The following is a 57,044-nucleotide window of genomic DNA, read 5'->3' on the forward strand; positions in this document are numbered from 1 at the left end:
GCGCGTCGGTGCCGAACTGCGTGACGTCGGCGAAGACCGGCAGCTCGCCGAAGGCATGTTCATGGCGGGCGAGGTCGCCGTGCTGCGCTCGGCCGTCACCACGATCGCCGACCTGCACGTGGCGGTCGGCGAAGGTGCGAACGCGATCCTGCGTGAGCGGGCCGCCGCCTTCGGCATCGCGACGCCGGAACGCCCGGCGCCCGCGCCGCTGGACATCGCGATCATCGGCATGGCCTGCATGTTCCCGCAGGCGCCCGACCTGGCGTCGTTCTGGGCGAACGTCCTGGCCGGCGCCGACGCGGTCACCGAAGTCCCGCCGCAGCGCTGGGACACCGCTCTCTACTACGACCCCGAAGGCCAGGGGGAGAAGACGCCGTCGCGCTGGGGCGGATTCCTCCCCGAGATCGGCTTCGACCCGCTCGTGTACGGCATCCCGCCGTCGTCGCTGGCCAGCATCGAGCCGGTGCAGCTGCTGGCCCTGGAGGCCGCGCACCGCGCGCTCGTGGACGCCGGTTACGAAGACCGCGCGTTCGACCGGGCCCGGACCTCGGTCGTGTTCGGGGCCGAGGCGGGCAGCGACCTGTCGAACGCGATGAGCCTGCGGACCGTGCTCCCGTCCTATGCGGGCGAGCTGCCGTCCGAATTGGACGAACGGCTGCCGCGGATCACCGAGGACTCCTTCCCGGGCGTCCTGGCGAACGTCATCGCCGGCCGCATCGCCAACCGGCTCGACCTGGGCGGCGCGAACTACACCGTGGACGCCGCGTGCGCGTCGTCGCTGACCGCCGTCGACGTCGCCTGCAAGGAGCTGACCGCCGGCACCAGCGACCTCGTCCTCTGCGGCGGCGCGGACCTGCACAACGGCATCAACGACTACCTCCTGTTCGCCTCGGCGCACGCCCTCTCGCCGACCGGCCGCTCGGCGACGTTCGACAGCGCGGCCGACGGGATCGCGCTCGGCGAAGGCGTCGCCTGCGTCGCGCTGAAACGGCTCGCCGACGCCGAACGCGACGGCGACCGCGTCTACGCCGTGATCAAGGGCGTCGGGGCGGCCTCGGACGGGCGTGCTCTGGGGTTGACCGCGCCCCGGCCCGAGGGGCAGCACACGGCGCTGACCCGTGCTTATCGCAACGCCGGCGTCTCGCCCGCTCGAGTGGGGCTGGTCGAAGCACACGGCACCGGGACCGTCGTCGGCGACCGGACCGAGCTGGGCACGCTGACGAAGGTCTTCACCGAGGCCGGCGCCGCGCCGGGCGGCTGCACGATCGGCTCGGTGAAGTCCCAGATCGGGCACACCAAGTGCGCCGCGGGCCTGGCCGGGCTGATCAAGACGGCCCTGGCCCTGCACACCGGCGTCAAGCCGCCGACGCTGCACCTGTCGGCGCCGAACCCCGCGTGGGACGCTTCGACCAGTCCGTTCGTCTTCCAGACGGCCGCGCAGCCGTGGGCCGCGCCGCCCGCCGAGCGGATCGCCGGGGTCAGCGCGTTCGGCTTCGGGGGCACGAACTTCCACGTCGTGCTCGGCGCGCACGACAGCGTCCCGCCCGCGCTCTCCGCCGACGAGTGGCCGGCCGAGGTGTTCCTCTTCACCGCGGACGCGGCGGTCCGCGACCTTCTCGTTTCGGCTTCGGAAGTCCCAGCCGGACAGCAGCCGTGGCGGCTGCGGGACCTCGCCTTGAGTGCGTCGCTGCGAGCCCAGGGCCGGCCGGTCCGGCTCGCCGTCGTCGCGTCCACTGTGGACGAGTTGACCGCGCAGCTGCGGCAGGCCCTCGCCGGGGGTGACGCACCGGGGCTGTATCGCGCGGGTGACGACGAGCCGGGCGACGTCGCGATGCTGTTCCCGGGCCAGGGCAGCCAGCGGCCGGGCATGTTCGCCGAGTTGTTCGTCGCCTTCCCGGAGCTGCAGCGGTACCTCCGCCTGGACCCGGCGACGGCCGACGTCGTGTTCGGCCCGGCGGTGTTCGGCGAGCCGGCGCGCCAGGCGCAGGCCGGCCGCGTCACCGACACCCGCGTCGCCCAGCCCGCGCTCGGCCTCGCCGGGCTGGCCGCGTTCCGGCTGCTGACCCGCGCCGGCGTGCGGCCGGCGATGGTCGGCGGGCACAGCTACGGCGAGCTGACGGCGCTGGCCGCGGCGGGCACCTTCACCCCCGAGGCGCTGCTGCACGCCAGCCACGCCCGGGCCGCGGCGATCCTCGACGCCATCCCGGCCGGCGACCCGGGTGCGATGGCCGCGGTCGCGGCGTCGGCGGCCGCCGTGCGGGCGGTCCTCACCTCGCCGGCGGTCGTGCTCGCCAACCACAACTCGCCCGAGCAGACGGTGATCTCCGGCCCGACCGCCGACGTCGAAGCCGCAGTCTCGCAGCTGCGCGCGGCGGGGCTCGGCGCGAAGCGGATCTCGGTCGCGTGCGCGTTCCACAGCCCGCTGGTCGCCGCGGCGGGGGAGACGTTCGGGCGGGCGCTCGACGCGATCGGCGTCGTGCGGCCCGCCGTCCCGGTCTACGGCAACCGGACCGCGGGACCCTACCCGGTGGACCCGGACGAGATCCGCGACGAGCTGGCCGCCCAGATCGGTTCGCCGGTCCGGTTCGTCGAGCAGGTCGAGGCGATGTACGCGGCCGGGGCGCGGGTGTTCGTCGAGGCCGGCCCGGGTACGGTGCTGGCCGGGCAGGTCGGCGCGATCCTCGGGGACCGGCCACACCGGACGATCGGGTTCGAGCAGCCGGGCCGCCGCGGCCTGCCGGGCTTCCTCGGCGCGCTGGCGCAGCTGGCGGTGGCCGGGGTCCCGGTCGAGACGGCCTGGCTGTTCCGCGGCCGCGACGCGGTGGACGCGGCTTCCGTCCCGAGGCCGAAGCGTCCCGGGTGGACGGTCGACGGCCACCTGCTCCGCACCGCGGACGGCACGATCCCGGCGGGCGCGCTCCGCCCGGCTTCCCGGATTTCCCTTGGCATGCCCGCCGCGCCCGGGGCCGCGACCTCGGAGGCGATGGTCACCGACTTCCTGCGGACGAGCCGCGAGATGATCGCCGCCCAGCGCGATGTGCTGCTGGGCTTCCTCGGCAGCGAGACGCCGGCGGCTCGGGCGATCCCGGTGGTGGAGGCAGTCCCGGTTCCGGTTCCCCTGGCGGTTCCGGTCGCGGCCGAACGGCCGGTGCTGGAGACGATCGTCGAGGTGATCGGCGAGCGGACCGGCTATCCGGTCGAGATGATCGAGCCGGACCTCGATCTGGAAGCCGACTTGAGCGTGGATTCGATCAAGCGGGCGGAGATCGCGGGCGAACTGGCGTCCCGGCTCGGTCTGGCCGGCGGCGACGTGGAGGAGTTCGCCAAAGCCCGGACGGCTGCCGCGATCGCCGAGTTGGTCGGTGCCCAGCGCCCCAATGTGGCCTTGGTTGCGTTGGACGCACCGAAGGGCCCCTTGGGTGCGTTGAACGCACCGAAGGCCACATTGGGGCGCTCGGTGCTGGAGACCGTGGTCGAGGTGATCGGGACGCGCACCGGCTATCCGGTGGACATGATCGAGCCGGATCTCGATCTCGAAGCCGACCTGAGCATCGACTCGATCAAGCGTGCGGAGATCGCGGGTGAGCTGACCGTCCGCCTCGGTACCGGCGAGGTCGAGGAGCTCGCCAAGGCCCGTACGGCCGCCGGGATCGCCGAGCTGCTGGACGCCGGGAGCGCGAACCCCGGCGTCGATGAGCCACCGGCCGCGGAGCGGTCCGAGTCCCAGCCGGTGGTCGTCGCGCCCAAGCGGTACCTCATGACCGAGGTCGACCTCGCCCCCGCGACCGCACCCGACATCGCCGGCCGCCGGTTCCTCGTCCTCGGAACCGGCCCGCGAGCCGACGCCGTCCGCGCCGAACTCACCGCCCACGGCGCCGAAGCCGAGATCGGCGACGACGTCCGGGCCGGCTTCGACGGCTACCTCCACCTCCCCGACGGCGACTCCGTCCTGCCCGCCGCCTTCCCGCTGTACCAGGCCGCCCTCGCCCACCGTCCGCGGTGGCTGCTCACCGCCGGCCCGGCCGAGGGACTCCGCGGCTTCTACCGCAGCGTCTCCCGCGAGTACCCGGACACCCTCTCCCGGGTCGTCGAAGGAGCACCGGCCGCCGGGTTCGTCGCCGAGCTGTCCACTGTGGATCGTGAACCCGTGGTGCTCCGAGACGGCGACGCTCGCCGCGGAGTCGAGCTCACCGAGACCGGCCTCGGCCTCCTCGGCAGCAGCGGCGCGGGCCCGGCCGGCGACGGCGCCGCCGAAGCGGCCGCGATCGGGCTGGACCGCGGCTCCGTCGTCCTGCTCGTCGGTGGCGCCAAGGGCATCACCGCCCGGTTCGCCGGCACCCTCGCCGCGGCGACCCGCTGCCGCGTCGAACTCCTCGGCCGGACGCCCGTTCCGGCTGCCGAAGACGAATTTCCGCGGGCGAAAGACGCCAAAGCGCTGCGTGCCGCGCTCATCGAAACCGGGCTGAAGAGCCCCGCCGAGATCGAGAAGACGGTCCGGCGCATCGAGAGCGAACGCGAAGTCCGGAAGACGCTCCGGCAGCTCGAAGCCCTCGGCAGCCCGGTGCGCTACCAGTCCGTCGACATGCTCGACGCCGAGGCCGTGCACCGCGCGGTCAAGGAGATCCACGCCGAGTACGGCCGTCTCGACGGCATCGTCTACGCGGCCGGCGTGATCGAAGACAAGCTCGTCGCCGACAAGACGCCGGAGTCGTTCGCCCGCGTCTACGGCACCAAAGTGGACGGTGCCAGGACCCTCCTGGAGGCGACCGCCGACCTGCCCGACGAGCCCAAGTTCGTGGTCCTGTTCGGCAGCATCGCCGCGGCGCTGGGCAACCGCGGCCAGTCGGACTACGCCGCCGCCAACGACGCCCTCGAAACCCTCGGCCGGCGCTGGCCGGCCGGGCGCGCGGTGACCGTCCACTGGGGACCGTGGGCGCCGACCGGCGACCACGACGGCATGGTGACCCCCGCGCTGATGCGCGACTACGCCCGCCGCGGGATCGAGCTGATCGACCCGGAGGAGGGCACCCTCGGCCTGCTGCGCGAGCTGGCCTGGGGCCGTCCGGACGTCTCCGCCGTCGTCCACACCGCTTCAGGCTGGTGACGGACATGCGCGTCGCCATCGTCGGGATGTCGGTGCTGCTGCCCGGCGCCCCGGACCTCGCGGCGTACTGGCGCAACCTCGCCGGCGGCGTCGACGCGATCACCGAGGTGCCGCCGGAGAAGTGGGACGTCGTCCACTACGCGCCGGACGAGCGGCGGGCCGACCGCGTCTACTGCCGGCGCGGCGGGTTCGTCGACGAACTGGCCGAAGTGGACGTCACCGGCTTCGGGATCATGCCGAACTCCGTGCCCGCCACCGAACCCGACCAGCTGATCGCGCTGCGGGTCGCCGCGCAGGCGGTCGCGGACGCGGGCGGGCCGGACCGGCTGCCGGTGGATCGGAGCAAGGTCGGCGTCGTGCTCGGCCGGGGCGGCTACCTGACGCCCGGGCTGGTCCGCCTCGACCAGCGCGTCCGGACCGCGAGCCAGCTCGTCCGCACCCTCGGTGAGCTGCTGCCGGACCTCGACGAAAAGCGGCTCGACGCCGTCCGGCAGGCCTTCACCGACCAGCTCGGCCCGGAGGCGCCGGAGTCCGCGATCGGGCTCGTGCCCAACCTCGCCGCGTCCCGGCTGGCCAACCGCCTCGACCTGCGCGGCCCGGCGTACACCGTGGACGCCGCGTGCGCGTCCTCGCTGATCGCCGTCGACCACGCCGTGCGGGAGCTGGCCACCGGCCGCTGTGACGTCGTGCTCGCCGGCGGCGTCCACCACTGCCACGACATCACGTTCTGGAGCGTGTTCACCCAGCTCGGCGCGCTGTCGCCGTCCGAGCGCATCCGGCCGTTCCACCGCGACGCCGACGGCGTGCTGATCGGCGAGGGCACCGGCGTCGTCGTGCTCAAGCGCCTGGCCGACGCCGAGCGGGACGGCGACCGCGTCTACGCCGTGATCACCGGCACCGGCGTCGCCTCCGACGGCCGGACCGCGAGCCTGGCCAACCCGGACTCCGGCGGCCAGGTCCGGGCGGTGCGCCAGGCGTGGGCGGCCGCGGGCCTGGACCCGGCCGCCCCGGATTCGATCGGGCTCCTGGAAGCGCACGGCACCGCGACCCCGGCCGGCGACGCGGCCGAGCTCGCGACCCTGGAAGAGGTCTTCGGTCCCGAGGGCGCCGCGGTGCTCGGCTCGGTCAAGTCGATGATCGGGCACACGATGCCCGCCGCCGGGATCGCCGGCCTGGTGAAGGCGGCGCTGGCGGTGCACCACGGCGTCCTGCTGCCCACCCTGCACTGCGACGACCCGCACCCGATGCTCGCGAAGACCCGGTTCTCCACTTTGGACACGGCCCGGCCGTGGGACGCCGACGTGCGCCGGGCCGGGGTCAACGCCTTCGGGTTCGGCGGGATCAACGCCCACGTCGTTCTCGAACAGGCGCCGGGGCACGCGAAAGCGGTCGTCGTCCGCGAGCCGGAACGGGTGCTGCGGCTCGCCGCGCGGTCGGTCGACGAGCTGCGCGACCTGCTCGAGCGGCCCGGGTCCCGCGGGCCCGGCGACGGCCCCGTCCGGCTCGGCGTCGTCGACCCGACGGAGAAGCGGCTGGCCCTGGCCCGCAAGGCGGTCGCCCGCGGCCGGGCCTGGCGCGGCCGCAACGACGTCTGGTTCGCCGACCGCCCGCTGCTCGGGCCGGGCGGCGGCAAGGTGGCCTTCCTGTTCCCCGGCTTGGAGTCGGAACTGGCGCTGAACTGCGGCGATGTCGCCCGCCACTTCGGGTTGCCGTGGCGACACGCGGACGTCGAGGTCGGCGACGTCGGCCGCCAGGGCACCGCGGTCTTCGAACTGGGCCGGCTGCTGAACTCCGCGCTCGGCCGGCTGGGCGTCACCCCGGACGCCGTCGCGGGCCACAGCCTGGGGGAGTGGACGGCGATGGCCGTCACCGGCGTGTACGCCGAAGCCGAGGTCGACGCGTTCCTCGCCCGGTTCGACCCGGACGCGCTCGTCGTCCCCGGTCTCGCCTTCGCCGCGATCGGCGCGCCCGCGCCCCGGGTGATCGAGGAGCTGGCCGGCCGCGACGACGTCGTGCTCTCCCACGACAACTCGCCGAACCAGGCCATGGTCTGCGGCCCGGCCGCCGCCATCGACACCTTCGTCGCGCGCTTCCGGGACGCGGGGATCGTGGCGCAGGTGCTGCCGTTCCGGTCCGGGTTCCACACGCCGATGCTGCGGCCGTACCTGGGCCCGATCCGCGACGCGGCCGCCGGCTTCACGCTGCACTCGCCGTCGGTGCCGATCTGGTCGGCGACGACGGTGGCGGAGTACCCGGCCGCCGAGGCGGACGTCCGCGAGTTGTTCGTGCGGCACCTGCTGGAACCGGTCCGGTTCCGGCCGCTCGTGCGCGCGCTGCACGCGGCCGGGTTCCGGGCGTTCGTGCAGGTCGGCGCGGGACAGCTCGGCTCGCTGGTCGGCGACACCCTGCACGGCGAGGACCACCTGGTCGTCGCCGCGCATTCCGCGCACCGGCCCGGTCTGGCCCAGCTGCGCCGGGTCGCGACGGCGTTGTGGGCCGACGGCGCCGACATCGACTTCACGCGGCTGCCCGGTGACCGCCCGATCCCGCACAAGGCCGTCAAGCTGGATCTCGGCGGGCACCTGATCTCGCTCGACGACGAAGTCCGCGCGCGCATCGCGCTGCCGGCCGGCCGTCCGTCCACAGTGGATGACCTGGCCGGGAAGGGCCCGCTGGCCGCGGAGTTCGCCGCGCTGCTGCACGACACCGCCGAGCTGGCGTCCACTGTGCTCTCCGGCCCGGGCCGGAGAGCGGCCGCGAAGCAGCTGCCGCCGCCGAAGGAGCTGGACACCACGCTGACCGTGTCGGTCGAGGCGATGCCGTACCTGCTCGACCACTGCTTCTTCAAGCAGCCACCGCGGGCCGATCCGGGTGACCGCTGGCCGGTCGTGCCGGCCACCACGGTGATCGGCCACCTGATGGGCTTCGCCGAGCAGGCCGCACCCGGCCGCCGCGCGGTCGCGGTGCACGACGTCCGGCTGACCCAGTGGATCACGGCGGTGCCGGCGGTCACCGTCGGCGTCCGCGTCCGGCCACAGGGCCCCGACCGCGTGCTCGCGACGCTCGACGGCTACTCCCAGGCCACCGTCGAGCTCGCCCCGGCGTATCCGGCGAACGCACCCCGGCCGTGGCGGTTCCCCGCGTCGGCGGAGCAGGTCCCGGAGACCACGGCGGCGCAGCTGTACGACGAACGCTGGATGTTCCACGGCCCGCTCTTCCAGGGCGTCAGCGAGCTGACCGCCGTCGGCGAGCGGCACGTCCGGGCCGTGCTGACGACGCCCGCCGCGCCCGGCGCGTTGCTCGACAACGTCGGCCAGGTCCTCGGCTACTGGATCATGTCCCGGCTGACCGAACGCACCACCGTCTTCCCGGTCGCCCTGCGCGAGATCCGCTTCCACGGCCCGCACCCGGCGCCGGGCGAGCGGCTGGAATGCCTGGTCGAGATCACCGCCTTGAGCGATGAGTTCCTCGACGCCGACATGCAGCTCGTCCACGACGGGCAGGTGTGGGCCGAGTTCACCGGCTGGCGCGACCGCCGCTTCGACAGCACCCCTCACCTCCGTCAGGCCGACCGCACGCCCGAGCGTTCGACGCTGTCGCACGAGCAGCCGGGCGGCTGGGCGCTGGTCCACGAGCAGTGGCCGGACCTGGCGACCCGCGAGCTGATCATGCGCAACTACCTCGCCGGTGCCGAACGCGAGGCGTACGACCACCGCCCGCCGCGCGGCCGGCGCCAATGGCTGCTCGGCCGGATCGCGGCGAAGGACGCCGTCCGCCAGTTCCTCTGGGCCGGCGGCGCACCGGAGATGTTCCCGGCCGAGCTGCGCATCGGCAACGACGACGCGGGCCGTCCGCACGCGACCGGAGCCTACGGCCGGGTGCTGCCTCCGCTGACGGTTTCGCTGGCCCACCGCGGCGAAGTCGGGGTGGCGATCGCCCGGCACGAGCGGTGCGGTATCGACGTCGAAGAGGTCGTCCCGCGCGTGGAGTCCACTGTGGACGCCGCGCTCGGCGCCGGTGAGCAGGCCCTGTTCGCCGGCCTGTCCGGCGATCCGGAACGCTGGTTCGCCCGGTTCTGGACCGCCAAGGAAGCCGTGGCGAAGCTGCTCGGCACCGGCCTGCGCGGCGAGCCGCGGGACTTCGAAGTCGTCGCCGCGGCGCCGGCCGCGCTCACTGTCCGCGTCGACGGAACCGACCACGCCGTGCACTGCGCCGACGTCGACAGCCCGCCCGGCGCGCCTCCGCGCCACTACGTCGTCGCCTGGACCGAAGAGACGAAGGAGACCGCCGGATGAGCATCGAAACCACGGCCACGGACGAAGCGACCGTGCTCGCGCGGCTCAGCGGGATGCTGCAGGAGCTGCTCGAGGAGTACGGGCTCGACGTGCTGGACACGGCCGAGATCACCATGGACACGACGTTCCACGACGACCTCGAACTGGAGAGCGTCGACCTGGTGGCGCTGTCCGGGCAGCTGCGCGAGCACTACGGCGAGCGCGTCAACTTCGCGACGTTCATCGCCGAGCGCGACCTCGAGGAGATCATCGCGCTGACCGTCGGCGAGCTCGTCCGGTACATCGTCGCCTCGCTGCGGGCGGCGGCGTGAGCCGGATCCGCGCCGGCGAGCTGGACGTGCACGTCCAGCGGCTCGCCCCGGACGTCCCGCTCGACGGGGACGCGCCGATCGTCGTGTGCGTCCACGGGCTGCTGACCGACAGCCTCGCCAGCTACTACTTCACCCTCGGCCCGGCGTTCGCCGAACGCGGCCTCGACGTGCTGATGTACGACCTGCGCGGGCACGGCCGCACGACGCGCCCGGAGTCCGGGTACCACCTCGAGGAGTTCGTCGGCGACCTCGTCGCGGTCCTCGACGCGAGCGGGGTCACGCGGCCGGTGCACGTCGTCGGCAACTCCTTCGGCGCCTCGGTGGCGTTCGGGCTGGCCGCCGCCCGGCCGGACCGGGTCGCCAGTGTCGTCGTCATCGAAGGCGAACCGCCGACGGAGGAGTGGACGCGGCACATGGCCGACGGGCTCGCCGACGCGAAGACCCGGCTGGCGATCGACGAGGTGATCGGCTGGATCGCCGACAACCACGGCGCGCACACCGCACGGCTGTCGAAGGCGGCGAACAAGATCCTCCAGACCACCACGATCGCCGAGGACATCCCGCGCAGCGCGACGATCGCCGCCGACCTGTCGGCCGTGCGCTGCCCGGTGTTCGCGATCTTCGGCGGCGACTCGGGCCTCGCCGCGCAGGTGCCGCACTTCGAGTCGCACCTGGACCGCTGCCGCTGCGTCGTGCTGCCCGACCAGGGCCACTCGGTGCTGGTCGAGCGGACCGCCGAGACGATCGACCTGATCTTCGGCTGGGTCCGCGACACCTCGCGCGTCCCGGCGCGGGTGCGGTAGTGGCCCGGTTCCTGTTCGTCGTCCCGCCGCTGGTCGGGCACGTCAACCCGGCCGCCGGCGTCGCGGCCGAGCTCGCCGCTCGCGGGCACGAGGTCGCCTGGGCCGGGCACGAGGAGCTGCTGTGGCAGCTGGCCGGCCCGGCGGAGCTCGTTTTCTCCTGCGGCTTGCCCGCCGGTGCCCCCGCGCGCCCGGCCGGGCTCAAGGGACCGGCCGCGCTGAGGTTCCTCTGGGAGGACTTCCTCATCCCGCTGGCCGACGCGATGGCTTCGGGCGTGGCCGCGGCGATCGACGCCTTCGCACCGCACGTGGTGGTCGCCGATCAGCAGGCCCTGGCCGGCGGGCTGCTGGCCGAGGCCCGCGGCCTGCCGTGGGTCACGTCGGCGACGACGTCCGCCGAGCTCGTCGATCCCCTGGCGGGCATGCCGAAGGTCGCCGAGTGGGTCGGTTCGCTGGTCGACGAGCTGCGCGCGCGGATCGCGGACGGCCGCGGCTCGGCGGATCCGCGGTTCTCACCGCACGGCGTCCTGGCGTTCACCACCCGAGAACTGCTGGGTGCGGTCACCCTCCCGCCGCGGGTGCGGCTCGTCGGGCCGTCGCTCGCTGCGCGTCCGTCCACAACGGACTTCCCGTGGGAGTGGCTCGATCCGCTGCACCCGACGGTGCTGGTCTCCCTGGGCACGGCCAACACCGAAGCGGGCGCGAGCTTCCTCGCGACGGCGGCCGAGGCGTTCGCCGGGATGGCCGCGCGGGCCGTTGTCGTCGACCCCGGCGAGGTGCTGGGGACGGTGCCGCCGAACGTCCTGGTGCGCCCGCGGGTCCCGCAGCTGCCGCTGCTGCCGCGGGTGGACGCGGTGCTGTGCCACGCGGGCCACAACACGGTGTGCGAAGCGCTGTGGCACGGCCTGCCGCTCGTGGTGGCGCCGATCCGTGACGACCAGCCGATCGTGGCGGCCCAGGTGGTCGCCGCGGGCGCGGGCATCCGGCTGCGGTTCGGCCGCGCCGGAGCGGACCGCATCGCCGCGGCCGTCGAGGAGGTGCTGACCGAGCCGTCGTACCGGCGGGCGGCGGCGACCGTGGCGGCGTCGTTCCACGCGGCGGGCGGAAGTGCGGCGGCCGCAGGCCATTTGGAACAGCTCGCCCTCGAAAGCCTGGCGCGTTGAAGTCCTGAAAGTCGCCATTTACTTCGAAAAAACCCGCCGTTACGGTGCTGGACATGACTGTTTCCGTCGATGTCACCGAAGAAGTCCCCGAACTCGTCGCGTCGGCCGCCGCGCTGTTCGCCGAGGACGCCGGAACCCACGACCCGGACATGGACCTCGGCTGGCCGGCCCGCGAGGGCGCGGCCTACTACCAGGACCTCGTCGCGAACGAGGATGCCCTCTGCCTACTGGCCCGCGCGGACGGCGCGGTGGCGGGCCACCTGATCGGCCGGCTGCTGCCGGTCAGTTCCCTGCGCCCCGGCGCGGTGCGGGCGGTGCTGGAAAGCATGCGGGTCGCGGCCGAGCGGCGTCGTGAAGGCGTGGGAGAGGCGCTGGTGTCCGCGTTCGTGACGTGGGCCGGAGAACGCGGGGCGACCGAACTGGCCGTGCAGGCGTACGCGCACAACGAGGGCGCGCTGGCGTTCTACCGCGCGCAGGGCTTCCGGCCGTTCGAAGTCATGCTGGCCCGGACGATCTGAGTGGTGCGGTCCGGACCTTTCGCGGGTCACACTGGGGAGCATGGGAATCCTGGACAGCCGGGCCGTGGTCATCACCGGAGCCGGCCGCGGACTGGGGCGGGCCTTCGCGCGGCACGCGGCCGGCAGCGGTGCCGTGGTCGTCGTCAACGACGTCGACGCGGAACCGGCGCACGAGACCGTCGCCGCCATCGAAGCGGACGGTGGCACGGCCGTCGTGAGCGTCGGCTCGGTGGCCGACCCGGCGTACGCCCGGGAGCTGATCACGTTGTGCCGCAACCGGTTCGGCCGGCTCGACGGACTGGTGAACAACGCCGCGATCGGCTACCACGCGCGGCCGTGGGAGGACGCCGACGCCGGGCGCACCCGGGCGCTGGTCGAGACCAACGTCCTCGGCCCGCTCCACTGCGGCACGGCGGCCGCCGAGGTGATGGTTGCCCAGGGCAACGGTGTCATCGTCAACGTGACGTCGGGGTCCATGATCGGGCAGCGCGGGGCCGCCGCCTACTCGGCGTCGAAGGGCGCGGTGGCGTCGATGACGTACTCGTGGGCGGCCGACCTGGCCTCCCACGGCGTCCGCGTCAACGCCGTCAGCCCGATCGCCTGGACCCGGCTGATGGCCGCCGACCCGAACGGGAACCCGGACGCGCACCCGCCGGAACGGGTGGCGCCGCTGGTGACGTACCTGCTCAGCGACCTCTCCGCCGGGATCACCGGGCAGGTGCTGCGGCTGGCGGACGGGCACCTGCACGCCGTGCGCCAGCCCGCGATCATCCGGCCGGTCCTGCACCAGGACGTCTGGACGCCGGAGGAGATCGCCGCGGCGGTCGACGGCGAGCTCGTCCTCGAGTCGCCGCCGCGGGACCGCTGGACCCTCTGACCGGCCGGGACCACCGGAACGGGTGGCTATCCACAGTGGACGGCGCGCACTAGCCTCGAAGGCCGAGCGAGGAGGTGCGGAGATGACGGCCACCGCGGAGGTCGCCCACGAGCCGGGGCCCGCACCGCTGAGCCGCGGCCGGGTCAACGCCGTGTTCGGCGCCGTGCTGCTCGGGATGCTGCTGGCCGCGCTGGACCAGACCATCGTCGGCACCGCGCTGCCCACCATCGTCGGGGACCTCGGTGGCGCCGGGCACCTGTCCTGGGTGGTGACGTCGTACCTGCTGGCCGAGACGATCATGACCGTCGTCGTCGGCAAGCTCGGCGACCTGTTCGGCCGCAAGCTGATGTTCCAGCTGTCGGTGATCGTGTTCGGGATCGGCTCGTTCTGCGCCGGCTTCGCCGACAGCATGGTCTGGCTGATCGTGTGGCGCGCGGTGCAGGGCCTGGGCGGCGGTGGGCTGATGGTCACCTCGACCGCGCTCATCGCCGACGTCGTCCCGCTGCGCGAGCGCGGCAAGTACCAGGGCGTCCTCGGCTCGGTGTTCGGCGTGGTGACCGTGGCCGGCCCGATGCTCGGCGGCTTCTTCGTCGATCACCTGTCGTGGCGGTGGGCGTTCTACGTGAACATCCCGCTGGTCATCGTGGTGCTGATCGTGGCGTCGTCGGCGATGCCGAACGCGCGTGCCGCGGTCAAGCCGGTGATCGACTACCTCGGGATCTTGCTCATCGGCCTGGCCGCGACGGGCCTGACGCTCGTGACGAGCTGGGGCGGCACGCAGTACGCGTGGGGTTCGCCGACGATCATCGGGATGGCGATCGGGTCGGTGGTGCTGCTGGCCGCGTTCGTCTTCGTGGAGCTGAGAGCCCAGGAACCGATGCTGCCGATGCGGCTGTTCCGCAACCCGGTGTTCACGGTCGGCGGGATCATGAGCTTCGTCGTCGGCTTCGCGATGCTCGGCGCGCTGTCGTACCTGCCGACGTACATGCAGTACGTCCAGGGCACGTCGGCGACGTCGTCCGGCGTGCGGCTGCTGCCGATGGTGCTGGCGCTGCTCGTCGCGTCGATCACCGCGGGCAACGCGGTGAGCAAGACCGGCCGCTACAAGATCTTCCCGCTGGTCGGTGCCGCGGGCATGACGATCGGGCTGTACCTGCTGTCACGGCTCGACACCGACACGGGGTTCTGGGAGGCGTCGGCGTACATGGCCGTGCTCGGTTTCGGGATCGGGCTCGGCATGCAGGTGCTGACCATCGCCGTGCAGAACACCGTCGACTACGCCGATCTCGGCGTCGCCACGTCGGGGGTGACGTTTCTGCGGTCGATCGGCAGTTCGTTCGGCGCGGCGATCTTCGGGACGGTGTACGCCAACCAGCTGACGCCGAACCTCGCGGCGGCGGTGGCCGCGCACCCACTGCCGCCGGGCGTCGATCCGCGGGCCATCCAGGTGCCGACCGCGTTGCACGCCTTGCCGGACTCGGTGTCCGCGCCGGTGATCCAGGCCTACAGCGACTCCTTGCACGTCGTGTTCCTCGCCGCGGCGCCGGTCGGGCTGGTGGCGTTCGCGCTGGCGTTCTTCCTGAAGGAGGTCCCGCTGCGCGACACGGCGCGGGCTGCGGCCCCGGACCTCGGCGACGGTTTCGCGATGCCGGAGGCCCGCACGGACGACCGAGAGCTGGAACGCGCCGTGGCGACGTTGTTCTTCCGCGAGCGCCGCAAGGTGGCCCCGGCGATCGTCGAGCGGGCCGGGTCGGACCTCGACGAGGGCGGGATCTGGTGCCTGCTGCAGGTCCACCTGCGGCGGCGCCGGGGCGAGCCGGCGACGCTGCGGGCGATCGGCGGGTACTTCGGGGTGCCGGCGTCGGTGCTGGAACCCGCGTTCAACCGGCTGGAGCTGACCGGGCACCTGCGCTACGCCCGCGACCACTGGGAGCTGACCAACGCGGGCCACGAAGAGTTCGGCAAGGTGGTCGGCGCGTGGCACGACTGGCTGGCTTCGCGGCTCGGAGACTGGGGAACGGGCAACCGCGCCGAGCTCGACGCGGCGATCGGCCGGGTGGCGGCTCGCCTGCTGGACCAGAGCGCGGAGGTCCGGACGTACGGGCGGCACGCCCTGACCTGACGACCGCAGCTTTCCCGTGAAAGCGGCGTTGGGGTCAGCGGCGCCAGAAGTCGTGGGCAGTTCGGCCCGGACGGAAACCGCAGCCCTCCACCATCGCCGCCGCCTCCGCGAACCCGTGGCCGACCAGGCCCGGCTCGTGGGCGTCGCTGCCGAAGGTCACCGCGTCGCCACCCACCTCGAACCACCAGCGCACGACCTCGCCCGGCAGCGGCACCTTCGTGTTGACTTCCAGTGCACGGCCGCTCGACGCCAGCGAGCGCAGCACCGTCCGGAACTCCTCCTCGAAGTCGTCCGCGGCGAACGGCGGCCCCTCGCCCGGCCAGGAGCGCAGCGCGTAGTCGATGTGCGCCAGGACCGCGAAATCGGCCGTCGACTCCACCAGCCCAAGTACTTCGGTCAGGTACGCCCGCAGCAGGTCACCGGGCGGCCGGTCCGCGATCGCCGTGACCTCGTGGTGGTGCCCGTCACCGGGCAGCGAGTGCACCGAGCCGAGCACCCGGTCGAAGTCGTGGGCCGCGAGCAGCGCGTCGGCGCGTGGCCGGTGCCAATGGGGTTCGCTCAGCTCCACCCCGGACCGGATCCGCAGCGACGGAAACCGTGAGCGGCACTCCTCGACGCACGCCAGATAGCCCGCGACGTCGAAGTCCGGCGGCTCGAGGACGCCGTCCGGGCGCAGCCGCACCCGGAAGTGGTCCGGCAGCAGCGGCCGGACCGGCTCCGGGATCAGCCACGGCGTGAGGTCCGCGTGCTCGGTGAAGGCCACCGACGGCAGCCCCAGCTCCAGCGCCCGTTCGCACGAGCCGATCATCGACCCGGTGACCGTGTCCCAGGACCACTCGGTGTGGACGTGACCGTCCGGCGGCAGGCTCACCGGGTCACCGTAACGCGGTTTTTCGGCTAGCGTCGGGGCATGGCGCAGAAGTCGGCGGCGGTGGAGCTGGAGGTCGGGCCGCACACGGTGCGGATCTCGAACCCGGACCGGGTGTACTTCCCGGCCCGCGGCGAGACGAAGCTCGACCTGGTCAACTACTACCTTTCGGTGGGCGACGGCATCGTCAACGCGCTGCGCGAGCGGCCGTGCATGCTGCACCGCTTCCCGTCCGGGGTGGCGGGGGAGAAGGTCCACCAGAAGCGCGTCCCGAACGGCGCGCCGCCGTGGCTCGAGACCGTCCGGGTGACCTTCCCGCGTTACAACCGGCACGCCGACGAGCTGTGCGTGACCGACGTGGCGCACGTCGCCTGGGCGGTGCAGATGTCCACTGTGGAGTTCCACCCGTGGAACTCGCGCCGCGCCGACACCGAGAAACCGGACGAGTGGCGCATCGACCTCGACCCGATGCCCGACTGCGGCTTCGACCGCGTCCGCCGGGTCGCGCACGTCGCGCACGAGGTCCTCGACGAGCTCGGCGCGGTCGGCTGGCCCAAGACGTCCGGCGGCCGCGGCCTGCACGTCTACGTCCGGATCGAACCCCGCTGGAGCTTCACCGACGTCCGGCGGGCCGCGCTGGCCTTCGCCCGCGAAGTCGAGCGGCGCGCCCCGGACGACGTCACCACGACCTGGTGGCGCAAGGACCGCGACCCGCGCACCCTCTTCGTCGACTACAACCAGAACGCCCGCGACCACACGATCGCCAGCGCCTACTCGGTCCGCGGCAACCCGGAAGGCACGGTGTCGGCGCCGATCCGCTGGGACGAGGTCGACGCCGCCGAGCCCGGCGACTTCACCATCGCCACCGTGCCGGCCCGCTTCGCCGAGCTGGGCGACCTCCACGCGGGCATCGACGACGCCGTCTTCTCCCTGGAGCCGCTGCTGGAGTGGGCCGACCGCGACGGCGTCGAAGACCCGCCCGAGCCCGACTGACGTATTTCCGGGCGGGCTCGCGACTCTGTCGTAGGTGAAGATCGTGCTGTCCGGTTTGGATGCGGCCGCGTGGAGCCTGGTCGCTCTGCAGGTGGTCCTCGAACGCGCGGGCCACGACGTCCGCGCGCTGGGCGCGCGGACTCCGGTCGAGGTGGTGCTGGGAGCGTGCCGCCGCGAGCGTCCGGGCTGCCTGGTGCTGTCCACCGCGCTCGGCGCTTCGGGCGTCGACGTGGTCCGCCGCGTGCGCGCCGACCTCGACCTGGCCGGGCTGCCGGTGGTGCTCGGCGGCCGGCTGGGCCGCACTCGCGAGGAACTCCTGGCGCTGGGCTTCGACGAGGTCTTCCCGGCCGCCGCCACGGATCCCGGGGGAGCCGTGGCGGCGTTGCGGGCCTACCTCGCGGGTTACCGATCCGGCCAAAAGCAGGCCGACCCTCACACGGCACGTAACCGTTGCCACGAAGCCGTTCGGCCGTGACTGTGGTCGGGTCGGTAACGATCGGCTCAGTAGTCCAGACGCTCGACGATCGTCGCGTTGGCGAGGCCGCCCGCCTCGCACATCGTCTGCAGGCCGTAGCGGCCGCCGGTCTGCTCCAGCACCGACAGCAGCGTCGTCGCCAGGCGCGCGCCGCTGCCGCCGAGCGGGTGGCCGAGCGCGATCGCGCCGCCGTTGACGTTGACCTTCGCCAGGTCGGCGCCGATCTCGGCCTGCCAGGCGAGCACGACGCTCGCGAACGCCTCGTTGACCTCGAAGGCGTCGATGTCGCCCACCGAAAGCCCCGCCCGGTCGAGGACCTTGCGGGTGGCCGGGATGACGCCGGTCAGCATGTACAGCGGGTCGTCGCCCACGACGGCGAAGCTGTGGATCCGGGCCCGCGGCCGCAATCCGAGCGCTTTCGCCGTCTCGGAGCTGGTGATCATCAGCGCGGCGGCGCCGTCGTTGATCGGCGACGAGTTTCCCGCGGTGACGTGCCAGCCGAGGCCGGGGAACCGCTGCTCCCAGCCCTCGGCGCGGAAGGCCGGCTCTAGCCCGGCGAGGATCTCCGGCGTCGTCCCGGGCCGGACGGTCTCGTCGGTCGTGACGTCGACGAGGACGCCGTCGGGGCCGGGTGCCTTGAGCGGCGCGACCTCGCCGGCGAACTTCCCGTCGGCCCACGCCTTCGCGGCCCGCTGGTGGCTTTCGGCGGAGAACTCGTCGAGCTGCGCGCGGCCGAAGCCCCACTTCGCGGCGATCAGCTCCGCGCTGATGCCCTGCGGCACCAGGCCGTCCGGGTAGCGGGCGGCGACCTGCGGGCCGAACGGGTCGCGCCCGGCCACCTGGCTGCCCATCGGCACCCGGCTCATCGACTCGACGCCGGAGGCGATCACGACGTCGTACGCGCCGGCGATGACGCCCTGCGCGGCGAAGTGGACGGCTTGTTGGCTGCTGCCGCACTGCCGGTCGACGGTCACCGCCGGCACCGACTCCGGGAGGCCCGCGGCCAGCGCGGCCCAGCGGGCGGTGTTCATGCTCTGCTCGCCGATCTGGCCGACCGCGCCGCTGATCACGTCGTCGATCCGGGCCGGGTCGACGCCGGTGCGCTCGACGAGCGAGCGGAGCGCGTGGGCGTGCAGGTCGACCGGGTGCACCCCGGCCAGTGTTCCGTTCGGCTTGCCCTTGCCGATCGGGGTTCGTACCGCGTCGACGATCACCGCGTCCGTCATGGCGTCTGCCTCCTCGCAGATCGGGGATGCCTTCGGTATACGCCGTGTGAGTTGGATTCCACAACTCGCACGTTTTGCAGGTCACAGTCGGCAGGTCACACGCGACCGACGTGCTAGGTTGGATTTTCAACCCCACGGGAGGTGGCATGGTCCGGCGTGGTCGGGAGTGTTCGGTCGCCGAGGCCCTCGAGGTCGTCGGCGAGCGGTGGAGCCTGCTCGCGCTGCGCGAGGTCATGCTGGGGGAGCGGCGGTTCAACCGGATCGCCGAGAACACCGGCGCCAGCCGCGACATCCTGGCCGCGCGGCTGCGCAAGCTCGTCGACGCGGGCGTGCTCGAAAAGGTCCAGTACGAGGCCCACCCGCCCCGCCACGAGTACTACCCGACCGAAGCCGGCCGTGCGCTGCAGCCGATCCTGCTCGGCCTGATGGCCTGGGGTGACAAGTACGTCCACCAGGGCGAAGCCCCCACTTTGTGGCGGCACGCCTGCGGCGAGGTCCTCGAGCCCGCCACCGTCTGCGCGCACTGCGGCGACCCGGTCAACGCCCCGGGCACCCACGCGATCCGCCTCGGCGCCGTCCGCTGACGCTTTCCTGACTCCAAGGCCGTGAAGGCCTCCTTACCGGCTCTAACAGCCGTGAAGGAGGCCTTCACGGCTTTTGGCCGTTGACTTGAGACCGCCGTCACTGTAAGTCTTGAACGAATCAGTGCAAGAACCTGACAGCAGCGCGAGAAATTGCGGCAGACGTCAGGAAGATCCCGCCCAGCTCCTCGACGAAGAGGTGCCCATGACGGCTGTTCCGTGCTGCCCACGTGCGCCCCCGGGCCGCGTCCGCGCCCGTCCCGTTCACCGGTTGTGCCGTCCCGACGCGTCTCCCTCCTCCCCGGATCAGAGGAAACCCATGAGAACGAAGCGACTTCTGTCGCGCGCGGCGACCTATGCCGCCCTGTCCCTCCTGCTGGCCACTCCCGCTGTGGCCGCGAGCGGCGCCCCGGCCCCTTCGGCCGCGCAAGCCGCCGTCCAGCCCGCCGCCCAAGCCGCCTCCGCCACCTACACCGCCAGCAGCCAGCTCGGCGAGTACCCCGCGTCGAACGTCGGCGACGGCAACCAGGCCACCTACTGGGAGAGCGCGAACAACCAGTTCCCGCAGTGGATCCAGGCCGACCTCGGCGCGGCCACCAACGTCGCCCAGCTGGTGCTGAAGCTGCCGTCGAACTGGGAGGCCCGCACCGAGACCTTCGGCGTCCAGGGCAGCACCAACGGGACCGGCTTCAGCGACCTCAAGCCCTCGGCGGGCTACCGCTTCGACCCCGCCACCGGCAACACGGTCACCGTGGACGTCACCGGCAGCACCCGTTACGTGCGGCTGAACGTCACGGCCAACGCCGGCTGGCCCGCCGCGCAGCTGTCCGAGTTCGAGGTGCACGGCCCGGCCGGCGGCGACACGCAGCCGCCGTCGGCACCCGGCAACCTCGCCTACACGCAGCCGGTGAGCGGCCAGATCCGGCTCACCTGGTCGGCCTCGACCGACAACACCGGTGTCGCCGGCTACGACGTCTACGCCAACGGCCAGCTGCGCGGCAGTGTCGCGGGCACCGTGCTGACCTACACCGACAACCAGCCGGACGGCACGACCGTGTCCTACTACGTCCGCGCTCGCGATGCGGCCGGCAACCAGTCGGCGAACAGCGTCGCCGTGACGCGCACCGGCACCCAGGCCGGCACGAACCTCGCGGTGGGCAAGCCGATCACGGCGTCCTCGACCGAGTTCACGTTCGTCGCGGCCAACGCCAACGACAATTCGCTTTCCACCTACTGGGAGGGCGGCGGCGGGACCTACCCGAACCTGCTGACCGTCGCGCTCGGGTCGAACGCCGACCTGAACCAGGTCGTCGTGAAGCTCAACCCCGACGCTTCCTGGGGCCCGCGGACGCAGACGATCGCCGTCGAAGGCCGTGAGCAGAGCGGAACCGCGTTCACCACGCTGTCGGCCGCGCAGACCTACAGCTTCACCCCGTCCACCGGCAACACCGTGACGATCCCGCTGAGCGGCCGCGCCGCCGACGTCCGCCTGCGCGTCACCGCCAACTCCGGCGCCGGCGGCGGGCAAGTCGCGGAGTTCCAGGTCTTCGGCGTCCCCGCGCCGAACCCCGACCTGACGATCTCGGGTGTGTCCTGGTCGCCGCAGAACCCCGTCGAAACCGACGCGATCACCGCGTCGGCGACCGTCCGCAACGCCGGGACGGCGGCCTCGGGCGCGACGAACGTGAACCTCTACCTGGGCACGACGAAGGTCGGCACGGCGAACGTCGGCGCACTCGCCGCCGGTGCGTCGACGACGGTGTCGGCGAACATCGGCACCCGGGACGCGGGCAGCTACCAGCTGACGGCCAAGGTCGACGAGGCGAACGCCGTCATCGAACAGAACGAGGCCAACAACTCCTACACCGGCTCGACGGCGCTGGTCGTCAGCCCGGTGCAGAGCTCCGACCTCGTCGCGGCGACGGCGTGGTCGCCGACCAACCCGTCGGCGGGCAACACGGTCACGTTCACCACGACCCTGCGCAACCAGGGCACCGTGGCGAGTGCGGGCGGCGCCCACGGCGTCACGGTGACGATCGCCGACCAGAACGGCACCGTCGTCAAGACGCTCAGCGGGACGTACACGGGCGCCATCGCCGCCGGAGCCACCGCGGCGCCGGTGACCGTCGGCACCTGGACCGCGGCCAACGGCCGGTACAGCGTGAAGACGGTCGTCGCGAACGACGCCAACGAGCTGCCGGTCAAGCAGGCCAACAACACCAGCACGCAGGCGCTGTTCGTCGGCCGGGGCGCGAACATGCCCTACGACATGTACGAGGCCGAGGACGGCGTCGTCGCCGGCGGTGCCTCCGTCGTCGGGCCGAACCGCACGATCGGCGACCTCGCGGGCGAGGCGTCGGGCCGCAAGGCCGTGACGCTGAACTCGACCGGCTCGTCGGTCGAGTTCACCACCCGCGCGTCGACCAACACCCTGGTCACGCGGTTCTCCATCCCGGACTCCGCGGGCGGCGGCGGGCAGAACTCGACGCTGAACGTCTACGTCGACGGCACGTTCCTCAAGGCCATCGACCTGACCTCGCACTACGCGTGGCTCTACGGCGCCGAAACCGGTCCGGGCAACTCGCCGGGCGCCGGACCTCGCCACATCTACGACGAGGCGAGCGCGATGCTCGGCACGACCGTGCCCGCCGGGCACAAGATCAAGCTGCAGAAGGACGCGGCCAACAGCACGAACTACGCGATCGACTTCGTGAACTTCGAGCAGGCGACCGCGACCGCCAACCCGGACCCGGCGCACTTCGCCGTGCCCACCGGCTTCACGCAGCAGGACGTGCAGAGCGCCCTCGACAAGGTTCGGCAGGACACGACGCTGACCGGCGTCTACCTGCCGGCCGGGAACTACTCGCTGTCGAGCAAGCTGAACGTCTACGGCAAGGCTGTCACGGTCACCGGCGCCGGGCCGTGGTTCACGAAGTTCTCCGCGCCTTCGGGTCAGGAGAACACCGACATCGGCATCGACGTGCAGGCGAGCGCGAACGGGTCGACGATCAGCGGGTTCGCGGTGTTCGGGAACTACACGTCCCGCATCGACGGCCCCGGCAAGGTGTTCAACCTGGCAGGTGTCGCGAACCTGACGATCGACAACATCTGGGTGGAGCACCAGGTGGTCATGGTCTGGGGCACCAACGTGGACAACACCACGATCAAGAACTCCCGGATCCGCGACACCTTCGCCGACGGCGTCAACCTCACGAACGGGAGCACCGGCAACCACGTCGCCAACATCGAGGCCCGGTCCACCGGCGACGACAGCTTCGCGCTGTTCGCCGCCACGGACATCAACCAGGGCAACCAGTACGACAACGTGTTCGAGAACCTGACCTCGCTCACCCCGTGGCGCGCGGCCGGGCTGGCGGTGTACGGCGGGTACAACAACACCTTCCGGAACCTCTACATCGCGGACACGCTGACGTACTCGGCGATCACGATCAGCTCGCTCGACTTCGGCTACCCGTTCCTCGGGTTCGGTCTGCAGCCGACGACGGTCCAGAACGCCTCGCTCGTCCGGGACGGCGGCCACTTCTGGGGCCAGCAGACCTTCCCGGCGATCTGGCTGTTCTCCGCGTCCAAGGAGTTCCGCGGCATCCGGGTGTCCGACGTGGACATCCAGAGCCCGACCTACAGCGGCATCATGTTCCAGACCAAGTACGACGGCACCACGCCAGAGCACCCGGTCGAGGACACGGTGCTGACGAACGTGTCGATCACCGGCGCGCACCGCAGCGGTGACCAGTTCGACGCGAAGTCCGGGATCGGGATCTGGGTGAACGAGCTGCCGGAACCGGGCCAGGGCCCGGCCGTCGGCTCGGCGACGTTCACCGGGTTGACGCTGAGCGACAACGACCAGGACATCCGCAACACGACGTCCACGTTCACCATCAACCGCAACTGACCGACGCATCTGATCAAAGAGTGCCGTCAAGGCCACCTCACGGGTGTCTGTCGCCCGTAAGGTGGCCTTGACGGCTTCACGGCGGGAGGCGGCTCGTGCGGATCCTGGTCACCGGTGGCACCGGACAACTCGGCAGGCCGGTCGTGGAACGCCTGCGCGCGGCGGGGGAGGACGTCCGCGTGCTCAGCCGCAAGGCCGGCCCGGACGTCGTGCCCGGCGACCTGCGGACCGGGCGCGGCATCGACAGCGCGGTGGCCGGGGTGGACGTCGTCGTGCACTGCGCCACCGACTTCTTCGGCCGCGAAACGGACTTCGCGCGGACGCTGGTCGAGGCGGCGCGCTGGGCGGGCGGCCCGCACCTGGTCTACGTCTCGATCGTCGGCGTCGACCGCGTCCCGCTCGGCTACTACCGCAGCAAGCTCGAAACCGAGGAGTTCCTCGCGGCTTCAGGGTTGCCGTACACGATCCAGCGAGCCACGCAGTTCCACGCGCTCGTCCGGACGCTCTTCGCCGGCGCGTCCCGGCTGCCGGTGCTGCCCGTCCCACGGCTGTCGTTCCAGCCGGTCGACGTCCGGGACGTCGCCGGGCGGCTGGCGGACCTCGCGCTGGGCGACCCGGCCGGCCGCGTGGCCGACTTCGGCGGTCCGGAGATCCTCGCGGCGGCCGAGCTGGCGCAGGCGGTCGCGGAAGCGAGCGGCCGGCGCCGGAAGATCGTGTCCGTGAGGGTGCCGGGGGAGACGTTCCGGGCCTACGCCGGCGGCGGTCACCTGGCGCCGGAGCACCTCGACGGCGAGATCACCTTCCGGCAGTACCTGGCCGAGCAGGCCGACGCGGGCGTCCTGCGCTACCGGAAGCGCTGACCGCTCGGATGTATTCGGATTAATTACGAAGAATCTTGACCTTGGATCCGGATAGGTCATATGTTTGGTGAGCTACGCGCCGGTCCCCGCCGTCAACGCCGAACGGATCCGACATGTCGAACCCTCCTTCTCGTCGTACCTTCCTCAAGCTCGGTGGCGCGGTCGGCGCCGGAGTCGCCTTCAGTGGCGTTCCTCCTTTCACCGCAAACGCGGATGTCCTCCGACCGGCTGACGCGGAGCCCGTCCCCGACGGCCGGGCGACGACGCTGTGGTACCCGGCGCCCGCCGCCGAGGACAAGATCATCGAGCAAGGCCTGCCGATCGGCAATGGTCGGATCGGTGCCCTCGTCGGCGGTGACCCGGCCGCCGACTTCCTGTACCTGGCCGACGCGTCACTGTGGACCGGCGGCGCCAACCAAGTCCTCGAGGACGACGGCCAGTTCCCGTACGAGCGCGAGAAGTTCGGCACCCTCGGCCTGCTGGCGAAGGTGCGGATCTCCGTGCCCGCGCACACCGGCGTGACGGACTACCGCCGTACGCTCGACCTCAGCAACGGCCTGGTCGTGATCACCTACCGGCACCAGGGTGTGCGGTACCGCCGCGAGTACTTCGCGAGTCACCCCGACGACGTCGTGGTGATCCGGCTGAGCGGCGGGACTGTCACCGGCTCGGTCTCGCTGGAGCCCACCCGCGGCGAGACCATGTCCGGCGCGTCGGCGTTCACCGGCACCTTCGACAACGGCCTGAGGTACGCGTGCGCCGCGGTCGGTGACGTGACGTTCAGCGGGAGCCGCGAAGTCGTCATCGTGCTCAGCGGTGGCACCAACTACGTGCCCGACGCGGCCCGGAAGTTCCTCGACGCCTCGCTCGACCCCCTGGCGCTGGCGAAGCAGAAGGCGTCGAAGGCCCGGCGCGCCGGGGGAGGGGCGCTGCTGGGCACGCACGTCACCGACTACCGGCGGCTCTACGACCGGATGGCCGTCGACCTGGGCCAGTCGCCGCCGGCCAAGCGGGCGCTGGACACGTGGTCGCGGCTGCTGGCCCGCCACGACGATCCCGCCACGCCGGACCCCGAGCTGGAGGCGAGCTACCTGCAGTTCGGGCGGTACCTCACGATCACCGGCTCGCGCGGCGGGCTGCCGATGGGTCTGCAAGGGCTGTGGCAGAACAACAACACGCCCGACTGGATGAGCGACTACCACACCGACATCAACCTCCAGATGAACTACTGGCTGGCCGACCGCGCGGCGCTGCCCGGGAGCTTCACTGCCCTGGCCGACTACTGCCTCGCGCAGCTTCCCGTGTGGACGGACAGCACGAAACGCCTGTTCAACGACCCGCGCAACCGGTTCCGGAACACCAGCGGCAAGATCGCCGGTTGGGCGATCGCGTTCTCGACCAACATCTACGGCGGCTCCGGCTGGTGGTGGCACCCCGCCGGCAACGCGTGGCTGTGCAACTCGCTGTGGGACCACTACGCGTTCACCCAGGACAAGGCCTACCTCGCGCGGATCTACCCGCTGCTCGAGGGCGCGGCTGAGTTCTGGGAGGCGCGGCTGGTCCCGATGACCGTCGACGGCCGCGAAGTGCTCGTCGACGACCACGACTGGTCGCCCGAGCACGGGCCGCAGGACACCCTGGGCAACACCTACTCGCAGGAGATCGTCTGGGACCTGTTCGCCCACTACCGCGAAGCCGTCACGATCCTGGGCCGCGATCGCGCGTACGGCGACCGGATCGCCGGGCTGCAGAAGAAGCTCTACCTGCCGAAGGTGAGCCCCACGACCGGCTGGCTCGAGGAGTGGATGTCGCCGGACAACCTCGGCGAGACGACCCACCGGCACCTGTCCCCGCTGATCGGCTTCTTCCCGGGCGACCGGATCACGGCCGACACTTCGCCTCCGGAGCTGCTCGAGGGCGTGCGGGCGCTGCTGGTCGCGCGCGGGATGGACAGCTACGGCTGGGCGTGCGCGTGGCGGTCGGCGTGCTGGGCGCGGCTCAAGGACGCCGAGAAGGCGTACCAGCTGCTGCTCACGGTGCTGCGGCCGTCGGTCGCCAACGGCAACGGCACCGCGCCGAACTTCTTCGACATGTACAGCCAGGGCAGCTACACGATCTTCCAGATCGACGCGAACCTCGGCGCCCCGGCGGCGATGGCGGAGATGCTCGTCTACTCGCGGCCAGGGGTCCTCGAACTGCTCCCGGCACTGCCCGCGGCGTGGGCCCGGTCGGGCCGGGTGACGGGCATCGGCGCGCGCGGCGGCTTCGAGGTCGACCTGTCGTGGCGCGCCGGGAAGGTGACGCGGGCGGTGATCCGGAGCGTCGGCGGGACCCGGACCGAGGTGCGCGCCGGCGGCTGGCGTCGCACGCTCTCGTTGCGGCCCGGCCAATCGGTCACGGTCCAGCCAAGTTGAGGAGTAGTCTCCGGAAACTGATGTAGTGTTCAATCATCTTTCCGGACCCCAGGAGTAACCGTGAACATCGCCCTGTGGATCGCCGCGGGTTTCCAAGCCGTGCTGTACGTCTTCGCCGGCGGCATGAAGCTCGCCACCCCGCGCGAGAAGCTGCTGGAGAACCCCAACATGGGGTGGACGGCGGACTTCTCCGGGGCGGCGGTGAAGGCGATCGGCGGGATCGAGATCCTCGCGGCGATCGGCCTGATCCTGCCGTGGGCGCTCGACATCGCGCCAGTGCTGACCCCGCTGGCCGCGACCGGGCTGGCGGTGATCCAGATCGGAGCGATCATCGTGCACGGGCGGCGCAAGGAGACCAAGGCGCTGCCGATGAACGTCGTGCTGCTGGTGCTGGCGGTGTTCGTCGCGGTGGGCCGGTTCGCCGGCTGAAAGCTCGTTCGGAGGAACGCTCCCCGGGTATACGGACCACGGTGGCGACGGCCCGGTCGTCGTGACGAGGTGAACCCGGCGCTGACGAAGTTCCTCGGCGCGCACGCGTAATACCCTGGAGGTCTCAGGGAGGCCGGAGTGGACGTCGATCTGCGCAAGCTGCGGTACTTCGTCGCGGTCGCCGAAGAACTGCACTTCGGGCGGGCCGCCGCGCGGCTGCACATCGCGCAGCCGGTGCTCTCGCGCCAGATCCGGGCCCTCGAAGGCGAGCTGCGCGCGCAGTTGTTCGTGCGGGACAACCGATCCACGTCGCTGACCGAGGCGGGCCGTCAGCTGCTGGAAGACGCGCGTCCGCTGCTCGCCTCGGCGTCGGCCCTGCGGCGGCGGGTCGCCACGGCGGCGCGCGGGACGTTCACCGTGGCGTTCATGCCGGGAATCACGGTCACCGACGCGGTCCGCTCGCTTTCGTCGCGGTATCCGGACGTGTCGGTGGAGCTGCTCCGCACGACGTGGGACGACCAGGTCGAAGTGCTCCACGACGGCCGCGCGGACGTCAGCGTGGTCCGCCTGCCGGTGGATCGGCGCGGGCTGAGCCTGCGGCCGCTGTTCTCCGAGCCGCGGATGGTGGTCCTGCGGGCGGACCACCGGCTGGCCGGCAAGGAGTCGGTGCGCGTCGGGGATCTGGCCGACGAGCACCTGCTCAACGATCCGGACGCGGTGCCGGAGTGGCGCGACATCGCGGTGGAGGTGCGGGACGGGACGGCTTCGCGGTGGCGGGAGTTCCGGAGCGTCGAGGAGAAGCTGGAGCACGTGGCCGCCGGGCGCGGGATCGCGGTGATCCCGCGGTCGACGTCCGAGTACTACTCGCGTTCCGACGTCGCGCACTTGCTGGTCGAGGATCTGCCGCCGAACGACGTGTGCCTGGCGTGGGTCGCGGCGCGGAGGTCACCCCTCATCTTCGCGTTCGCCGAGCTCTTGCGTTCGGTATAACCGTATAGCAGTCTGACGGTATGACTCGCTGGGCTACGTTCGACTGTTTCGGCACGCTGGTGGACTGGCGCCACGGCATCGCCACCGGGATCGAGCTGCTGTTCCCCGGGCGGGGCGCGGAGCTGCTGGAGGTCTACAACCGGATCGAACCGCAGGTGCAGACCGGCCAACCAGTGCGGCGGTACCGGGAGGTGCTCGCGGAGTCGCTGCGGCGGACCGCGGCGGAAGCGGGCGTCGAGCTGGTGCCCGACGACGCGTCCGTGCTCGGCACCGGGCTGCCGTACTGGCCGGTGTTCCCGGACGTCCGGCCGGCGCTGACGGCGTTGCGCGAAGCGGGCTGGCGGCTCGCACTGCTGACGAACTGCGACCGCGACCTCATCGGCGAGACCCAGCGGCGGCTCGTCGTGCCGATCGACGCGATCGTGACGGCCGAGGACGTCGGTTCGTACAAGCCGGGCCACGCGCACTTCACGCGTTTCGCTTCTTCCTTCGAGGCGACCCGGGAGAACTGGGTGCACATCGCGCAGAGCCACTTCCACGACATGGTGCCGGCGCGGGCACTGGACATCCGGCGCGTCTGGATCAACCGGCACGCCGAGCCGCACGACCCGTCGATCGCCGACGCGGTGCTGCCCGGCCTGGACGACCTGGTGGCGACGGTGGAGCGGGTGCACGCGTCCTGATGGTGCTGCAGACGACGAATACCCGCGACGCGCTGGTGGCGGAGGTGCGCCGCCAGATCCTCAGCGGCGGGCTTGCCCCAGGGACGCCCTTGACCGAGCAGGGCCTGGCGACGACGTTCGGGGTGGCGCGTCCGACGGTGCGATCGGCGTTGCAGGAGCTGGTCGCCCGGCACCTGGTGGAGCGAGCCGACGGTCGCCCGCTGCGGGTCCCGATGCTGACGGACGACGACGTGCGTGACCTGTTCACGGTCCGCCTGCCCCTGGAGCTGACGGCGGTGCGGCTGCTCGCCGGGCGTTCTCTGGATGGGGTGTGGGCAGCGCTGTCGGTGCTGGAGGCGTTGCCGCCGGGGGCGGGCTGGAGCGAGCGGGTGGAGGCGCACACGGCGTTCCACCTGGCGCTGGTCGCCGCGGCGGGGAGCGTGCGGTTGCGCCGGATCTATCCGCCGCTGCAGGAGGAGATGCAGCTGTGCCTGGCGCGGTTGCGGGGGTCGTACCCGGATCCGGCCGAGCTGGCGGTGGAGCACCGGCGGCTGCTGGCGGCGATCGCTTCGGGCAATCCGGCGAGCGCGGAGGCGGAGATGCGCGATCACCTGGAGCGCGCGCGGAGTGGGTTGCTCGGCCTTTGACCCCGAAACGGGGTGTGGCCGGCCGGGCGGATCCCGGCGATCCGTTCCCGCGATCCGCCCGCCTCACCCCTTGGTTCAGCAGCCGGCCGCGGAGCTGCCGTGCCGTACCTCGGCTCGGTGGCTCGTGAACAGCCCCGCCCACAACACCGCCCACTGCCGCGGTGCCCGGTGAAGTTCGCGCCGCCGGTGGACCGGCGGCGGCCCCGCGCGGTACTCCATCTCCACCTTCACCCAGTCGTAGATCCAGTCGCCTCGCATGGTTTTCCTCACCTAAGTCGTCCGAGGAACCCCACGTTCGTCCTGAGGGAACCGCCGCCGCATCGGGCGATCACGCACTTCGTCCACCCCGATCCCTTACCCGCGCAGCTCCGCCAAGGCGTCCAGGTGGCGGGGCTCCCAGCCCAGCTCGCGCCGCGCCCGGGCCGGGGTCAGCCGCTGGTCCAGCGCGAACGCCTCCGCGATCGGACCCATCCGCGCCACCGCCTCGGCGAGCGTGAGGTGCGCGATCGGGCCTCCGGCAGCGAGCGCCGAGACGATGTCCGCGAGCCGCACGTTCTGCCCGCTCACCCCCGCGTACACCGACTTCGGCGGCGCGTGCAACGCCAGCACGTACAGCTCGGCGAGGTCGGCGGCGTGCACCAGCGCCCAACGGTTGGCACCGTTGCCGATCAGGGGCACCGGGGCGCCGAAGAACGCCTCGATGAGCCCGCCGCCGAGGCCCGACTGCAGCGCCTCCGCCGCCGCGAGGTCGACCTCCGCCGTGTCGTCGCCGTAGTGCTGGCCGAGGTGGATCACGCCGTCGGCGGCCGCGGCGGCCTCGCGCAGGACGTCGGTGGCGGTCAGGTCGCCGCGGACCGGAGACGCACCCAACGAGGTGAGCACCCGCGCCGAAGCGTCGCTGCGCGCCAGGGCGCCGACCTCGTGACCGTGCCGCCTGAGCGCCCGGACCGTCGGACGGCCGACGTACCCGGAGCCGCCCGTCAGGAAGACCTTCATCGTGGGACCTTTCGTGGTCGTGGTGGTTCCCTTCCGACTCTCGGCGGTGTGGGACGCCGCGTCCAAGGCCCTTTCCGGTCGCTGTGATACCCGCAGAGCATTACGCTGGCGCCGTGCCCGCGACGACGTTCCTGTTCGTGCCCGGCGACCGCCCCGACCGCTTCGGCAAGGCCGCGGCGAGCAGTGCCGACGTCGTGCTCCTGGACCTCGAAGACGCCGTCGCCGCGGCGGACAAGGACGCCGCGCGCGCCCACGTCGAGACCTGGCTCGAGGACCACGAAGCCATGGTCCGGATCAACGCGCCGGGCACGCCGTGGTTCGCCGCCGACGCGGCCCTCGTCACCGCCCGCGGCATCCCGGTGGTCGTCCCGAAGGCCGAGACGCCCGGGGCGCTCGCCGGGTTTCGCGACGTCATGGCCCTCGTCGAAACGGCGCGAGGCGTCGAACGCGCCGGTGAGCTGGCCGCCGTCCCGTCGGTGACGCGCCTGGCGTTCGGCAGCGTCGACCTGGCCGCGGAACTCGGGGTCGCGCCCGAAGACCCGGAGCCGTTCGCCTACGCGCGCTCGCGGCTGGTGATCGCGTCGGCGGCCGCGGGGCTGGCGCCGCCGGTGGACGGCGTCACCACGGACCTGCGCGACGACGAACGGCTCGAGACCGACGTCCGCTACGCGCGCCGGCTGGGCTTCGGCGGCAAGCTGTGCATCCACCCGAGGCAGATCGCACCGGTCCGCGCCGGCTTCGAGCCGACGGACGCCGAGCGGGAGTGGGCCCGCAGCGTCCTCGCGGCGGGCGAGTCGACGTCCACTGTGGACGGTAGGATGGTGGACAAGCCGGTGCTCGCCCGGGCCCGGCGCATCCTGGGAGAATGACGGCATGGTCCGCAAGACGCACAAGGTCGCGCTGCGCCGGCTCAGGTCCGGCGACGACGAGTTCTGCTTCCAGCTGCACCGCAGCGCGCTCGGCGAGTACGTCGAGGCGATCTGGGGATGGGACGAGCCGGCGCAACGCGAGCACCACGAGAAGTACTTCGACGCGGAGCACACGCAGATCATCACCGTCGACGGCCACGACGCCGGCGCGCTGACGGTCGAAGACACCGGGACCGACGTCGTCCTCGGCCGGATCGAGCTGGATCCGGTGTACCAGGGCCGCGGCTTCGGCGGGCACGTCGTCCTGAGCCTGGTCACCGAAGCGGCGTCGCGCGGCCAAGCCGTCGTGCTCGAAATCCTCGACGTCAACAAGCGTGCGAAGATCTTCTACGAACGGATCGGTTTCGTCGAGACCGGCCGTCCGCGGGAACACAAGATCGCCCTGCGCTACCCGCCGCCCTGACCTCGCCGCAGCGCTTCTGCGTCGAAGCCGAACTCCGTCAGCACCGCGTCCGTGTGCTCGCCCAGCGCCGGTACCGGATCCATCCGCGGCGCACGGCCGGGCACCGTGATCGGTGGCAGCGTCGCCCGGATCGGGCCACCCGGTGTCGAGACGTCCGCGAAGCGGTCGCGCGCCGTGAGCTGGGGGTGCGTCAAGACGTCGGGCAGCTCGCGGCGGCGTGCGTGCGCGATCCGGCCCGCGCTCAGCCGCGCTTCCAGCTCGGTGCCGGTCAGCCGCGCGAAGATGGCGTCGATCTCCTGCTCCAGCGCCGCGCGGTGGGCCACGCGCGCACTGCCCGTCGCGAACCGCTCGTCGGTCACCCACTCCGGCCGTTCGACGGCGTGCTCGCAGAACGCCGCCCACTCGCGCTCGTTCTGCACCGCCAGCACCAGCTCGGTCCCGTCGCCCGCGGCGAAGGTGCCGTAGGGCGCGATCGCCGGGTGGCTCGTGCCGGTCCGCGGCGGGGGCGTGCCGCCGTAGCCCGCGTAGGTGAGCGGGAACCCCATCCACTCGACCAGCGAGTCGAACAGGCTGATCTCCAGCTCGGTGCCGTGCCCGGTGCGCTCGCGGTCGTAGAGCGCCGAAAGGATGCCGGAGAACGCGTACATCCCGGCGCCGATGTCCGCCGCCGGGATGCCGCTCTTCGCCGGCTCGGTCTCGGACCCCGTCACCGAGACCAGGCCGGCTTCCGACTGGATGAGCAAGTCGTACGCCTTCGCGTCGCGGTACGGGCCGCTCGAGCCGTAGCCCGACACCGAGCACGTGATCAGCCGGGGCCGGGTGGCGCGCAGCGAAGCCGCCCCGAGGCCGAGCCGCTCCGCGACGCCGGGGGCGAAGTTCTGCACGAACACGTCGGCCCGGTCGAGCAAGGCCGCCATGACCGGCGCCGCCGCGTCGCTCTTCAGGTCGAGCGTGACGCTCTCCTTGGAGCGGTTCAGCCACACGAAGTGGCTGGACTGGCCGTGCACGGTTTCGTCGTAGGCGCGGGCGAAATCGCCGCTGCCCGGCCGCTCGATCTTGAGCACCCGGGCCCCGAGGTCGGCCAGGTGCCGGGTGGCCAGCGGCGCGGCGACCGCCTGTTCGCAGGACACGACCGTGACGCCGTCGAGGGGCAGAGAGCGCATGGCCGCATCCTGCCACCCGGGTCAGACCGCGCGGGCGATGGCGATGTTCCCAGCGAGCCGCTCGCCGGCTTCGTAGATCATGTACTCGCGGCCCTGGTAGGTGCCGAAGCTCGGCGCCGCGGACCGGCCGTTGTCCGGGGCGCCGGCGAGCGGGGTGTGGAACGTCCCGAGGTGGTTCCGCTTCGCGAAGTCGTTGCCGACCTCGGTGATCATCAGCTTCCCGCCGTGCGCGATGTCGGTGTTGTAGACGACGTACGTGCTGTTGTTGCGGTACAGCAGGTGCGGGCCGCCGATGTCGTTCGCCCCGACGTCGGTGTGGCGCACCAGCGGCGTCTGGGAGAACGTCCAGTTCAGCGCGTCCGGCGACCAGCCCCAGCCGATGTCACGGTGGTTCGTGGTGTTGTTGAGCATGAAGACCATGACGTAGCGGGCGTTCTTCGCCGGCAGGTCTTGGCGGAACACCCGCGCGTAGGACGTCTCGGTGGTGCCGGCGGGCTGCAGCCGGGTCGACAGCACTTCCTTCTCGTAGGTGAAGTGGATGCCGTCGGCGGAGCTGGCCAGGCGCGTGACGGTGTTCTCGCCGTGGAAGTACAGGTAGATCCGGTCGACGTCGTCGTTCCACAGGGCGTGCGGCGAGGAGACGTGGCTGACGGAGTACTCGCCGGGCCAGGAGTTCTTGATGATCGGGTTGCCCGCGTATTCGGTGAACTCCTCGTCGAGGGAGTTCGCGTAGGCCAGGCAGACCCCGCCCGGCGCGTCGTGGGGCGCGTAGTAGAGGTAGTACGCGCCGAGCGCGTCCGGGATGCGGCCCTGGGTGCCGCGGATGCACGGGAAGATCAGCTCGCCGGTCGGGTTGTAGCGCAGCTTGCTCTTGACGAGCGCGAGCCGCTGGTACCGGTAGTCGGGGAAGCCGGCCGGTGCGGCGATGGCGGGCGCCGGGATCAGCGCGCTCGCGCCGAGCGCGGCCGCGCCGGCCAGCAGGCCGCGTCGGGTGAGGGTCATGACCGCTCCTTCGAGGTCTCGTGTCCGGCGACGGTGACACGCGCCCGACGGCCGGGTCAATGGAGTAATACGTATTAGTACGGTGGGGACAGGTTTGCTGGAGTTTCGGGCAAAACGGTTGACCGGGCTCGGAGCGGCTTGCACTCTGAATCGGATCAGCTGACTCCGAGCGAGGTGGCGATGGGCAAGGTCCGGCAGGCCGACATCGCCCGCGTGGCCGGGGTTTCGCAGGCGACGGTGTCGGTGGTGCTGGGCGGCAACCGCACCGGGGTCCGCCTCTCGGAACGGACGCGGCTGCGGGTCCTGGAGGCGGCCGAACGGCTGGGCTACGTCCCCGACCCGGTGTCGTCCCGGCTGGCGTCCACGCGCAACAACCTCCTGGGCGTGTACACGTTCACGCCGGCCTTCCCGGACATCGCCGACGTGTACTACCCGATCCTGGCCGGCGTCGAAGCGGAGGCGGCGGCACTCGGCAAGGACCTGATCATGTTCACGGCCTCGAGCGCGGCGCCGGACCGGATCCGCCGCACCAGGCTGGCGGACGGCTGCCTGTTCCTCGGCCGGCACGTCCCGGTGGACGCGATCGCCGACCTGCTCGCCGCCGGGTTCCCGATCGTCCACATCGGACGCCGCACCGAGCTGGGCGGCCGCATCCCGCACGTGGGCGCGGATTACGTGTCCGCTTCGGCCGAGGTGATCACGCGGCTGGCGCGGGCCGGCCACTCGCGCGTGCGGTACCTGCGCGAGCCGGACGACGCGCCTTCGTCGGGTGACCGCGAACGCGGCGTGCGCGCGGCGGCGGCCGACGCCGGGATGTCCCTGGCGGTGACCCGCACCGACGGTTCGGACCTCGATCCGGCTTCGGTCCGCGGGTGGCTCGACGACGGCGTGACGGCGCTGGTGGTCGAGGAGACCGACACGGGCGCGGTGTTCCACGCGACCCGGCGGGCCCTGGGCGGGGCTGGGGTCTCGGTGCCGGGCGACGTGTCGCTGGCGGTCCTGGGGCGGCCCCCCGGCGGGACGGCGGGGCCGGTGATCAGCGGGTTCGAGGTCCCGCGCCGGGCGCTGGGCCGCGCGGCGGTGCGGCTGCTGGCGTCGCTGGTCGAGCCGGGCTCGGGCGAGCCGCCGCCGCACCGGCTGCTCACGTGCCCGCCGGTGGCGGGGGAGACGATCGCGACGGTCGCCTGAGGATGCATTCGCCCCGCGGACTACTTCAGGAACGCCCTGGAGAACTGGAAGAGGGCGTACAAGCCGGGCAGGATCTTGATGATGCTGCCGCTGAAGCTGGCCACCGGGATACTGCGCCACACCGTGAGCTCGGACGCCGCGATCACGTACTCCTCACTGGTCAGCCCGGAGTCCCTCGCCACCAGGGTGGCCCGCAGCCGCTTCTCGACCGACTCGTGCATGCCGACCATCCGGAAGAAGGACGTCAGGATCATCACCGTGTTGGACAGGACCCCGATCAGCGCGAAGATCACGGCGATGACGAGGGTCCACGACTCGTTGCGGAGGATGTCGAAGATGGCCACCATCGCGATCGCCAGGCTCACCGTCGACAGGTAGATCAGCATCAGGACACCGGTCACCGGGCTCCACCCGTAGCTGCGGTCCCGCCAGCGGGGCACGTAGCTGACCGGCAGCCCGTCCGCGGACGACTTCCGCGTGGCGTAGAGGACGGCGCCGAGCCGCACGTACAACCAGCCCGCCCGCCACGCGTAGTAGACACCGACCGAACCGATCAGGATGCAGACGACCGCGAGGAAGAAGTGGTGGTGGTAGTTCGCCCACCAGCTGTCCCGCAGCTGCGCGGCGTTCGTCGTCCCGTTCGGGCCGGGCGTTTCGAGTGTGTTGAACAGGTGCCCGGCCTTGAGGTTGCGCCAGTAGAGCCAGGTCACCATCGCGGCGGAGACGGCGGACAGGGCCAGCCGCCGCGATGGCGTCAGGTCGATCGAGCGTTCCAGCCGCAGGATCCCGGCCGAGATCGTGTCCTGGGAACCCTGTTCCCTGAGCAGGCCGGTCCGGACGAGCGCCCCCTGCAGGGCCGCGAGCCGCCGCCGGAGCAGCTTGTAGGTCACCAGGGCGAACGGGCAGCAGAACGACAGCATGATGGCGGGGACGTCGGAGAGGAACGGGACGGACTGGCAGGTCGACCCGATCGTGGGCTGGTAGAAGAGGCTGGCCAGGAAGTTGGCGGTGCTGTGGCAGCCGGGGTGGTACGCGACGCCTGACGACCACGCCAGCAGGCAGACCAGGCCGACCGTCGCGGACGGGATCAGGACCAGGCAGAGCACTTCCCGGCGCACGCTCACGGGTCCGGTCGGCGACAGGATGGCCGGTTTCCGGACGGCGGTGACCAGCCGGCCGGCGGGCTGCCGGGCCTTCCGCACCACGGTGACGACGGGTGTGAACGCGCGCTCGAGGAGCGAGCCTTCCCCTGGCTTCGCTCGCACCATGCCCCAGCCCCCCCGGATTTCGGTCGCCGAGAACAGCGGTCGAAGGTCGCTCGGCCGGGGAGCGACAGCGCCGCCGGGCAGTGCCGCGGCCGGTCCCGGTCACGCTGGGAGTCGTGGTCGTCGGCGGATTGTTACAACCAGGCCGATCGTCCGGAAACGCGCTGCCCAGCGCACCCCGCCGGGCGAATGATAGGAATGGCCGGTGACCGAACCGAACCTGATCGAAGCTGCCGCGGCCGAGGCCGTGACGCTGACCAGCGAGCTGATCCGCATCGACACGACCAACACCGGCGACCCCGACACGCTGGTCGGCGAGCGGGTGGCGGCCGAGTACGTCGCGGAGAAGCTGACCGACGCCGGCTACGAGATCACCTACGTCGAGTCGGGCGGGAAGAACCGGCACAACGTGATCGTCCGGCTCGAAGGCGCCGACCGGACCCGGGGCGGGTTGCTCATCCACGGCCACCTCGACGCCGTGCCCGCCGACGCCTCGGAGTGGTCGGTCCACCCGTTCTCCGGCGCGATCCAGGACGACTACGTCTGGGGCCGCGGCGCGGTCGACATGAAAGATATGTGCGGGATGGCGCTCGCGCTGGCCCGGCACTACAAGATGCACAACGTCGTGCCCCCGCGCGACCTGGTCTTCGCGTTCCTCGCCGACGAGGAAGCGGGCGGCAAGTACGGCGCGCAGTGGCTCGTCGAGCACCGCCCGGACCTCTTCGAGGGCGTCACCGAGGCGATCAGCGAGGTCGGCGGATTCTCCATCACGCTCAAGGACGACGTCCGCGCCTACCTGATCGAAACGGCGGAGAAGGGCATCCGCTGGATGAAGCTGCGCGTGCGCGGCACCGCCGGGCACGGCTCGATGATCCACCGCGACAACGCCGTGACGAAGCTGGCCGAAGCCGTCGCGAAGCTCGGCAACCACCGCTTCCCGCTCGTGCTGACCGACTCGGTGAAGGAGTTCCTCGCCGGCGTCACCGAGATCACCGGCTGGGACTTCCCCGAGGACGACCTCGAAGGCTCGGTCGCCAAGCTCGGCAACATCTCGCGGATGATCGGCGCGACCCTGCGCGACACCGCCAACCCGACCATGCTCACCGCCGGGTACAAGTCGAACGTCATCCCGTCGGTCGCCGAGGCCGCGGTGGACTGCCGGATCCTGCCGGGCCGGCTGGAGGCGTTCGACCGGGAGCTCGACGAGCTGCTCGGGCCGGACATCGAGAAGGAGTGGATGGAGCTCCCGCCGGTCGAGACGACGTTCGACGGCGCCCTCGTCGACGCCATGACCGCCGCGGTGCTCGCCGAGGACCCGGGCGCGAAGACGCTGCCGTACATGCTGTCCGGCGGCACCGACGCGAAGTCCTTCCAGGACCTCGGCATCCGCAACTTCGGGTTCGCGCCGCTCAAGCTGCCCGCCGACCTCGACTTCTCGGCGCTCTTCCACGGCGTCGACGAGCGCGTCCCGGTCGAGGCGCTGAAGTTCGGCACCCGCGTGCTGGACCGGTTCCTGCGCACGTCCTGATGACCGCGTTCGCGCTCGCCGACGGCACGTCTCTGCAGGTGGTGCGCAGGGGCGACCCGGCCGCGCCGGTGACCGTGGTGTTCGTCCACGGCTACGCGCTCGACCAGCGCAGCTGGGGCCGGATCGCGCCGCTGGTGCCGGACGCGGCCGACGGGCCGGTGGCCGTGCTGACCTACGACCAGCGCGGCCACGGCGGGTCCGGGCGGGCGCGGCGCGGCACCGCGACGATGGCGCAGCTCGGCGACGACCTCGCCGAGCTGCTCGAGCGCGAAGTTCCCGAAGGCCGGGTCGTGCTGGTGGGACACGACATGGGTGGCCTGGCCATCCTGTCGCTCTCCCAGCGGCACCCATCGCTGTTCGCCGAGCGGGTGTCCGGGCTGGTACTGCTCGCGACGTCGTCGGGCACGCTGGCCACCGAGGTCTCGGCGGCGTGGCCGAACGCGCTGGGGAAGCTGGCTCGCGACCTCGAAGCGGTGCTCGGCTCGAAGCTCTTCGGCGTGGTCCGGGAGCACACGAGCCGGGCGGTGAGCGCGGGCCTGCGGTGGTGGCTCTTCGGCGACGACCCGGACCCGGAGCTGGTCGAGCTGACCGTGAAGATGATCCGCGGCAACTGGCCGCACACGGTGTCGCTGTTCCGCCCGGCGCTGGACGCCTACGCGCGCGACTCGGCCTCGACGCGGGTCGGCGGCCTCCCGGTGACGGCGATCGTGGGGGAGCGGGACCGGATCGTCCGCGCGTCCGACGTCGAGCAGTGGGCCGGCGGCCTCGGCAACGGGACAGCGGTGGTGCTGCCCGGCGTCGGGCACGTCGTGCCGCTGGAGGCCGCGGCGCAGGTGCTGCCGCGGGTCGTCGCCCTGGTGAACGGCAGCTACCGACAAGAAGAGAGTTCTTGACAATTTCTCTGTTCGGTACGAGGCTGGACCCATGTTTTCCGTGGCGGTGATCGAAGACGCGTCGGCGGCCGAGGTGTCGCTGGACCCGGTCCGGGCCCGGCTACTGGCCGAACTGGCCGAGCCGGCGTCGGCGACCATGCTGGCCGCGCGGGTCGACCTGCCGCGCCAGAAGGTCAACTACCACCTGCGGGCGCTGGAGAAGCACGGCCTGGTGGAGCTGGTCGAGGAGCGGCGGAAGGGCAACGTCACCGAGCGGATGATGCGCGCGACGGCGTCGTCGTACGTCATCTCGCCGGTCGCGCTGTCCGCCGTCCAGCCCGACCCGGCCCAGTCGCCCGACCGGCTCTCGGCCCGCTGGCTGCTCGCCGTCGCGGGCCGGCTCGTGCGGGACGTCGGCCTCCTGATCACCGGCGCGGCCAAGGCGCAGCAGCGGGTCGCGACCTTCGCGCTCGACGGCGAGGTCCGGTTCGCCTCGGCCGCCGACCGCACGGCGTTCGCCGAAGAGCTCGCGACCGCCGTCACGACCCTGGTCGGCAAGTACCACGACGAGACGGCCGAGAAGGGCCGGCCGCACCGGGTGATCGTCGCCGTCCACCCGAGCATCCCGGAGGAGTCCCGTGGGGCATGAGTTCGAGCTGACCGACGTCGCCGAGGTCGGCGCGACGCCGGAAGAACTGTGGGAAGCCATCGCGACCGGACCGGGCATCGACTCGTGGTTCATGGGCCGCAACGAGGTCGAGGGCGGCACCGGCGGAGTCATCCGTGGCGCGTTCGGCGGCTACGAGCCGGAGTTCCGGATCCGGGAATGGGACCCGCTCGAGAAGCTCGTCTACGGCACCGACCCCGGGCCGGACGGGCGCACGATCGCCTACGAGTTCCTCATCGAGGGCCGGGCCGGCGGAAGCTCGGTGATCCGCTGCGTCACGAGCGGCTTCCTGCCCGGCGACGACTGGGAGGACGAGTTCGAGGCGATGACCACCGGCGGCGCGATGTTCTTCCGCACCCTGGTCGAGTACGTGACGCACTTCGCCGGGCGCACGGCGGTGCCGGTCACGGCGTTCGGCCCGCCGGTGGGGGACTGGCCCGCCGCGTGGACGCGGCTCGGCACGGCCCTCGGGCTGCCCTTGCGGCCAGCCGAGGGCGACCGGGTGCGGATCGCGGTGCCCGGCCGGGCACCGCTGGAAGGGGTCGTCTACGCCGTGAACGACCAGACCGCCGGCGTGCGGACCGCGGACGCGATGATCCGCTTCCTGCGCGGCTTCCACGGCCCGATGGTCGCCGCCCACCACGTCTTCACCCCGGGCGCCGACGCCGAGGTGGAGGAAAAGGCCTGGAGCGACTGGCTGAGCCGCGTGTTCGGCTGAGCCGCCTCAGGTCGGCAGCGCGCCGGGCAGGCTTTCCGCCGTCTTCTTGCGGCGCAGCCACACCCGGCGGGTGCCGTCGGCGTAGAGCCGCACGTTCCGCAGTTCCCAGCCCGCGAACTCCGCGTGGATGGAGAGCTGGATCGCCGCCGCACGCCGGGACACGCCCGGGGGGAGGTGCAGACGGCGATACTCCCAATCCCCTTCGACCACCGCCTCGCTGACCGTCGTCATGGCTGGATCACCTGGGTCCCTTCTCCGGTCGCCGAGCCGATGACCACCCGGCCGCTGGTTTCGTCCACCCCGACCGAGTCCGGCTGGCGCACGGTGGGGAACCGGTACTTCTCGACGGGCTCGCCGCCGCGGACGTCGAACCCGACCACCTCGTTGCGCCCGGTGAGCGTCACCCAGGCCAGGCTCCGCTTCGCGTCGTAAGCGATCCCGTACGCACCACCCGGCACCGGATACCGCTGCCGCATGATCAGCGGCGAAGCCGAGAACGCGATCAGCGCACCCGCCCGCGCGTCCGTCACCAGGATCCGGCCGTAGGAGTCCGCGACCGCGTTGGCGGCGCCATCACCCGCGCGCAGACCCTCGTTGATCTTCCCCCCCGCGACGTCCACGGAGAACACGGCCGTCCGCAGCCGGTCGAGGACCACCACACCGGCCCCGGCGGTCAGCACATCGTCCGCGCTGTAGAGCTGCCCGCCGATCGTCCGCGCGGGACCACTCGCGGGCAGCACCTGGATGTCCTTCGCCGCCCCCATCGCGACCAGCCGATCGGCGCCGTAAGCGATGCTCGCCGCCGGCTGCCCGCCCGTCTTCGTCTCGGTGAGCTTCCGGTCCGGCAACGTCAGCTGCTGCACCACACCCCGATCCGGCTCCGCGATCTCGACCCGCCCCGGCGCCACGGTCAGCTTCCCCGCTTTGCCGTATAACGGCATATTCACCGGGGGTGACGCAAGCGCGTCCAAGTCGTACAACTGCAAAGACGGCGGTTGAGAGAGCGCGACGACCAGGGTTCCCTGGGCCACGGCGAGGGCCGAGACGGCCCCGCCGGCGAGCACCTGACCGGCCGGCTTCACGGTCACGGCGGGGGAGACCGCCGGCTTCGCGGCCACGGGGTTCGCGACGATCTGGAGGTCGTCGCTGTCGGACTTGGCCGACGAGCAGCCCGAGAGCACCAGCGCACCGGCGAGCGGGATCGCGATCCACGACACGGCGGCGAACCGACGCACGTTGCTGCCTCCAGGTGTCCCTCGACGGACGGTCTCCACCAGCATCCTCCACGATCGTCTTGCCGTCACGTGCATGTCACCCAACAGACACCTAGCGCGGCCAGCGCTCCGGGTAGCCGACCTCGATCGCGCTGACGTCGTCGAGCGCCGAGCGGATCGCCGGCGGGAGGGTGATGTCCTCCGCCGTCAGCGAGCCGGTGAGCTGACCGGTGTCGCGCGCCCCGACGACCGGGGCGACGACTCCGGGCCGGTCGCGGACCCAGGCCAGCGCGACGGCCAGCGGCGACGTGCCGAGGCCGTCGGCGGCGGTGGCCACCGCCTGCACGATCCGGGCGGCGCGGTCGGTGCGGTGGTGCTCGACGTAACCGGCGTACGCGCTGTTCGCGCCCCGCGAGTCGGCGGGCGTGCCGGTGCGGTACTTGCCGGTCAGCACGCCACGGCCGAGCGGCGCCCAGGGCAGCAGGCCGACGCCGTGGTGCTCGGCGGCGGGGACGACCTCGCGGTCCACGCCGCGTTCCAGCAGCGAGTACTCGACCTGGGTGGAGACGATCGGCGCGACCGCGGCGGCGCCGGCGGCGGCCGTCGCCAGCTGCCAGCCGGCGTAGTTCGAGACGCCGACGTAGCGGGCCTTGCCGCTTGTCACGGCGTACTCGAGGGCGGCGAGGGTCTCGGCGATCGGCACGCAGGTGTCCCAGGCGTGCAGCTGCCACAGGTCGACGTGGTCGGTGCCGAGCCGCTCGAGCGAGCCGTCGAGCGCGGTGAGCAGGGCACCGCGGGAGGCGCCGCCGCCGAACGGGCCGTCGGTGCGCCGGGCGACCGCCTTCGTCGCGAGGACGATGTCGTCGCGGGGCACGAGGTCGCCGAGCAGCGAGCCGAGCACCCGCTCGCACTCGCCCTCGCCGTAGATGTCGGCCGTGTCCACCAGGGTGCCGCCGGCGTCCACGAAGGCGACCAGCTGGCTGGCCGCTTCCTCCGCGTCGGTGTCGCCACCCCAGGTCATGGTGCCGAGCCCCATCCGCGAGACGCGCAGTCCCGAGCGGCCGAGCAGTCGCTTTTCCACGACCGCCGAGCCTAGTGGGCGGGGACCGGCGAACCTGACCAAGGTGAGTCGTGTCGCCCCCGAGAGCCCCCGTTAGGGTCTGGCCCCGTGCGACTCGGACTGAATCTCGGCTACTGGGGAGCGGGGAACGACCCCGCGAACCTGGCCCTGGCGAAACAAGCGGACGAACGGGGCTACGCCGTCGTGTGGGCGGCGGAGGCGTACGGCTCGGACGCCGTGACCGTGCTGACCTGGATCGCGGCGAACACGTCGCGGATCGACGTCGGCGCCGCCGTGCTGCAGATCCCGGCCCGGACCCCGGCGATGACCGCGATGACCGCCGCGACCCTCGACACGCTCTCGGGCGGCCGGTTCCGGCTGGGGCTCGGCGTGTCCGGCCCGCAGGTGTCCGAGGGCTGGCACGGTGTCCGGTTCGCCTCGCCGCTGGGCCGCACCCGCGAGTACGCCTCGATCGTGCGCTCGGCGTTGCGGCGGGAACGGGTGAAGTTCGAGGGCGAGCACTTCACGCTGCCGCTGCCGGACGGGCCCGGCAAGGCGCTGCGGCTGACCGTCCGGCCCGCCCGCAAGCACATCCCGCTGTACCTGGCCGCGATCGGCCCGAAGAACCTGGAGCTGACCGGGGAGATCGCCGACGGCTGGCTGCCGGTGTTCTTCTCGCCGGCGCACGCGGGAGAGCAGCTGGCGCACCTGCGGGCCGGTGCCGAACGGGCCGGCCGCACCCTCGACGGCTTCGACGTCGTCCCGACCGTGCCGCTGGTGCCCGGCGACGACTGGCGGGCCTGCGCGGACGCCGTCCGCGGCTACGCGGCGCTCTACCTCGGCGGGATGGGCAGCAAGGAGAAGAACTTCTACAACCGGCTGGCGTGCCGGATGGGCTTCGAAGCCGAAGCCGCCGAAGTGCAGGAGAAGTACCTGGCCGGCGACCGGGCGGGGGCGATGGCGGCGGTGCCGCTGGAGTTCCTCGACGCGACGTCGCTGCTGGGTCCGAAGGAACGGATAGCGGAGAAGATGACCGAATACGCCGAGGCCGGCGTGACGACCCTGTCGGTGTCGCCGTACACCCCGGACGCGGCGGCCGCGCTGACCACCGCCGTCGAGGCGCTCGAGCTGGCGGGGGTGGCCTGACGTGGGGTGGTTCGAAGCACTGGTCCTGGGCCTGGTCCAGGGCCTGACGGAGTTCCTGCCGATCTCCTCGAGCGCGCACCTGCGGATCGTCGCGGCGCTCGTCGGCTGGGACGACCCGGGCGCGGCGTTCACCGCCGTCACCCAGATCGGCACCGAGCTGGCGGTGATCCTCTACTTCGGCAAGAAGATCGGCCGGATCCTGCAGGCCTGGTTCTTCTCGCTGTACAAGCCGGATTGGCGCCGCGACCCGGACGCGCGCCTCGGCTGGCTGATCATCATCGGCTCGCTGCCGATCGTGGTGCTCGGGCTGCTGCTGCAGGACCAGATCGACAGCGCGTTCCGCGACCTGCGGATCACCGCGACCGTGCTCATCGTGTTCGGCCTGATCCTGCTGTACGCCGACCGCGTCGGGAAGCAGGAGCGGACGCTGGACCACCTGACCGTGCCGCACGGGCTCGGCTTCGGCTTCGCCCAGGCGCTGGCACTGATCCCGGGCGTCTCCCGCTCGGGTGGCACGACGAGCGCGGGCCTGCTGCTGGGTTACACCCGCGCGGAGGCGGCGGAGTACTCGTTCCTGCTGGCGCTGCCGGCGGTGTTCGGGTCGGGCGTGTACAAGCTCAAGGACATCGGCTCGGGCGGCGTGCCGGCTCAGTGGGGTCCGACGATCCTGGCGACGCTGGTCGCCTTCGGCGTCGGGTACGCGGTGATCGCGTGGCTGATGGCCTACATCAAGAAGCGCAGCTTCGTGCCGTTCGTGATCTACCGGCTGGTGCTCGGGGTGCTGCTGTTCGTGCTGATCTTCACCGGGGCGCTCGACCCGAACGCGGGTCCCGTCAGCAACTGAGCCGCCCGCGTGGTTCCCGCGGCGAGGCTGCTCGGCGGCGCCGCGAATGACTCATTCGCGGCGCCGGAGGTCCCGAATGAGTCATTCGCGACCTCCGGCCTGCGCCGATGACCCGAACGCGGGTCCCGTCAGCAACTGATGACCGGTAGGAGGGAGCGGGTGATCGCGTCCACGTAGGGTGGGCCTCGTGAGTACGGTCATTCTGCTCAGGCACGGCAAGTCGACGGCCAACGGCTCCGGTGTCCTGGCCGGGCGTTCCCCGAAGGTCAACCTCGACGACACCGGCCGCGCCCAGGCGGAGAAGCTGGTCGAACGCCTCGACGGCGTCCCGCTGGCCGAGCTGGTCGTGTCGCCCATGCTGCGGTGCAAGCAGACCGTCGGCCCCCTCGCGGCCGCGCGGACCCTGGCGAAGGTCGTCGAGCCCGGCTTGTCCGAAGTGGACTACGGCGACTGGACCGGCAAGGAGCTCAAGCACCTGGCGAAGGAGCCGCTTTGGCGGGTCGTGCAGGCGCACGCGTCGGCCGCCGTGTTCCCCGGCGGCGAAGGGCTCGCGGCGATGCAGGCCCGGTCCGTGGCCGCCGTCCGCGCGCACGACCGGCGCATCACCGCCGAGCACGGCGACCACGCCGTCTGGCTCCTGTGCAGCCACGGCGATGTGATCAAGTCCATCCTCGCCGACGCGCTCGGCCAGCACCTCGACGCGTTCCAGCGGATCGTCGTCGACCCGGCGTCGATCTCGGTCGTGCGCTACACGGAGACCCGGCCGTTCGTCATGCGGGTCAACGACCACAGTGGCGACCTCGGGGGCATCGTGCCGCCGGAACCCAAGCCTAAGCGCGGCAAGAAGGCCGCCGGGAGCAGCGACGCCGTCGTGGGCGGTACCACCGGTCCGTGAACCTGGCCACCTCCGGAAAGCGCTGACATCCGCACAGGTGGACCACGTAGGGTGGCGGGACCGAGTGTTGTACCCCCACCAGGAGCCTGCGCCGATGATTTCGCCGGACAACCCGTTCGCCGCACCCAGCGAACTGCCCTACGCCCTGCCGCCCTTCGACCGGATCGCCGACGAGCACTACCGGCCCGCGTTCGAGGCGGGCCTGGCCGAGCACGCGGCGGAGATCGAGCAGATCGCGGCGCAGGACGCCGAGCCGACGTTCGAGAACACCGTCGTGGCCCTCGAGCGCGCCGGCGAGCTGCTGGGCCGCGTGGCGAGCGTGTTCTACAACCTGTCCGGCTCCAACAGCACCGACGAGATCCAGGCCATCCAGGCCGAGTTCGCGCCGAAGCTGGCCGCCCACCACGACGCGATCCACCTGAACCCGAAGCTGTTCGCCCGGATCGACACCCTCCACGCGCGGCGCGAAGAGCTCGGCCTGGACGAGGAGTCGCGGCGCCTGCTGGAACGGCGTCACCTCGACTTCAGCCGCGCGGGTGCCGGGCTCGGCGAAGCGGAGCAGGCCCGCCTGCGGGAGCTCAACGGGCAGCTGTCCACGCTGCAGACGAAGTTCCAGCAGAACCTCCTCAAGGAGACCAACGACCTGGCCGTCGTGATCGAAGATCGCGCCGAGCTGGCCGGCTTCGGCGACGGCGCGATCGCCACCGCGGCCGAAGCGGCGGCCGCCCGCGGTGAGGACGGCAAGTACGTCATCCCGCTGACCCTGCCGACGAGCCAGGCCTCGCCGCTGGAGACGCTGCGCGACCGCGACGTCCGCGCGCGGATCCACGCCGCGTCGATGGCGCGGGGCAACCGCGGCAACGAGTTCGACAACAACGCCCTCGTCGCCGAGATCACCCGCCTGCGGGCCGAACGGGCCGCCCTGCTCGGCTATCCGAACCACGCGGCGTACGTCATCGCCGACGAGACGGCGAAGACCGCGGAAGCCGCCGCCGGACTGCTCGAGCGGCTCGCACCCGCCGCGGTCGCGAACGCTCGCACCGAAGCCGCGGAACTGCAGCAGCTGCTCGAAGCCGACGTGCCCGGCGCGACGCTGCGTCCGTCGGACTGGCCGTACTACGCCGCCCAGGTCCGCCGCGAGCGCTTCGACGTCGACACCGAGGCCCTGCGGCCGTACTTCGAAGCCGACCGCGTGTACCTCGACGGCGTCTTCTTCGCCGCCACCAAGCTCTACGGGCTCACCTTCACCGAGCGGACCGACCTCCCGAAGTACCACCCGGAGGTCCGGACCTTCGAGGTGTTCGACGCCGACGGCACCCCGCTCGGGCTGTACCTGCTCGACCTGTACACCCGCGACGCCAAGCGCGGCGGCGCGTGGATGAACACCTTCGTCGACCAATCGCGGCTGCTGGACCGCAAGACGGTCGTGGTCAACGTGCTCAACGTCGGCCGGCCGCCGGCGGGGGAGCCGACCCTGCTCACGTTCGACGAGGTCGTCACGGCGTTCCACGAGTTCGGCCACGCGCTGCACGCCCTGGTCTCGTCGGTCCGCTACCCGACGTTCTCCGGCACCAACGTGCCCCGCGACTTCGTCGAATACCCGTCCCAGGTCAACGAGATGTGGATGCTGTGGCCGGAGGTACTGGCCCACTACGCCAAGCACCACGAGACGGGGGAGGCGCTGCCGCAGGAGCAGGTCGACAAGCTCCTCGCCGCCCAGCAGTACGGCGAAGGCTTCTCGACGACCGAGTACCTGGCGGCGTCCCTGCTCGACCAGGCCTGGCACCGCCTCGGCGTCGACGACCACGTCGAAGAGGTCCAGCGCTTCGAGACCGACGCGCTCGTGAAAGCGGGCGTGGCCGTCGAAGCGATCCCGCCCCGCTACCGCACGACATACTTCGCGCACGTCTTCAGCGGCGGCTACAGCGCGGGCTACTACTCCTACATCTGGAGCGAAGTCCTCGACGCCGACACCGTCCAGTGGTTCCGGGAGAGCGGGGGACTGACCCGCGACAACGGCGACCACTTCCGCCGGACCCTCCTCGGCAGGGGAGGGAGCATCGACCCGATGGACGCCTTCCGCGCCTTCCGCGGACGCAACCCCGAGATCGAACCACTCCTGGCCCGCCGCGGCCTCAACGGAGTCTGAACACTCTCGTCTTCTAACTGTATAACGCCCTATACGGCTCGGCTGGTTTTTCAAACCAGCCGAGCCGTTACGCACCGCAATCAAATACAGCAAAGAAGGCGGCAACCCGGGCCGCATCAGCTTCCCTCGAGTCCGCACGTCCGTGACTCTCGCCGAGGGTGCCCGAGAACTAGCTTGGGGGCTTCGACAACTCTCGGGGAGGGAAAACGATGGGCACATTGCGTCGGATGTCGATCATCCTGACGATGTTCGCTGCCGCCATGGGCAGCGTCTTCGTTGTTCCGGCGTCGGCCGGAACGCAGTCGGCCGCCACCGCGGAGGCCACCTGTACCGGAGCGGGCTCCTGCTGGTTCACCTGGGGCCGCATTGCGGCCGGCGATTGCCTGATGGACCAGGCGAAGTGGACGCTGAACCGCAACGGCAGCGCGACCTTCGAGGCGGTGATCACCAGTAGCGACAGCGGTGACGCGTGGCTGATGTGGCCGGTTGCCGTGGACAGCAACGGGTTCGTCCTGGGCCCCATCACGCACGGGGGTGACCCGAAGTTCGTGCGGGGCACGGTCAAGAACCAGTGGACCTGGTGGTTCGACGCCGGGTCGTTCGACGCGGCGTTCTTCGACCGGATCAACAACATGCGGTTGACCAGTCACTGCTGATCGTCACTCGGTGCCTCGCCCCGATGCCGCCCGGCATCGGGGCGAGGGTCGTGGTCAGCCGCCGGCGACGATGTGGTCGACGAACCCGTAGGCGAGGGCTTCTTCCGCGTCGAACCAGCGGTCGCGGTCGGCGTCGGCGGTGATGCGTTCGACGCTCTGGCCGGTCTGGTGCGCGGTGATCTCGGCGATGCGGCGCTTCATCTTGCCGAACACTTCGGCCTGGATGGCGATGTCGGTGGCGGCGCCGCCGATGCCGGCCGAGGGCTGGTGCATGACGATCCGCGTGTTGGGCAGCAGGTAGCGCTTTCCGGGGGTGCCGGAGGAGAGCAGGAACTGGCCCATGGACGCGACGAAGCCGAGGCCGTAGGTCGAGACGGCCGGTTTGACGAGCTGCATGGTGTCGTAGATGGCCATGCCGGCGGTCACCGAGCCGCCGGGTGAGTTGATGTAGAAGGTGATGTCCTTCGCCGGGTCGTCGGCGGCGAGCAGGAGGAGCTGGGCGATGATCCGGTTGGCCACCTCGTCGTTGACCTCGGAGCCGAGGAAGACGATGCGGTCGTGCAGGAGCTGCTGGTAGACCGAGTCTTCGGGGGCGGTGCTCGGTGCCTGCATGTCGGGTACGGCGAGAGTGGTCATGGCTCGACGGTAGGGCGCGGGTGCGGGCGTCCGGCGCCGGTTTCGCTGTGGGCGTGGGGTGTTCGCTGGGAGCGGAGCGGGCTCGGGTCTTGTCAGGGTGATCGGCGACGGCTAATGTACAACCACATGGTTGTACTTCAAGAAGAGAGTGAGGAGTCGCTCAACCAGCTCTTCCGCGCCTTGGCCGACGGCACGCGTCGCGACATCTTGAAGCGGTCGGTCGCGGAAACGCCGTCGGTGTCCGAGCTCGCCGCGCATTACGAGATGAGCTTCGCCGCCGTACAGAAGCACGTCGCCGTGCTCGAGCGGGCGGGTCTGGTCCAGAAGCGCGCGAACGGCCGCGAGCAGCTGGTCTCGGCCAACCGTGCGCGGCTGCGGCGGGCCGGTGAGCTCCTCGACTCCCTCGAATCCCTCTGGCGCCGGCGCGTGGCGCAGCTCGATGATGTCCTGCTACCGAAAGAAGATTGACGATGCCCGTCACCTCGGTGACCAAGGATCCGGAAGCGCTCACCTTGACGTTGGTGGCCGATTTCCCGGTTCCGCAACGAAGGCTGTGGGATGCGTGGGCTGATCCGCGGCAGCTGGAGCGCTTCTGGGGGCCGCCGTTCGCGCCCGCGACGTTCACGCACCACGACTTCCGGGCCGGTGGTCGCGCGGAGTACTTCCTGACCGGTCCGGACGGGGAGAAGTGGAGTGGCGCCTGGAAGTTCACGGCGGTGAACCCGATCGACTCGTTCGAGGCGGACGACGGTGAGGACAACGCCGAGGACGGGGATCTGCCGATGTCGATGACGTTCGCCTTCGAGGCGACGCCGACGGGGTCGCGGATGATCAGCGTCACCCGGTTTTCGAGCATTGAAGCCATGGAACAGACGATCCCGGGCATGGAACAGGGCCTTCGCGCCGCGATGCCCCAACTGGACGAGGTGCTGGCCGGATGAGAACTCTCAAGATCATCGAACACGTGTCGCTCGACGGTGTGATCCAGAACTCCGCCGATGGGGACGGGTTCCCGTACAGCGACTGGACCGGGGCGTACCGGACCCCGGCGGGCGCGGAGATGATGCTGTCCGCGCACGGTGAGCGGTTCGACCTGCTGCTGGGCCGGCGCACGTACGACATCTTCGCGGGGTTCTGGCCGACGGTGTCGGGCATGCCGATGGCGGACCGCCTCAACGCGGCGAAGAAGTACGTCGTGACCCATCGTCCGGACGATCTGGGCTGGGGGCCGGCCGAGGGGGTCGGGCCGGATCTCGTCGAGGGTGTCCGGCGGATCAAGGCGGAGGACGGGCCGGGGCTGGTCCTGACGGGCAGTTCCACGCTGACGTCGGCGCTGCTGGAGCACGGGCTCGCGGACGAGGTCGTGCTGGTCGTCTACCCGGTGCTGGTGGGTACGGGCAAGCGGCTCTTCGCGGAGGGGACGCCGGGGCAGACGTTCGAGTTCGCCGGCACGACGCCGACGCCGTCCGGGGTGCTGCTCAGCACGTACAAGGTCGCCGGGCCGCTGAAGACCAGCTGACGAGAAAAGGGGCCACCGTCCGGTATGGACGGTGGCCCCGATCGTGCGTGGGTCGGGCTCAGATGAGGCCGAGCTTCTGCACGGTGTCGCGCTCCTCGACGAGCTCGGCGACCGAGGCGTCGATGCGGGCGCGGGAGAAGTCGTCGATCTCGAGGCCCTGGACGATCTCGTACTTGCCGTTCTTCGCGGTGACCGGGAAGGACGAGATGATGCCCTCGGCGACGCCGTAGGAGCCGTCGGAGACGACGCCGGCGGAGGTCCAGTCGCCGGCCGGGGTGCCGTTGACCCAGGTGTAGACGTGGTCGATGGCGGCGGAGGCGGCCGAGGCGGCGGAGGAGAGACCGCGGGCCTCGATGATGGCGGCGCCGCGCTTGGCGACGGTCGGGATGAAGTCGCTCTCGAGCCAGGCCTGGTCGACCTCGACGCTCTTGCCGCCGACCTCGGCGTGCTGGACCGAGGGGTACTGGGTGGCGGAGTGGTTGCCCCAGATGGCGAGCTTCTTGAGCTCGGTGACCGGGACGCCGAGCTTCTTGGAGAGCTGGGCGAGCGCGCGGTTGTGGTCGAGGCGGGTCATCGCGGTGAAGCGGTCGGCGGGCACGTCGGGGGCGTGCGAGCGGGCGATGAGGGCGTTGGTGTTGGCCGGGTTGCCGACCACGAGGACCTTGATGTCGTCGGCGGCGCCGGCGTTGATGGCTTCGCCCTGTGGCTTGAAGATGCCGCCGTTGGCCTCGAGGAGGTCGCCGCGCTCCATGCCCTTGCTGCGGGGGCGGGCGCCGACGAGGAGGGCGATGTTGGTGCCTTCGAAGGCCTGCTTGGGGTCGTCGAAGATGTCGGTGCCGGCGAGGAGGGGGAACGCGCCGTCGTCGAGCTCCATGGCGGTGCCCTCGGCCGCCTTGACCGCCTGCGGGATCTCGAGGAGCCGCAGCTTCACCGGGACGTCCTGCCCGAGCAGCTGACCGGACGCGATGCGGAAGAGCAGCGCGTAGCCGATCTGGCCGGCGGCGCCGGTGACGGTCACGTTGACAGGGGCTTGGGTCATTGCGGTACTCCAGCTTGAGACGACTTTGGCTAGTGCATGGAGCCTATCCCTCCTCGTGGTTGCCGGTCGGGTGCGTCCAGTCACTCTCACGGATCGCTTTCGGGGGTCCGGGTGGCGAAGCCCCCGGCCCGGGGCGAAGCCCTGGTTGGCGCAGCTCGATCAGGTACCGGTGACGTTGCCGGCGAGCCGGTGCAGGAGGTCGGCGAGCTGCGTGATCTCGGTGTCGGACAGGCCTTTTCGCATGCGTTCGTCGTGGGCGATGGCGGCGGAGGCGAGGCGGAGGAAGAGCTGTTCGCCTTCGGGGGTGAGGGTGACGAGGTGGACGCGCCGGTTGGCGGGGTCGCGGCGGCGGGTGACGAGGCCGGCGCTTTCCATGCCGTTGAGGTGGTGGGTGAGGGTGGCTCCTTGGATGCCGACGGCGTCGGCGAGTTCGCGCTGGTTGGCGACGGGGCGGGTTTTGAGGGAGATGAGGATCTGCCAGACGGGCTGGGAGCCGCCGGCGGCGGCGAGGGCCTGGTCGAAGGCGCGGCCGGCGGTCTTGGCGGTGCGGGCGAGGACGACCCCGATGGGGGTGGTGGTGGGTGCTGGCACGGGGTGAACTCTACCGCAGAAGCCGAGGGGTCTAAGCGTTTGACATCGAACGGTTAGACATCTAACGTTGCTCGCATCGAACCGGAAGGGGAAGTGCGATGAGCACCGAAGAGCAGGTCCGCGAGTTCGGCCGGGTCTGGGCCGCGGCGGAAGAGCGCGGGGACACCGAGACCCTGGAAGGCCTGGCCGCCGACGGCTTCCGGCTGGTCGGCCCGCTCGGCTTCGTCCTGGACCGCGCCCAGTGGCTGGCGCGCTACAGCGGCGGCGCGCTGGTCACCGAGAAGCTGGACTGGGACGAGGTCGAGGTCCGCGACTTCGGGGCGACCGCCATCGCGATCGGGGTGCACGCCCAGGTCGCGAAGCACCAGGGGCGCCCGGTGAACGGCCGGTTCCGCGCCACGCACGTGCTGGTCCGCGACGACGACCGCTGGCAGCTGGCCGGCATCCACCTGAGCCCGATCGGCGGCCCGCCGCCGTTCGCACCGGGAGGGGCCGCGCGATGAGCGTCGAACTGAACCACACGATCGTGTGCGTGACCGACCGGGAGAAGTCGGCGGAGTTCCTCGCCGGGATCCTCGGCCTGCGGACCGAGCCGGTCACCGGGCCGTTCGTGCCCATCCGGCTCGCGAACGGCGTCACGCTCGACTACCTGCGGGTGGACCGCGTGACGAGCCAGCACTACGCGTTCCTGGTCGGCGAGGACGACTTCGACGCCGCGATGGCGCGGATCGAGCGGGCCGGCATCACCTACTGGGCCGACCCGTTCCACGAGCGAGCGGGCGAGGTCAGCGACCTGAACGGCGGCCGCGGGGTCTACTTCTCCGACCCCGACGGCCACAACCTGGAACTGCTCACGAGGGGGTAGTCATGCGGTTGAGCATCGGGGTCACGGACTTCTCGTGGCCGGACAAGGCGACCGACGAGCTCGCGGGCGTCGCCGTCGCGGCCGACGACGCCGGGCTGGACACGCTGTGGGTGGCCGACCACCTGCTGCAGGCCGACCCGCACAGCACACCGGATTCGGCCATGCTCGAGGCGTACACGACGCTGGGGTTCCTGGCCGCGCGCACCGGCCGGATCGGGCTGGGCACGATGGTCTCGGCGGTGACGTTCCGGCCGCCCGCGCTGCTGATCAAGGCGGTCACGACGCTCGACGTCCTCTCCGGCGGGCGGGCCCGGTTCGGGATCGGCACCGGGCACCACGACGGCGAGGCGCGGGCGATGGGCCTGCCGTTCCCGCCGGTGGGCGAGCGCTTCGAGCGGATGGAGGAGACCATCCGGCTGGCGCTGCGGATGTGGGCCGGGGACGACTCGGCGTTCGAGGGTGAGCACTACCGCCTGGACCGTCCGATCGGGATTCCGCTGCCGGTGCGCCGGCCGAAGGTGCTGATCGGCGGGGCCGGTGAGCGCAAGACGCTGCGGCTGGTCGCGCGGTACGCCGACGCGTGCAACGTGTTCGACATCCCGGACGGCGGGAAGACCGTGCGTCACAAGCTGTCGGTGCTCGCGCGTCATTGCGAGGAGGTGGGGCGGCCGTACGGGGAGGTCGAGAAGACGATCAGCACGCGGCTGTCTCCGGGCGAGTCCGCGGAGTCGTTCGCGCGGCGGTGCGCGGAGTTCGCGGAGTGGGGGATCGAGCACGCGGTCGTGATCACGGCCGGGCCGTGGTCGCCGTCGGGGGTCGCGACGCTGGGGCGGGTCGCGGGTCTGCTGGCGGAGTGAAACGATCAAGCCCGGACGTCGCGGGGTGATCGCGGACGGCGGGCGGCGGTCCGGGGGCGCGAAATCGTTTTCCGGTCGTTTTTCTTCGTGTTCACGAGAATGACGGCTCGAAAATATCGGTATACCGCGTGGTGGGACAGCTACTGGGTGTTGCTCCGTTCAGCGGGGTTTCGGACCATGATCCATTCGCTACCATGGTCGGCGCCCCCGTACCCAATTCGAATGTATTGGGAAGGAATCCGATGCTGTCTGCGGTCGTTGCTGCCGTAATGGCGCTGTCCTCTGTGGTCGCCCCGCATTCGTGGAACACTCCTCCGCCGCCCGACAAAATCGTCATCGACGTCGTGAACGCCAATGGCACGGGCTGCCCGGCCGGCACGTCCGCGGTGGCGGTGTCGCAGGACAACACGGCGTTCACCGTGACCTACAGCGTCTACACGGCGTTGGTCGGGGTCGGTGCCGGTCCGCTGGACGCCCGGAAGAACTGCCAGATCGGCCTGCGGGTGCACGTGCCGCAGGGGTTCACCTACGGAATCGCGCAGGCGGACTACCGCGGATTCGCCCATCTGGAACGGGGTGCGACCGGTCTGGAAAGAGCGAACTACTATTTCCAGGGCAATTCTCCGACGGCCTACATGCAGCATCCGCTGGCGGGGCCGTTCGAGGACGACTGGCATTTCACCGATTCGACGGAAGTCGGTGCGATCGTGTTCAAGCCGTGCGGTGAGGAACGCAATCTGAACGTCAACACGGAATTGCGGGCCGCGGCCGGGACGTCGGATCCGAAGAAGACGACCAGCTACGTCACGATGGACTCGACCGACGGCAGCATCACGACCACGTACCACTTCGCGTGGTTGTCCTGTCCCTGACCGCAGCATCAGGAAAACGGAGCACCGTGGGACCCGGGGCGGCGCGGCTTGGCACCCGCGCCGCCCCGGCGGTCACTTCTTCGCGGGGGCGCGGGGATCGGTGGCCTGGACGTCGAAGACGCGACCGAGGGAGACGAGGCCCTCGTCGAGGTGGCTGAGGCTGGAGAGGACGGCCCGGGTTTCGGCCTGCTCGACGCGGTCGGACACCGGGGTGCCGTCGTCGCGCACGAGCGTGCCGGGTGTGGGGCCACCCGGCGCGTCGAGTGCTTTGCGCAGGACGTCGATGTTGGCCAGCAGCCGGCCGGTGAACTGGCGCAGGCGATCGGTGTCGGGTCCGGCGAGCATCCCGGGCTGGGCGCGGGCGGCGACGTGGCGGGCGCGGAAGGCGATGGTCTCCAGCGTGGTGAGCACGTGCCAGCCGTAGTCGCGGCGGGCGCTGCGCAGGTTGACCGGGTGGGTCAGCGGTTCGATGGTGGTGCGGACCTGTTCGACGGCGCGGTCGAGGTCGCGGGAGAGCTCGATGATGTTGACGTTCTCCTCGCCGGCGAGCAGGTCGCGGGTGTGCTCGAGGAAGTCCGCCAGCTCGTCGAGCACGGCGGAGATGTCGTCGAGCATGACCGCGCGGGTGCGGACGGGGACGATGACGACGGCGGCGAGGATGCCCGCGGCGGCCCCGACCGCGGTTTCGGCGACGCGGATCCAGAGGACTTCGAGGCTGAACGTGCCGAGCAGGCTGTAGAGCAGGCCGAGCATGCTGGTGATGAAGAACGCCATCACGACCTGGGAGACGCGGGCGGTGTAGACCATCCCGAAGACGCACACCAGGATCAGCGCGAGCGTGGCCGGGGTGCTGCCGGCGACCAGGGAAGCGAGCAGGACGCCGCCGACGATGCCGATGAGGGTGCCGCCGAGGCGGCGGACGCCCTTGACGAACGTGGCGCCGGCGCTGGAGGCGCCGATGAACACGACGAAGACCGTCAGGACGGCCCAGTACCAGCGCTGGTGGGAGACGAGCTCCCCGCCGAGCACGGCCAGGCCGCCGCCGACGACGGCCTGGATGGCGCTGCGGGTGCGGTTGTCGTAGGCGAACGCCGGAGTGGGCTCGTCGTCGTCATCGTCGAGCGGGTCCACTGTGGACTCGGGAGCGGCGGCGCGCTGGGCGCGGTCGTCGGCCAGCGCCAGCTCGGCGAGGGCTTTGCGGACGCCGTCGCCGGGGGCGGCGCGAGAGTCGATCCGGCTGCCTTCGACGAGCATGCGGCTGTACTCGCCGGTCTGGCTGATCAGCGGAAGCTCGCGCGGGTCGCGTTCCATGAGGGCGCGGAAGCGGGCGAGCCGGGCGATCAGGTCGTCGCGGACTTCGGTGGTGAGCTCGTCGGAGCAGGTGCGCTGCACGGTGCTGACCAGCCACTCGAGGGCGAGCTCGACCTCGATGGCGCGGCGGCGCAGGCGGTCGGCGGCGCGGGCGTCGACGACGTCGGGGGCGGTGTCCTCGATGAGCAGGACGCATTCGTGGAGCCGGGCGAGCGCGCTGCGCAGCTGCTTGCGGGTACGTTCGCTGCCGCCCACAGCGAGGTGGGCCTCGGCGGCGCGGACGACGGCGGCGAGGCGGGCGCGGAAGGCGCGGCGGACCCGGAGGAACTCGGCTTCGGGATTGTGCCGCAGCAGGACGAAGCGGACGACGGCGTTGGCGAGCACGCCGACGCCGAGGGCCATCAGCAGCTGCGGGACCTGCGCGAGGTGGGCCTGCAGGAACATCGGGAAGAAGAACAGGAAGAAGCCGATCGAGCCGAGCGCGGTGCCGCGGGCGCCGAAGCGCTGGGCGTAGACGGCGACGAAGATCAGCAGGACGAACACGATGCTGTCCATCGGCGGCAGCGCCGACCCGAGGCTCGCGACCGTGATGGACGCGGTTCCGGCGAGGAACGCCAACACGAGCGTCACGGCTTGTCCGCCGGGCGTCGGGTCGTTGACGGTGAAGGCCGTCATCATCGCGGCAATGGCGCCGACGAGCATCACGGTGAGCGGGACGTGCGCGGGCAGCAGCGCGGCCACGGCGAGGACGATGCCGAGGACCGCGGACCCGGCCAGCCGCAGCCGGACCAGGCCGGGGTCGGCCGCCGCCAGCCGGTCGAGCGCGGCGGTGCGGAAGTGGTTCATCGGGCGAGCAGCTCCCACTGGGCGAGGGTGGCGCGGCGGCCGCGGGTGGCGGTGATCCGCAGCCGGTAGTGCGGGTGGGCGGCCGGGGCGGCGAGGGCGAAGGGACGGGTCTGGCGGCGCCAGCGGAACAGCTCGTCCTGGCGTTCGTCCAAGGTGGTCCAGTCTGCGCCGTCGTCGGAGCCTTCAAGGACCCAAGCGCTGGGGTCGCCGCCGCGGGTGCCGGAGGTGAGCGTGTACATCGTGACTTCGCGGGGTTCGCCGGTGACGGTGAACTCGATCGCCGGCGTGGCGCCGCGGAAGGTGACCTGGGTGCGGGTGGTGTCGTCGAAGAGCGCGTCGAGGCTCTTGGCGTCCTCGCTGGTGGCGGTGCCGATGAGGTCGGAGATCGGGTCGGGCTGTTCGGCGGGCGGCGGCGGGGCGCCCCAGCCGGTGGGTTCGCCCGCGAGGTCGAAGACCAGCTCGGCGCCGCCGGCGAGGGTGGCGTGGGCGATGGTCGTCGCGTCGTGCGGTTCGCCGTCGACGGTGAGGCCGCGGACGTAGACGGTCTCGTCGGTGTTGCCGGGCG

52 protein-coding genes (2 of these 52 only partly in view) are annotated in these 57,044 nt (G+C 71.6%); 37 read left to right on the top strand and 15 right to left on the bottom strand.

The features are described 5' to 3' along the window. The 8 genes from AB0N03_RS05255 to AB0N03_RS05290 all read left to right on the top strand — a co-directional run. Positions 1–5,104 carry the 3' portion of an SDR family NAD(P)-dependent oxidoreductase gene (locus AB0N03_RS05255; RefSeq protein ID WP_364365689.1) on the top strand. Its footprint begins 1,673 nt before the window's first position, so only the last 5,104 of its 6,777 coding nucleotides appear in the window; its start codon lies off the left edge, out of view; it ends in the stop codon at positions 5,102–5,104. A gap of 5 nt (positions 5,105–5,109) precedes the next feature. After that, positions 5,110–9,399, top strand: coding sequence for a beta-ketoacyl synthase N-terminal-like domain-containing protein (locus AB0N03_RS05260; RefSeq protein ID WP_364365692.1), 4,290 nt, complete (start codon positions 5,110–5,112; stop codon positions 9,397–9,399). Next, a complete protein-coding gene (locus AB0N03_RS05265; RefSeq protein WP_364365695.1) occupies positions 9,396–9,710 on the top strand; it encodes a phosphopantetheine-binding protein in 315 nt (104 codons plus the stop codon). Before AB0N03_RS05260 ends, AB0N03_RS05265 begins: the two co-directional genes overlap by 4 nt. Then, a complete protein-coding gene (locus AB0N03_RS05270; protein ID WP_364365698.1) occupies positions 9,707–10,513 on the top strand; it encodes an alpha/beta hydrolase in 807 nt (268 codons plus the stop codon). The genes AB0N03_RS05265 and AB0N03_RS05270 overlap by 4 nt, the downstream gene beginning before the upstream one ends. After that, entirely contained in the window at positions 10,513–11,673 is a 1,161-nt protein-coding gene (locus AB0N03_RS05275) for a glycosyltransferase (protein WP_364365701.1), read from the top strand. The genes AB0N03_RS05270 and AB0N03_RS05275 overlap by 1 nt, the downstream gene beginning before the upstream one ends. 53 nt (positions 11,674–11,726) lie before the next feature. Beyond that, positions 11,727–12,191, top strand: a complete 465-nt coding sequence (locus AB0N03_RS05280; RefSeq protein WP_364365704.1) for a GNAT family N-acetyltransferase — start codon at positions 11,727–11,729, stop codon at positions 12,189–12,191. Positions 12,192–12,231: 40 nt separating this feature from the next. Next, positions 12,232–13,068, top strand: a complete 837-nt coding sequence (locus AB0N03_RS05285) for an SDR family oxidoreductase (protein WP_364365707.1) — start codon at positions 12,232–12,234, stop codon at positions 13,066–13,068. Positions 13,069–13,150: 82 nt separating this feature from the next. Beyond that, on the top strand, positions 13,151–15,190 hold the full coding sequence (locus tag AB0N03_RS05290; protein ID WP_364365710.1) for an MDR family MFS transporter: 2,040 nt from the start codon (positions 13,151–13,153) through the stop codon (positions 15,188–15,190). Between the two features lie 34 nt (positions 15,191–15,224). Here AB0N03_RS05290 and AB0N03_RS05295 read toward each other — a convergent pair whose 3' ends face one another. Continuing rightward, complete coding sequence (locus tag AB0N03_RS05295; protein WP_364365712.1) at positions 15,225–16,061, bottom strand: PHP domain-containing protein; 837 nt, start codon at positions 16,059–16,061, stop codon at positions 15,225–15,227. A 39-nt stretch (positions 16,062–16,100) separates the two neighbouring features. Here AB0N03_RS05295 and ligD point away from each other — a divergent pair, with 39 nt between their 5' ends. Together ligD and AB0N03_RS05305 are read left to right on the top strand one after the other, a co-directional pair. Further along, a complete protein-coding gene (gene ligD, locus AB0N03_RS05300; protein ID WP_364365715.1) occupies positions 16,101–17,051 on the top strand; it encodes a non-homologous end-joining DNA ligase in 951 nt (316 codons plus the stop codon). Positions 17,052–17,085: 34 nt separating this feature from the next. After that, positions 17,086–17,526 carry a cobalamin-dependent protein gene (locus AB0N03_RS05305; protein WP_364365718.1) on the top strand — a complete coding sequence of 147 codons (441 nt, stop codon included), beginning with the start codon at positions 17,086–17,088 and terminating at the stop codon, positions 17,524–17,526. A 26-nt stretch (positions 17,527–17,552) separates the two neighbouring features. On the opposite strand, the gene AB0N03_RS05310 is transcribed toward AB0N03_RS05305, so the two are convergent. Then, a complete protein-coding gene (locus AB0N03_RS05310; RefSeq protein ID WP_364365721.1) occupies positions 17,553–18,752 on the bottom strand; it encodes a thiolase family protein in 1,200 nt (399 codons plus the stop codon). A 146-nt stretch (positions 18,753–18,898) separates the two neighbouring features. On the opposite strand from AB0N03_RS05310, the gene AB0N03_RS05315 reads away from it, so the two are divergent. The 8 genes from AB0N03_RS05315 to AB0N03_RS05350 all read left to right on the top strand — a co-directional run bounded on the left by AB0N03_RS05315 (position 18,899) and on the right by AB0N03_RS05350 (position 29,248). Continuing rightward, positions 18,899–19,336, top strand: a complete 438-nt coding sequence (locus AB0N03_RS05315) for a helix-turn-helix domain-containing protein (RefSeq protein ID WP_364365724.1) — start codon at positions 18,899–18,901, stop codon at positions 19,334–19,336. Positions 19,337–19,652: 316 nt separating this feature from the next. Continuing rightward, entirely contained in the window at positions 19,653–23,246 is a 3,594-nt protein-coding gene (locus AB0N03_RS05320) for a CARDB domain-containing protein (RefSeq protein WP_364365727.1), read from the top strand. Between the two features lie 95 nt (positions 23,247–23,341). Next, positions 23,342–24,106, top strand: coding sequence for an NAD(P)H-binding protein (locus tag AB0N03_RS05325; protein WP_364365729.1), 765 nt, complete (start codon positions 23,342–23,344; stop codon positions 24,104–24,106). A 113-nt stretch (positions 24,107–24,219) separates the two neighbouring features. After that, the gene (locus tag AB0N03_RS05330; RefSeq protein WP_364365732.1) at positions 24,220–26,520 is read left to right on the top strand and encodes a glycoside hydrolase N-terminal domain-containing protein; all 2,301 of its coding nucleotides are present in this window, start codon (positions 24,220–24,222) and stop codon (positions 26,518–26,520) included. A 60-nt stretch (positions 26,521–26,580) separates the two neighbouring features. Further along, a complete protein-coding gene (locus AB0N03_RS05335) occupies positions 26,581–26,949 on the top strand; it encodes a DoxX family protein (RefSeq protein ID WP_364365735.1) in 369 nt (122 codons plus the stop codon). Between the two features lie 138 nt (positions 26,950–27,087). Then, positions 27,088–27,939, top strand: a complete 852-nt coding sequence (locus AB0N03_RS05340; protein ID WP_364365738.1) for a LysR substrate-binding domain-containing protein — start codon at positions 27,088–27,090, stop codon at positions 27,937–27,939. Between the two features lie 20 nt (positions 27,940–27,959). Continuing rightward, on the top strand, positions 27,960–28,622 hold the full coding sequence (locus AB0N03_RS05345; protein WP_364365741.1) for an HAD family hydrolase: 663 nt from the start codon (positions 27,960–27,962) through the stop codon (positions 28,620–28,622). Further along, the gene (locus tag AB0N03_RS05350) at positions 28,622–29,248 is read left to right on the top strand and encodes a GntR family transcriptional regulator (RefSeq protein ID WP_364365743.1); all 627 of its coding nucleotides are present in this window, start codon (positions 28,622–28,624) and stop codon (positions 29,246–29,248) included. The genes AB0N03_RS05345 and AB0N03_RS05350 overlap by 1 nt, the downstream gene beginning before the upstream one ends. A gap of 75 nt (positions 29,249–29,323) precedes the next feature. Here the strand turns inward: AB0N03_RS05350 and AB0N03_RS05355 are convergent, their stop codons facing one another. Both AB0N03_RS05355 and AB0N03_RS05360 read right to left on the bottom strand, forming a co-directional pair. Continuing rightward, entirely contained in the window at positions 29,324–29,506 is a 183-nt protein-coding gene (locus AB0N03_RS05355) for a hypothetical protein (RefSeq protein WP_364365746.1), read from the bottom strand. Between the two features lie 96 nt (positions 29,507–29,602). Continuing rightward, a complete protein-coding gene (locus AB0N03_RS05360) occupies positions 29,603–30,244 on the bottom strand; it encodes an NAD-dependent epimerase/dehydratase family protein (RefSeq protein WP_364365748.1) in 642 nt (213 codons plus the stop codon). A 113-nt stretch (positions 30,245–30,357) separates the two neighbouring features. Here AB0N03_RS05360 and AB0N03_RS05365 point away from each other — a divergent pair, with 113 nt between their 5' ends. Then, on the top strand, positions 30,358–31,113 hold the full coding sequence (locus AB0N03_RS05365) for a CoA ester lyase (RefSeq protein ID WP_364365751.1): 756 nt from the start codon (positions 30,358–30,360) through the stop codon (positions 31,111–31,113). A gap of 4 nt (positions 31,114–31,117) precedes the next feature. Further along, positions 31,118–31,576, top strand: coding sequence for a GNAT family N-acetyltransferase (locus AB0N03_RS05370; RefSeq protein WP_364365754.1), 459 nt, complete (start codon positions 31,118–31,120; stop codon positions 31,574–31,576). Here AB0N03_RS05370 and AB0N03_RS05375 read toward each other — a convergent pair. Then, complete coding sequence (locus AB0N03_RS05375) at positions 31,561–32,739, bottom strand: CaiB/BaiF CoA-transferase family protein (protein WP_364365756.1); 1,179 nt, start codon at positions 32,737–32,739, stop codon at positions 31,561–31,563. The two genes, AB0N03_RS05370 and AB0N03_RS05375, sit on opposite strands and share 16 nt — an antisense overlap. Positions 32,740–32,760: 21 nt before the next feature. Beyond that, complete coding sequence (locus AB0N03_RS05380) at positions 32,761–33,741, bottom strand: hypothetical protein (protein WP_364365759.1); 981 nt, start codon at positions 33,739–33,741, stop codon at positions 32,761–32,763. 180 nt (positions 33,742–33,921) lie between these two features. Between AB0N03_RS05380 and AB0N03_RS05385 the strand changes: the two genes are divergently transcribed. Then, complete coding sequence (locus AB0N03_RS05385) at positions 33,922–34,929, top strand: LacI family DNA-binding transcriptional regulator (protein ID WP_364365762.1); 1,008 nt, start codon at positions 33,922–33,924, stop codon at positions 34,927–34,929. Between the two features lie 20 nt (positions 34,930–34,949). Here AB0N03_RS05385 and AB0N03_RS05390 read toward each other — a convergent pair whose 3' ends face one another. Then, a complete protein-coding gene (locus AB0N03_RS05390; RefSeq protein ID WP_364365765.1) occupies positions 34,950–36,197 on the bottom strand; it encodes a hypothetical protein in 1,248 nt (415 codons plus the stop codon). 202 nt (positions 36,198–36,399) lie between these two features. Here AB0N03_RS05390 and AB0N03_RS05395 point away from each other — a divergent pair, with 202 nt between their 5' ends. Genes AB0N03_RS05395 through AB0N03_RS05410 form a run of 4 tightly spaced genes read left to right on the top strand, consistent with a single transcriptional unit; the run spans position 36,400 to position 39,979 of the window. Continuing rightward, positions 36,400–37,722 carry a M20/M25/M40 family metallo-hydrolase gene (locus AB0N03_RS05395; RefSeq protein WP_364365768.1) on the top strand — a complete coding sequence of 441 codons (1,323 nt, stop codon included), beginning with the start codon at positions 36,400–36,402 and terminating at the stop codon, positions 37,720–37,722. Next, a complete protein-coding gene (locus tag AB0N03_RS05400; RefSeq protein ID WP_364365771.1) occupies positions 37,722–38,615 on the top strand; it encodes an alpha/beta hydrolase in 894 nt (297 codons plus the stop codon). The genes AB0N03_RS05395 and AB0N03_RS05400 overlap by 1 nt, the downstream gene beginning before the upstream one ends. 31 nt (positions 38,616–38,646) lie before the next feature. Continuing rightward, the gene (locus AB0N03_RS05405) at positions 38,647–39,243 is read left to right on the top strand and encodes a helix-turn-helix domain-containing protein (protein ID WP_364365774.1); all 597 of its coding nucleotides are present in this window, start codon (positions 38,647–38,649) and stop codon (positions 39,241–39,243) included. After that, the gene (locus AB0N03_RS05410; protein WP_364365777.1) at positions 39,233–39,979 is read left to right on the top strand and encodes an SRPBCC domain-containing protein; all 747 of its coding nucleotides are present in this window, start codon (positions 39,233–39,235) and stop codon (positions 39,977–39,979) included. The genes AB0N03_RS05405 and AB0N03_RS05410 overlap by 11 nt, the downstream gene beginning before the upstream one ends. A gap of 6 nt (positions 39,980–39,985) precedes the next feature. On the opposite strand, the gene AB0N03_RS05415 is transcribed toward AB0N03_RS05410, so the two are convergent. From AB0N03_RS05415 to AB0N03_RS05425, 3 genes are all read right to left on the bottom strand, one after another. Further along, positions 39,986–40,210 carry a DUF5703 family protein gene (locus AB0N03_RS05415; protein WP_285478272.1) on the bottom strand — a complete coding sequence of 75 codons (225 nt, stop codon included), beginning with the start codon at positions 40,208–40,210 and terminating at the stop codon, positions 39,986–39,988. Further along, positions 40,207–41,214 carry a hypothetical protein gene (locus tag AB0N03_RS05420; protein ID WP_364365781.1) on the bottom strand — a complete coding sequence of 336 codons (1,008 nt, stop codon included), beginning with the start codon at positions 41,212–41,214 and terminating at the stop codon, positions 40,207–40,209. The genes AB0N03_RS05415 and AB0N03_RS05420 overlap by 4 nt, the downstream gene beginning before the upstream one ends. Positions 41,215–41,305: 91 nt before the next feature. Further along, entirely contained in the window at positions 41,306–42,274 is a 969-nt protein-coding gene (locus AB0N03_RS05425; protein WP_364365784.1) for an aldo/keto reductase, read from the bottom strand. Positions 42,275–42,361: 87 nt separating this feature from the next. Here AB0N03_RS05425 and AB0N03_RS05430 point away from each other — a divergent pair, with 87 nt between their 5' ends. From AB0N03_RS05430 to AB0N03_RS05450, 5 genes are all read left to right on the top strand, one after another. Continuing rightward, positions 42,362–43,399: an LLM class F420-dependent oxidoreductase gene (locus AB0N03_RS05430; protein ID WP_364365787.1), complete on the top strand. Its 1,038-nt coding sequence runs from the start codon at positions 42,362–42,364 to the stop codon at positions 43,397–43,399. Between the two features lies 1 nt (position 43,400). Continuing rightward, a complete protein-coding gene (locus AB0N03_RS05435) occupies positions 43,401–44,243 on the top strand; it encodes an undecaprenyl-diphosphate phosphatase (RefSeq protein ID WP_364365790.1) in 843 nt (280 codons plus the stop codon). A 187-nt stretch (positions 44,244–44,430) separates the two neighbouring features. Continuing rightward, positions 44,431–45,138, top strand: a complete 708-nt coding sequence (locus AB0N03_RS05440) for a histidine phosphatase family protein (protein ID WP_364365793.1) — start codon at positions 44,431–44,433, stop codon at positions 45,136–45,138. Positions 45,139–45,232: 94 nt separating this feature from the next. Further along, the gene (locus tag AB0N03_RS05445) at positions 45,233–47,287 is read left to right on the top strand and encodes a M3 family metallopeptidase (protein ID WP_364365796.1); all 2,055 of its coding nucleotides are present in this window, start codon (positions 45,233–45,235) and stop codon (positions 47,285–47,287) included. A gap of 227 nt (positions 47,288–47,514) precedes the next feature. After that, the gene (locus tag AB0N03_RS05450; RefSeq protein ID WP_364365799.1) at positions 47,515–47,943 is read left to right on the top strand and encodes a DUF6294 family protein; all 429 of its coding nucleotides are present in this window, start codon (positions 47,515–47,517) and stop codon (positions 47,941–47,943) included. 54 nt (positions 47,944–47,997) lie between these two features. On the opposite strand, the gene AB0N03_RS05455 is transcribed toward AB0N03_RS05450, so the two are convergent. After that, the gene (locus tag AB0N03_RS05455; protein WP_364365802.1) at positions 47,998–48,579 is read right to left on the bottom strand and encodes an ATP-dependent Clp protease proteolytic subunit; all 582 of its coding nucleotides are present in this window, start codon (positions 48,577–48,579) and stop codon (positions 47,998–48,000) included. A 126-nt stretch (positions 48,580–48,705) separates the two neighbouring features. On the opposite strand from AB0N03_RS05455, the gene AB0N03_RS05460 reads away from it, so the two are divergent. The 3 genes from AB0N03_RS05460 to AB0N03_RS05470 are packed head-to-tail and all read left to right on the top strand — an operon-like array spanning position 48,706 to position 50,098. Then, complete coding sequence (locus AB0N03_RS05460; protein ID WP_364366288.1) at positions 48,706–49,047, top strand: metalloregulator ArsR/SmtB family transcription factor; 342 nt, start codon at positions 48,706–48,708, stop codon at positions 49,045–49,047. 2 nt (positions 49,048–49,049) lie between these two features. Continuing rightward, the gene (locus tag AB0N03_RS05465) at positions 49,050–49,520 is read left to right on the top strand and encodes an SRPBCC domain-containing protein (RefSeq protein WP_364365805.1); all 471 of its coding nucleotides are present in this window, start codon (positions 49,050–49,052) and stop codon (positions 49,518–49,520) included. Further along, positions 49,517–50,098, top strand: coding sequence for a dihydrofolate reductase family protein (locus AB0N03_RS05470; RefSeq protein ID WP_364365808.1), 582 nt, complete (start codon positions 49,517–49,519; stop codon positions 50,096–50,098). The genes AB0N03_RS05465 and AB0N03_RS05470 overlap by 4 nt, the downstream gene beginning before the upstream one ends. A gap of 58 nt (positions 50,099–50,156) precedes the next feature. On the opposite strand, the gene AB0N03_RS05475 is transcribed toward AB0N03_RS05470, so the two are convergent. Then, on the bottom strand, positions 50,157–51,137 hold the full coding sequence (locus AB0N03_RS05475; protein ID WP_364365811.1) for a malate dehydrogenase: 981 nt from the start codon (positions 51,135–51,137) through the stop codon (positions 50,157–50,159). 159 nt (positions 51,138–51,296) lie between these two features. After that, the gene (locus tag AB0N03_RS05480; protein WP_364365814.1) at positions 51,297–51,728 is read right to left on the bottom strand and encodes a MarR family winged helix-turn-helix transcriptional regulator; all 432 of its coding nucleotides are present in this window, start codon (positions 51,726–51,728) and stop codon (positions 51,297–51,299) included. Between the two features lie 98 nt (positions 51,729–51,826). Here AB0N03_RS05480 and AB0N03_RS05485 point away from each other — a divergent pair, with 98 nt between their 5' ends. From AB0N03_RS05485 to AB0N03_RS05500, 4 genes are all read left to right on the top strand, one after another. Continuing rightward, positions 51,827–52,231: a nuclear transport factor 2 family protein gene (locus AB0N03_RS05485; protein WP_364365816.1), complete on the top strand. Its 405-nt coding sequence runs from the start codon at positions 51,827–51,829 to the stop codon at positions 52,229–52,231. Then, positions 52,228–52,593: a VOC family protein gene (locus AB0N03_RS05490; protein ID WP_364365819.1), complete on the top strand. Its 366-nt coding sequence runs from the start codon at positions 52,228–52,230 to the stop codon at positions 52,591–52,593. Before AB0N03_RS05485 ends, AB0N03_RS05490 begins: the two co-directional genes overlap by 4 nt. A gap of 2 nt (positions 52,594–52,595) precedes the next feature. Further along, on the top strand, positions 52,596–53,450 hold the full coding sequence (locus tag AB0N03_RS05495; protein ID WP_364365822.1) for a TIGR03560 family F420-dependent LLM class oxidoreductase: 855 nt from the start codon (positions 52,596–52,598) through the stop codon (positions 53,448–53,450). Between the two features lie 242 nt (positions 53,451–53,692). After that, positions 53,693–54,322, top strand: coding sequence for a DUF4360 domain-containing protein (locus tag AB0N03_RS05500; protein ID WP_364365825.1), 630 nt, complete (start codon positions 53,693–53,695; stop codon positions 54,320–54,322). A 72-nt stretch (positions 54,323–54,394) separates the two neighbouring features. Here AB0N03_RS05500 and AB0N03_RS05505 read toward each other — a convergent pair whose 3' ends face one another. Further along, the gene (locus AB0N03_RS05505; protein WP_364365828.1) at positions 54,395–56,479 is read right to left on the bottom strand and encodes an FUSC family protein; all 2,085 of its coding nucleotides are present in this window, start codon (positions 56,477–56,479) and stop codon (positions 54,395–54,397) included. After that, positions 56,476–57,044: the 3' portion of a GH92 family glycosyl hydrolase gene (locus AB0N03_RS05510; protein WP_364365831.1), read on the bottom strand. The gene runs 2,557 nt beyond the window's last position; 569 of the gene's 3,126 nt are visible here — the last part of the coding sequence; its start codon lies off the right edge, out of view; it ends in the stop codon at positions 56,476–56,478. Before AB0N03_RS05510 ends, AB0N03_RS05505 begins: the two co-directional genes overlap by 4 nt.

The sequence above is a fragment of the Amycolatopsis sp. NPDC051061 genome, from assembly GCF_040682935.1.
Lineage (GTDB): Bacteria > Actinomycetota > Actinomycetes > Mycobacteriales > Pseudonocardiaceae > Amycolatopsis.

Coding starts and splice junctions, on each gene's coding strand:
- AB0N03_RS05260 (WP_364365692.1), top strand. CDS start 5,110: ATGCGCGTCGCCATCGTCGGGATGTCGGTGCTGCTGCCCGGCGCCCCG.
- AB0N03_RS05265 (WP_364365695.1), top strand. CDS start 9,396: ATGAGCATCGAAACCACGGCCACGGACGAAGCGACCGTGCTCGCGCGG.
- AB0N03_RS05280 (WP_364365704.1), top strand. CDS start 11,727: ATGACTGTTTCCGTCGATGTCACCGAAGAAGTCCCCGAACTCGTCGCG.
- AB0N03_RS05285 (WP_364365707.1), top strand. CDS start 12,232: ATGGGAATCCTGGACAGCCGGGCCGTGGTCATCACCGGAGCCGGCCGC.
- AB0N03_RS05290 (WP_364365710.1), top strand. CDS start 13,151: ATGACGGCCACCGCGGAGGTCGCCCACGAGCCGGGGCCCGCACCGCTG.
- ligD (WP_364365715.1), top strand. CDS start 16,101: ATGGCGCAGAAGTCGGCGGCGGTGGAGCTGGAGGTCGGGCCGCACACG.
- AB0N03_RS05310 (WP_364365721.1), bottom strand. CDS start 18,752: ATGACGGACGCGGTGATCGTCGACGCGGTACGAACCCCGATCGGCAAG.
- AB0N03_RS05315 (WP_364365724.1), top strand. CDS start 18,899: ATGGTCCGGCGTGGTCGGGAGTGTTCGGTCGCCGAGGCCCTCGAGGTC.
- AB0N03_RS05320 (WP_364365727.1), top strand. CDS start 19,653: ATGAGAACGAAGCGACTTCTGTCGCGCGCGGCGACCTATGCCGCCCTG.
- AB0N03_RS05330 (WP_364365732.1), top strand. CDS start 24,220: ATGTCGAACCCTCCTTCTCGTCGTACCTTCCTCAAGCTCGGTGGCGCG.
- AB0N03_RS05345 (WP_364365741.1), top strand. CDS start 27,960: ATGACTCGCTGGGCTACGTTCGACTGTTTCGGCACGCTGGTGGACTGG.
- AB0N03_RS05350 (WP_364365743.1), top strand. CDS start 28,622: ATGGTGCTGCAGACGACGAATACCCGCGACGCGCTGGTGGCGGAGGTG.
- AB0N03_RS05355 (WP_364365746.1), bottom strand. CDS start 29,506: ATGCGAGGCGACTGGATCTACGACTGGGTGAAGGTGGAGATGGAGTAC.
- AB0N03_RS05360 (WP_364365748.1), bottom strand. CDS start 30,244: ATGAAGGTCTTCCTGACGGGCGGCTCCGGGTACGTCGGCCGTCCGACG.
- AB0N03_RS05370 (WP_364365754.1), top strand. CDS start 31,118: ATGGTCCGCAAGACGCACAAGGTCGCGCTGCGCCGGCTCAGGTCCGGC.
- AB0N03_RS05375 (WP_364365756.1), bottom strand. CDS start 32,739: ATGCGCTCTCTGCCCCTCGACGGCGTCACGGTCGTGTCCTGCGAACAG.
- AB0N03_RS05380 (WP_364365759.1), bottom strand. CDS start 33,741: ATGACCCTCACCCGACGCGGCCTGCTGGCCGGCGCGGCCGCGCTCGGC.
- AB0N03_RS05385 (WP_364365762.1), top strand. CDS start 33,922: ATGGGCAAGGTCCGGCAGGCCGACATCGCCCGCGTGGCCGGGGTTTCG.
- AB0N03_RS05390 (WP_364365765.1), bottom strand. CDS start 36,197: ATGGTGCGAGCGAAGCCAGGGGAAGGCTCGCTCCTCGAGCGCGCGTTC.
- AB0N03_RS05400 (WP_364365771.1), top strand. CDS start 37,722: ATGACCGCGTTCGCGCTCGCCGACGGCACGTCTCTGCAGGTGGTGCGC.
- AB0N03_RS05405 (WP_364365774.1), top strand. CDS start 38,647: ATGTTTTCCGTGGCGGTGATCGAAGACGCGTCGGCGGCCGAGGTGTCG.
- AB0N03_RS05415 (WP_285478272.1), bottom strand. CDS start 40,210: ATGACGACGGTCAGCGAGGCGGTGGTCGAAGGGGATTGGGAGTATCGC.
- AB0N03_RS05445 (WP_364365796.1), top strand. CDS start 45,233: ATGATTTCGCCGGACAACCCGTTCGCCGCACCCAGCGAACTGCCCTAC.
- AB0N03_RS05450 (WP_364365799.1), top strand. CDS start 47,515: ATGTCGATCATCCTGACGATGTTCGCTGCCGCCATGGGCAGCGTCTTC.
- AB0N03_RS05455 (WP_364365802.1), bottom strand. CDS start 48,579: ATGACCACTCTCGCCGTACCCGACATGCAGGCACCGAGCACCGCCCCC.
- AB0N03_RS05460 (WP_364366288.1), top strand. CDS start 48,706: ATGGTTGTACTTCAAGAAGAGAGTGAGGAGTCGCTCAACCAGCTCTTC.
- AB0N03_RS05465 (WP_364365805.1), top strand. CDS start 49,050: ATGCCCGTCACCTCGGTGACCAAGGATCCGGAAGCGCTCACCTTGACG.
- AB0N03_RS05470 (WP_364365808.1), top strand. CDS start 49,517: ATGAGAACTCTCAAGATCATCGAACACGTGTCGCTCGACGGTGTGATC.
- AB0N03_RS05475 (WP_364365811.1), bottom strand. CDS start 51,137: ATGACCCAAGCCCCTGTCAACGTGACCGTCACCGGCGCCGCCGGCCAG.
- AB0N03_RS05485 (WP_364365816.1), top strand. CDS start 51,827: ATGAGCACCGAAGAGCAGGTCCGCGAGTTCGGCCGGGTCTGGGCCGCG.
- AB0N03_RS05490 (WP_364365819.1), top strand. CDS start 52,228: ATGAGCGTCGAACTGAACCACACGATCGTGTGCGTGACCGACCGGGAG.
- AB0N03_RS05495 (WP_364365822.1), top strand. CDS start 52,596: ATGCGGTTGAGCATCGGGGTCACGGACTTCTCGTGGCCGGACAAGGCG.
- AB0N03_RS05500 (WP_364365825.1), top strand. CDS start 53,693: ATGCTGTCTGCGGTCGTTGCTGCCGTAATGGCGCTGTCCTCTGTGGTC.
- AB0N03_RS05505 (WP_364365828.1), bottom strand. CDS start 56,479: ATGAACCACTTCCGCACCGCCGCGCTCGACCGGCTGGCGGCGGCCGAC.